General features: G+C 62.9%; 55 protein-coding genes and 2 pseudogenes (1 of these 57 running past the window's edge). 36 read left to right on the top strand and 21 right to left on the bottom strand.

Annotated elements, in window-relative coordinates; translation table 11 throughout:
- On the bottom strand, positions 1-346 hold a 346-nt coding region (locus BJQ17_RS01825), incomplete at its 3' end, for a cation:proton antiporter (RefSeq protein ID WP_175442701.1).
- 315 nt (positions 347-661) lie between these two features.
- Here BJQ17_RS01825 and BJQ17_RS01830 point away from each other — a divergent pair.
- Positions 662-1,234: a bifunctional pyr operon transcriptional regulator/uracil phosphoribosyltransferase gene (locus BJQ17_RS01830; protein WP_004374603.1), complete on the top strand. Its 573-nt coding sequence runs from the start codon at positions 662-664 to the stop codon at positions 1,232-1,234.
- Between the two features lies 1 nt (position 1,235).
- Here the strand turns inward: BJQ17_RS01830 and BJQ17_RS01835 are convergent, their stop codons facing one another.
- Positions 1,236-2,114: a universal stress protein gene (locus BJQ17_RS01835; RefSeq protein WP_070095416.1), complete on the bottom strand. Its 879-nt coding sequence runs from the start codon at positions 2,112-2,114 to the stop codon at positions 1,236-1,238.
- A gap of 78 nt (positions 2,115-2,192) precedes the next feature.
- Between BJQ17_RS01835 and BJQ17_RS01840 the strand changes: the two genes are divergently transcribed.
- Positions 2,193-2,318: a ribose-phosphate pyrophosphokinase gene (locus tag BJQ17_RS01840; RefSeq protein WP_070095417.1), complete on the top strand. Its 126-nt coding sequence runs from the start codon at positions 2,193-2,195 to the stop codon at positions 2,316-2,318.
- 14 nt (positions 2,319-2,332) lie between these two features.
- On the opposite strand, the gene BJQ17_RS01845 is transcribed toward BJQ17_RS01840, so the two are convergent.
- The 3 genes from BJQ17_RS01845 to BJQ17_RS01855 form a co-directional block, all read right to left on the bottom strand.
- Positions 2,333-3,223, bottom strand: coding sequence for a universal stress protein (locus BJQ17_RS01845; protein WP_004374598.1), 891 nt, complete (start codon positions 3,221-3,223; stop codon positions 2,333-2,335).
- 161 nt (positions 3,224-3,384) lie between these two features.
- A complete protein-coding gene (locus tag BJQ17_RS01850) occupies positions 3,385-5,667 on the bottom strand; it encodes a heavy metal translocating P-type ATPase (RefSeq protein ID WP_070095418.1) in 2,283 nt (760 codons plus the stop codon).
- Positions 5,668-5,673: 6 nt separating this feature from the next.
- Positions 5,674-5,928, bottom strand: coding sequence for a hypothetical protein (locus tag BJQ17_RS01855; RefSeq protein ID WP_004374594.1), 255 nt, complete (start codon positions 5,926-5,928; stop codon positions 5,674-5,676).
- 188 nt (positions 5,929-6,116) lie between these two features.
- On the opposite strand from BJQ17_RS01855, the gene BJQ17_RS01860 reads away from it, so the two are divergent.
- From BJQ17_RS01860 to BJQ17_RS01870, 3 genes are read left to right on the top strand one after another with little or no spacing between them, the layout of a single operon-like run.
- Complete coding sequence (locus BJQ17_RS01860) at positions 6,117-6,764, top strand: BON domain-containing protein (protein ID WP_070095419.1); 648 nt, start codon at positions 6,117-6,119, stop codon at positions 6,762-6,764.
- Between the two features lie 26 nt (positions 6,765-6,790).
- Positions 6,791-8,632, top strand: coding sequence for an ATP-dependent zinc metalloprotease FtsH (gene ftsH / locus BJQ17_RS01865; protein ID WP_070095420.1), 1,842 nt, complete (start codon positions 6,791-6,793; stop codon positions 8,630-8,632).
- Between the two features lie 28 nt (positions 8,633-8,660).
- Positions 8,661-9,086, top strand: a complete 426-nt coding sequence (locus BJQ17_RS01870; RefSeq protein ID WP_004374587.1) for a potassium channel family protein — start codon at positions 8,661-8,663, stop codon at positions 9,084-9,086.
- A gap of 7 nt (positions 9,087-9,093) precedes the next feature.
- Here the strand turns inward: BJQ17_RS01870 and BJQ17_RS01875 are convergent, their stop codons facing one another.
- Together BJQ17_RS01875 and BJQ17_RS01880 are read right to left on the bottom strand one after the other, a co-directional pair.
- On the bottom strand, positions 9,094-11,469 hold the full coding sequence (locus BJQ17_RS01875) for a phosphoketolase (RefSeq protein ID WP_070095421.1): 2,376 nt from the start codon (positions 11,467-11,469) through the stop codon (positions 9,094-9,096).
- A 329-nt stretch (positions 11,470-11,798) separates the two neighbouring features.
- Positions 11,799-12,359, bottom strand: a complete 561-nt coding sequence (locus BJQ17_RS01880) for an Hsp20/alpha crystallin family protein (protein WP_070095422.1) — start codon at positions 12,357-12,359, stop codon at positions 11,799-11,801.
- Between the two features lie 190 nt (positions 12,360-12,549).
- Between BJQ17_RS01880 and BJQ17_RS01885 the strand changes: the two genes are divergently transcribed.
- Complete coding sequence (locus BJQ17_RS01885) at positions 12,550-13,284, top strand: hypothetical protein (protein WP_004374578.1); 735 nt, start codon at positions 12,550-12,552, stop codon at positions 13,282-13,284.
- Here BJQ17_RS01885 and BJQ17_RS01890 read toward each other — a convergent pair.
- Complete coding sequence (locus tag BJQ17_RS01890; protein WP_004374575.1) at positions 13,253-13,984, bottom strand: transcriptional regulator FNR; 732 nt, start codon at positions 13,982-13,984, stop codon at positions 13,253-13,255. The two genes, BJQ17_RS01885 and BJQ17_RS01890, sit on opposite strands and share 32 nt — an antisense overlap.
- 224 nt (positions 13,985-14,208) lie before the next feature.
- Between BJQ17_RS01890 and BJQ17_RS01895 the strand changes: the two genes are divergently transcribed.
- Positions 14,209-14,778, top strand: a complete 570-nt coding sequence (locus BJQ17_RS01895; protein ID WP_004374572.1) for a GNAT family N-acetyltransferase — start codon at positions 14,209-14,211, stop codon at positions 14,776-14,778.
- Positions 14,779-14,837: 59 nt separating this feature from the next.
- Positions 14,838-16,205 carry an erythromycin esterase family protein gene (locus BJQ17_RS01900; protein WP_070095423.1) on the top strand — a complete coding sequence of 456 codons (1,368 nt, stop codon included), beginning with the start codon at positions 14,838-14,840 and terminating at the stop codon, positions 16,203-16,205.
- 149 nt (positions 16,206-16,354) lie between these two features.
- On the opposite strand, the gene BJQ17_RS01905 is transcribed toward BJQ17_RS01900, so the two are convergent.
- The 4 genes from BJQ17_RS01905 to BJQ17_RS01920 all read right to left on the bottom strand — a co-directional run bounded on the left by BJQ17_RS01905 (position 16,355) and on the right by BJQ17_RS01920 (position 20,061).
- Entirely contained in the window at positions 16,355-17,047 is a 693-nt protein-coding gene (locus BJQ17_RS01905; RefSeq protein WP_004374568.1) for a phosphoribosyltransferase, read from the bottom strand.
- 64 nt (positions 17,048-17,111) lie between these two features.
- Positions 17,112-17,756 (bottom strand): hypothetical protein, encoded by a 645-nt coding sequence (locus BJQ17_RS01910; RefSeq protein WP_227743097.1) that lies wholly within the window; start codon positions 17,754-17,756, stop codon positions 17,112-17,114.
- 20 nt (positions 17,757-17,776) lie between these two features.
- A complete protein-coding gene (locus tag BJQ17_RS01915; RefSeq protein WP_004374564.1) occupies positions 17,777-19,144 on the bottom strand; it encodes an MBL fold metallo-hydrolase RNA specificity domain-containing protein in 1,368 nt (455 codons plus the stop codon).
- A complete protein-coding gene (locus BJQ17_RS01920; protein WP_004577371.1) occupies positions 19,135-20,061 on the bottom strand; it encodes a universal stress protein in 927 nt (308 codons plus the stop codon). Before BJQ17_RS01920 ends, BJQ17_RS01915 begins: the two co-directional genes overlap by 10 nt.
- 182 nt (positions 20,062-20,243) lie before the next feature.
- Here BJQ17_RS01920 and BJQ17_RS01925 point away from each other — a divergent pair, with 182 nt between their 5' ends.
- Positions 20,244-20,792, top strand: coding sequence for a GNAT family N-acetyltransferase (locus BJQ17_RS01925; RefSeq protein ID WP_004374560.1), 549 nt, complete (start codon positions 20,244-20,246; stop codon positions 20,790-20,792).
- 29 nt (positions 20,793-20,821) lie between these two features.
- Here BJQ17_RS01925 and BJQ17_RS01930 read toward each other — a convergent pair whose 3' ends face one another.
- A complete protein-coding gene (locus BJQ17_RS01930; RefSeq protein ID WP_070095424.1) occupies positions 20,822-21,748 on the bottom strand; it encodes a universal stress protein in 927 nt (308 codons plus the stop codon).
- 539 nt (positions 21,749-22,287) lie between these two features.
- On the opposite strand from BJQ17_RS01930, the gene fnrC reads away from it, so the two are divergent.
- Entirely contained in the window at positions 22,288-23,109 is an 822-nt protein-coding gene (gene fnrC, locus BJQ17_RS01940) for a Crp/Fnr family transcriptional regulator FnrC (protein ID WP_004374553.1), read from the top strand.
- Complete coding sequence (locus tag BJQ17_RS01945) at positions 23,094-24,332, top strand: DUF4010 domain-containing protein (RefSeq protein WP_070095425.1); 1,239 nt, start codon at positions 23,094-23,096, stop codon at positions 24,330-24,332. The genes fnrC and BJQ17_RS01945 overlap by 16 nt, the downstream gene beginning before the upstream one ends.
- A gap of 39 nt (positions 24,333-24,371) precedes the next feature.
- On the opposite strand, the gene paaX is transcribed toward BJQ17_RS01945, so the two are convergent.
- The 3 genes from paaX to BJQ17_RS31540 all read right to left on the bottom strand — a co-directional run bounded on the left by paaX (position 24,372) and on the right by BJQ17_RS31540 (position 26,181).
- Positions 24,372-25,295, bottom strand: coding sequence for a phenylacetic acid degradation operon negative regulatory protein PaaX (gene paaX, locus BJQ17_RS01950; protein WP_004374548.1), 924 nt, complete (start codon positions 25,293-25,295; stop codon positions 24,372-24,374).
- Positions 25,296-25,372: 77 nt separating this feature from the next.
- Positions 25,373-25,972, bottom strand: a complete 600-nt coding sequence (gene paaY / locus BJQ17_RS01955; protein ID WP_004374546.1) for a phenylacetic acid degradation protein PaaY — start codon at positions 25,970-25,972, stop codon at positions 25,373-25,375.
- Positions 25,945-26,181, bottom strand: a complete 237-nt coding sequence (locus BJQ17_RS31540; RefSeq protein ID WP_140400497.1) for a hypothetical protein — start codon at positions 26,179-26,181, stop codon at positions 25,945-25,947. Before BJQ17_RS31540 ends, paaY begins: the two co-directional genes overlap by 28 nt.
- Before the next feature lie 137 nt (positions 26,182-26,318).
- Here BJQ17_RS31540 and paaF point away from each other — a divergent pair, with 137 nt between their 5' ends.
- The 15 genes and pseudogenes from paaF (at position 26,319) to paaZ (ending at position 41,808) form a co-directional block, all read left to right on the top strand.
- Positions 26,319-27,092: a 2,3-dehydroadipyl-CoA hydratase PaaF gene (gene paaF / locus BJQ17_RS01960; RefSeq protein WP_070095426.1), complete on the top strand. Its 774-nt coding sequence runs from the start codon at positions 26,319-26,321 to the stop codon at positions 27,090-27,092.
- Positions 27,093-27,126: 34 nt separating this feature from the next.
- Positions 27,127-27,918: a 2-(1,2-epoxy-1,2-dihydrophenyl)acetyl-CoA isomerase PaaG gene (gene paaG / locus BJQ17_RS01965; RefSeq protein ID WP_004374541.1), complete on the top strand. Its 792-nt coding sequence runs from the start codon at positions 27,127-27,129 to the stop codon at positions 27,916-27,918.
- 2 nt (positions 27,919-27,920) lie between these two features.
- Entirely contained in the window at positions 27,921-29,438 is a 1,518-nt protein-coding gene (gene paaH, locus BJQ17_RS01970) for a 3-hydroxyacyl-CoA dehydrogenase PaaH (RefSeq protein ID WP_070095427.1), read from the top strand.
- A complete protein-coding gene (gene paaI / locus BJQ17_RS01975) occupies positions 29,431-29,871 on the top strand; it encodes a hydroxyphenylacetyl-CoA thioesterase PaaI (RefSeq protein WP_012052299.1) in 441 nt (146 codons plus the stop codon). The genes paaH and paaI overlap by 8 nt, the downstream gene beginning before the upstream one ends.
- Entirely contained in the window at positions 29,864-31,084 is a 1,221-nt protein-coding gene (gene pcaF / locus BJQ17_RS01980) for a 3-oxoadipyl-CoA thiolase (protein WP_070095428.1), read from the top strand. Before paaI ends, pcaF begins: the two co-directional genes overlap by 8 nt.
- A 121-nt stretch (positions 31,085-31,205) precedes the next feature.
- Complete coding sequence (gene paaK / locus BJQ17_RS01985; protein ID WP_004374534.1) at positions 31,206-32,525, top strand: phenylacetate--CoA ligase PaaK; 1,320 nt, start codon at positions 31,206-31,208, stop codon at positions 32,523-32,525.
- Positions 32,526-32,748: 223 nt separating this feature from the next.
- Complete coding sequence (gene paaA / locus BJQ17_RS01990) at positions 32,749-33,738, top strand: 1,2-phenylacetyl-CoA epoxidase subunit PaaA (protein ID WP_004374531.1); 990 nt, start codon at positions 32,749-32,751, stop codon at positions 33,736-33,738.
- A 25-nt stretch (positions 33,739-33,763) separates the two neighbouring features.
- Positions 33,764-34,045: a 1,2-phenylacetyl-CoA epoxidase subunit PaaB gene (paaB, locus tag BJQ17_RS01995; protein WP_004374528.1), complete on the top strand. Its 282-nt coding sequence runs from the start codon at positions 33,764-33,766 to the stop codon at positions 34,043-34,045.
- Positions 34,046-34,053: 8 nt separating this feature from the next.
- Entirely contained in the window at positions 34,054-34,812 is a 759-nt protein-coding gene (gene paaC, locus BJQ17_RS02000) for a 1,2-phenylacetyl-CoA epoxidase subunit PaaC (RefSeq protein WP_070095429.1), read from the top strand.
- Positions 34,799-35,332, top strand: coding sequence for a 1,2-phenylacetyl-CoA epoxidase subunit PaaD (gene paaD / locus BJQ17_RS02005; protein ID WP_004577381.1), 534 nt, complete (start codon positions 34,799-34,801; stop codon positions 35,330-35,332). Before paaC ends, paaD begins: the two co-directional genes overlap by 14 nt.
- 15 nt (positions 35,333-35,347) lie before the next feature.
- On the top strand, positions 35,348-36,424 hold the full coding sequence (gene paaE / locus BJQ17_RS02010; RefSeq protein WP_070095430.1) for a 1,2-phenylacetyl-CoA epoxidase subunit PaaE: 1,077 nt from the start codon (positions 35,348-35,350) through the stop codon (positions 36,422-36,424).
- 152 nt (positions 36,425-36,576) lie between these two features.
- The gene (locus BJQ17_RS02015) at positions 36,577-36,885 is read left to right on the top strand and encodes a DUF485 domain-containing protein (protein ID WP_004374508.1); all 309 of its coding nucleotides are present in this window, start codon (positions 36,577-36,579) and stop codon (positions 36,883-36,885) included.
- Positions 36,876-38,444 (top strand): annotated as a pseudogene (locus BJQ17_RS02020) (cation acetate symporter); the annotation flags it as partial. The gene BJQ17_RS02015 and the pseudogene BJQ17_RS02020, both read left to right, overlap by 10 nt.
- Before the next feature lie 39 nt (positions 38,445-38,483).
- Positions 38,484-39,716: an OprD family porin gene (locus BJQ17_RS02025; protein ID WP_070095431.1), complete on the top strand. Its 1,233-nt coding sequence runs from the start codon at positions 38,484-38,486 to the stop codon at positions 39,714-39,716.
- A gap of 37 nt (positions 39,717-39,753) precedes the next feature.
- Positions 39,754-41,808 (top strand): phenylacetic acid degradation bifunctional protein PaaZ, encoded by a 2,055-nt coding sequence (gene paaZ, locus BJQ17_RS02030; protein ID WP_070095432.1) that lies wholly within the window; start codon positions 39,754-39,756, stop codon positions 41,806-41,808.
- 197 nt (positions 41,809-42,005) lie between these two features.
- Here the strand turns inward: paaZ and BJQ17_RS02035 are convergent, their stop codons facing one another.
- Complete coding sequence (locus tag BJQ17_RS02035) at positions 42,006-42,275, bottom strand: DUF6555 family protein (protein WP_004374494.1); 270 nt, start codon at positions 42,273-42,275, stop codon at positions 42,006-42,008.
- 166 nt (positions 42,276-42,441) lie between these two features.
- A complete protein-coding gene (locus BJQ17_RS02040) occupies positions 42,442-42,651 on the bottom strand; it encodes a general stress protein (RefSeq protein ID WP_012052306.1) in 210 nt (69 codons plus the stop codon).
- 235 nt (positions 42,652-42,886) lie between these two features.
- Between BJQ17_RS02040 and BJQ17_RS02045 the strand changes: the two genes are divergently transcribed.
- The gene (locus BJQ17_RS02045) at positions 42,887-43,285 is read left to right on the top strand and encodes an NUDIX hydrolase (protein ID WP_070095433.1); all 399 of its coding nucleotides are present in this window, start codon (positions 42,887-42,889) and stop codon (positions 43,283-43,285) included.
- A gap of 4 nt (positions 43,286-43,289) precedes the next feature.
- Here BJQ17_RS02045 and BJQ17_RS29580 read toward each other — a convergent pair.
- A pseudogene (locus BJQ17_RS29580) lies at positions 43,290-43,838 on the bottom strand (ATP-dependent Clp protease proteolytic subunit); the annotation flags it as partial.
- Between the two features lie 124 nt (positions 43,839-43,962).
- On the opposite strand from BJQ17_RS29580, the gene BJQ17_RS02050 reads away from it, so the two are divergent.
- From BJQ17_RS02050 to BJQ17_RS02065, 4 genes are read left to right on the top strand one after another with little or no spacing between them, the layout of a single operon-like run.
- Positions 43,963-45,015 (top strand): DUF72 domain-containing protein, encoded by a 1,053-nt coding sequence (locus BJQ17_RS02050; protein ID WP_004374486.1) that lies wholly within the window; start codon positions 43,963-43,965, stop codon positions 45,013-45,015.
- Positions 45,012-45,785 carry an endonuclease/exonuclease/phosphatase family protein gene (locus BJQ17_RS02055; protein WP_004374485.1) on the top strand — a complete coding sequence of 258 codons (774 nt, stop codon included), beginning with the start codon at positions 45,012-45,014 and terminating at the stop codon, positions 45,783-45,785. Before BJQ17_RS02050 ends, BJQ17_RS02055 begins: the two co-directional genes overlap by 4 nt.
- Positions 45,782-46,984 (top strand): cardiolipin synthase ClsB, encoded by a 1,203-nt coding sequence (gene clsB, locus BJQ17_RS02060; protein ID WP_070095434.1) that lies wholly within the window; start codon positions 45,782-45,784, stop codon positions 46,982-46,984. The genes BJQ17_RS02055 and clsB overlap by 4 nt, the downstream gene beginning before the upstream one ends.
- The gene (locus tag BJQ17_RS02065) at positions 46,984-47,937 is read left to right on the top strand and encodes a lysylphosphatidylglycerol synthase domain-containing protein (RefSeq protein WP_070095435.1); all 954 of its coding nucleotides are present in this window, start codon (positions 46,984-46,986) and stop codon (positions 47,935-47,937) included. Before clsB ends, BJQ17_RS02065 begins: the two co-directional genes overlap by 1 nt.
- A 293-nt stretch (positions 47,938-48,230) precedes the next feature.
- Here BJQ17_RS02065 and BJQ17_RS02070 read toward each other — a convergent pair whose 3' ends face one another.
- Positions 48,231-48,455: a metallothionein gene (locus BJQ17_RS02070; protein WP_004576227.1), complete on the bottom strand. Its 225-nt coding sequence runs from the start codon at positions 48,453-48,455 to the stop codon at positions 48,231-48,233.
- Positions 48,452-48,916, bottom strand: coding sequence for a phosphotransferase system, HPr-related protein (locus tag BJQ17_RS02075; RefSeq protein WP_070095436.1), 465 nt, complete (start codon positions 48,914-48,916; stop codon positions 48,452-48,454). Before BJQ17_RS02075 ends, BJQ17_RS02070 begins: the two co-directional genes overlap by 4 nt.
- Before the next feature lie 127 nt (positions 48,917-49,043).
- Between BJQ17_RS02075 and ligD the strand changes: the two genes are divergently transcribed.
- The 5 genes in view from ligD to BJQ17_RS02100 are tightly spaced (at most 40 nt apart) and all read left to right on the top strand, a layout consistent with a single transcriptional unit that may run on beyond the window.
- Positions 49,044-51,545, top strand: coding sequence for a DNA ligase D (gene ligD, locus BJQ17_RS02080; protein WP_070095437.1), 2,502 nt, complete (start codon positions 49,044-49,046; stop codon positions 51,543-51,545).
- A 40-nt stretch (positions 51,546-51,585) separates the two neighbouring features.
- Positions 51,586-52,629, top strand: coding sequence for an acyl-CoA dehydrogenase family protein (locus tag BJQ17_RS02085; protein WP_004374475.1), 1,044 nt, complete (start codon positions 51,586-51,588; stop codon positions 52,627-52,629).
- Positions 52,626-53,381 (top strand): PIG-L deacetylase family protein, encoded by a 756-nt coding sequence (locus BJQ17_RS02090; RefSeq protein WP_004374473.1) that lies wholly within the window; start codon positions 52,626-52,628, stop codon positions 53,379-53,381. Before BJQ17_RS02085 ends, BJQ17_RS02090 begins: the two co-directional genes overlap by 4 nt.
- A gap of 11 nt (positions 53,382-53,392) precedes the next feature.
- A complete protein-coding gene (locus tag BJQ17_RS02095) occupies positions 53,393-53,992 on the top strand; it encodes a bifunctional 2-polyprenyl-6-hydroxyphenol methylase/3-demethylubiquinol 3-O-methyltransferase UbiG (protein WP_070095438.1) in 600 nt (199 codons plus the stop codon).
- Positions 53,989-54,641, top strand: partial view of a glycosyltransferase family 2 protein gene (locus BJQ17_RS02100; RefSeq protein ID WP_004374469.1) — the 5' portion only. 7 nt of this gene lie beyond the right edge of the window; only the first 653 of its 660 coding nucleotides appear in the window; the start codon lies at positions 53,989-53,991; the stop codon falls past the right edge of the window. The genes BJQ17_RS02095 and BJQ17_RS02100 overlap by 4 nt, the downstream gene beginning before the upstream one ends.

The following is a 54,641-nucleotide window of genomic DNA, read 5'->3' on the forward strand; positions in this document are numbered from 1 at the left end:
AGGGCATCCGTGGGAACATCAGCCAGGCAGCAAGCCAGCCCGCAATCAGTGTCAGCGGCAGGCCCAGGGTCAGCAAGCGCAAGGGCAGGCTACGGGACTGCCGCAATTGGGCCAGGTTGGCCTTGGCGGCATCATTGAACAGGACGATTGAGAGGGTGAGCTCGGCCAGCAAGCGAAGATCGTTGCGGTCCAGCGAAAGGTTCAACAACCCAAGCCCGGAGGGCCCTGCCACCAGGCCTGCCAGCAGAAACAACAGCGGCCCATTGACAGGTTTGGACTCAAGCGCGCCGGCCAGGCTGGCGTACAGCACCAGCAAGGCGGCCAGAACAGCCAGGTTCTGATACATGGCCACGCCTCGGGATCAAAAGCGTATGTAGCAACGCTATCACTGCCCGCGCAACGCGACGATCTGAAAGGCGGCAGAAGTTATCTTAGGTCAACTATGCGGGTAATAAAGATCTCGCGTGCCGGCCATGGCCCATCAGTGTCATCAGCAGGCTATTGGTGCCTGCGCCCGTCTGGTAGATGCAGTAATCCGCGATGCACTGAAACTCAGGTTCCTGGCCCGGACTCGGCTGGCTATCACTTGGCTTTTATCAAGCCCACCTCTAGGTGCCCGGGTAGGCTCCCGCCCAGTGATATCCAATAAAGGAGAAACACCATGAATCGCCCCGCTCCATCGAGGGTCCGCCTGTATGACGAAGACGATCTGGACAGCGTGCTGCGCTCGATGGCCCGCCAGGCCATGGCCTGTCTGCCTGCGTCCGAAGTGGCACTGGTAGGCATTCAGCGGCGTGGTGAGCCGCTGGCGCAGCGCTTGCAACTGCACCTGCAGGCACTCACCGGTGCTGCGCCCTTGCCGCTCTACCCGATCAAGGTCAAGCGCTATGCAGACGACCTGAGCCTCCTGCATGCCCATACTCAACTCACCGAAAACCCTGAACTCGCCAAGCTCGACCTTGCCGCAACCACCTTGCTGGTGGTCGATGACGTGCTCTACGAAGGGCACTCTCTGCTACGCACCTGCGCCTACCTCGCCGAACTGGGTGCGCGCCACATCATCAGCGCGGTGCTCGTCGACCGCCACGTCTGCCGCCAACCGGTGCATGCCGATATCGTCGGCATTCATCTGCAGGTCGCGGCGCAGGATATCGTCGAATGCCATGTGCCCCCCTACGAAGGTCAATTCTGCGTGGAGGTGGTGCGCCATGGCCGAACAGGCGATACCGCCTGATTCAACTGCCAGGTGTAGGCCTGATCGTCAGGATGCTGCACGGCGCATGGCTGACAAGCCGCTCGGTGGTATCGCCGATCAGCTTGGCCCAACGCCTGGCCTGCACGGCGCCGACCACCACCACATCGGCTCCCAGCGCAGCGATATGGGCCTTGATGACACGCAACGGCGCACCTTCGCTGAAGAATCGATGGTTGTGGGCGATGCCGTGGGCATCGGCCAACGCATCGAACGGCAACTGCAGCGATTCCCGCAGCTCATCCGCCCAAGGGCCGGCGAGGTCAGGATTTGCCAGCATGGCGATTGGCAGGTCGTAAGCCGACAGCAGGTTCAACTGGCCCTGGCATTGCGTTGCCAGTTGCTGACCGGCCATCACCAGTGCGTCATTGAGCGGCGAGGCGTGGGATACATCCACCGCGACCAGCACGCTAGCTGGCATGGCTGGGGCATTCGCCGGTACGAACATCAACGGCACCTCGCTCCCATGCAACAGTACCTGGTCAAGTGAAGTCCGGGCCCGCTGATCGATCAGGGAACAGCCCGAGCAGTCCTTGATCACCAGGTCAGGCGCATAGCGGGCAATGCAGGCCGGCACCAGGTCTCGGGGATCGGAGGTTTCCACGGCCTCGAAACCTGGGCGTGCCCCCCTTGCCGGCTGCTCATCGAGCAGCGCCTTGAGCGCTGTGCTGAAATGCACGAATGAAACGCAAGGCCGCGGGGTTGTCGGCAACTCGTGGCGCAGGCGCAGTTCGCCGGGTTCATGAATACCCAGCACGTGCAGGGCAGCACCAGACGCCGCAGCCAGGGCCATGGCCCGGTCCAGCGCGGCATTGGCTTGAGCCTTGGTCATGATCAGCAAAATCCGGCGATACGGGCTCATCGGGCACCTCCCGGTGCGGCTGCAGGATAGCCTACGCCGCCGCAGCTTCAGCAGCGCGAGGCGCTGTTCCAAAACGGGATGTTCGAACGCATCCTGGTCGCCGACAGCATCAAGCCCTTTCGCCTGCCCGCCCCTTGCCAGGCCCGGCTGGACATCGTCGCCACCAGCGCCCTGGTCGCCGAGCGCCTCACGCCCATGGCGTAGTCATCCGCACGTTCCTACACCACCAGGATGTTGCAAGGTACCTGGTACAACACATGTTCGGTGGTACTGCCGAACAGACGGTCCAGTCCCCGTGCGATGGGCCGCCCCAGGACCAGTACCTCCACCGGCTGTGATTCGACGTATGCGCTGAGCACCGCGACCGGGCGCCCCAGCACGAAATGGCAACGTTGCGGTGGTGCGCCGAAGCGTTCGGCCAGTTTCCTGAAATCATCCTCCAGCGCTTGGCGCAAGGGCTCGGCAATGTCACCGATGGCCCAGGCGGCATACCCCATATCGCCCATGTAGGCCATCGACAGATCGCAGGCGTGCAGCAGGTCCAGTTGCGCCCCTGTCTGCAAGGCCAAAGCACCGGCCTGCTGGACGATGCTGTCATTTCGGGCTTGCCCCTCTGGCGAGGTGTCGGCCACGTCCACCGCCGCCACGATCTGGCGCGGCAACGCCGGCTGGCTGGCACCGAGCAAGTAGACCGGGACCGGGCAGTGGCGCAACAGTTGCCAGTCAAGCGGCGTGAAGAAGGCGCGCTTGAGCGCAGGCTCATGCTCGACCTGCTTGAGCAGCAGGTCCGGTTGCATCTCCAGCACGTGCTGCAGAATGTCATCCTGCAGGTCGTTACTCCAGGCCACCTCGGTCGTCACCTGCACGCCGGAGGCACGCAGTGCGTTTGCCTGGGCTTCCAGCTGTTCATGCTGAGCAAGCCGATAAGCCTCCCGCTCCGCTTGATGCTTACCGGACTCCAGCAGCCAGAGTTTGTCCAATGACTCGAGCAAGGCGACGATGTGCAGGCTGGCCGATGCCGATCTGGCCAGTGCAACAGCCTGCTCCAGGGCGACCGCCTGGTGCAGCATTGGACGCATGATCAGCAACAGCCGTTGATAGTGACTCATGATGGCCTCCAACGGTGGGCCGGCCTGATCACTCAGGTCGCTCGGGTTGCATCGAGACGGGGCTTTTCGGCCGGCAGTGATTGACCGCTGCTGCCAGCATCCGGTCAACGCCGCCCTTGGCGCTTGATTTTTATCAAGCGTGCAAATGCCTGCAGCGGTGTTCAATGTTGGTCAAGGTAACGGTACAAGGCCTCCTCCTGGTCGAAATGCAGTTTTGCCAAGGTGTCCAGGCGTATGAGTTGGTGCTGGATTTCGTCGGCGCTCGGGTTGGCGGCGGCCTGGGCGAAATCCTCGTTCATGCGCGTCAGCAAATGGATCAGCCTGAACATTTCCCGGTGGGTATGGCTGAGCGGCGAGAGCGGATCCTCGCCTCCCATGTAGCGGCTCAACAGGGGGTACAGCTGCTGCTCGTCGTCCCGCTCATGGCGCTCCAGCGAGCCATGCAGGGCGGCGACCAGGCCCCCGAGGTCGGCCCGCGCCTGCTCCGCAGGGCGGCTGGCAAAGTCCCGCGCCATCTGGCTCAGGTCGGTCAACACCCCGTCCAGTTGTCGATGCTCGTCCTGCATGCGCTGCAGGCTCTCGGTCGGCAACCCGTTGTGGCCATCGCCCGCAACCGGGCCGAGGGCGCGAAGGGCGTTGAGGATGATCAACAGGTCGATGCCTTCCTGCAGTACCGCCCCCATCACCGCAGGCAGGTAGCCGGCCGCAGCGAACAGCATGGCCAGCAGCGAGAGGCTCATGCCCACCCACACGCCTTGCCGGGCGATGTGCACGGTATGCCGGGCGATGTCGAGCGCTTCGATCAGACGATCCAGCCTGTCGACCAGCAAGACCACGCCGGCTGACTGTGCCGAAGCAGTCACGCCGGACGCGCCCATGGCAACCCCGACATCGGCGGCAGCCAGTGCTGGCGCATCATTGATGCCATCCCCGACCATCAGCGTGGGACCTTTTCGGCAACCTTCCTGCACCAGGCGGACCTTGTCCTGCGGTGAGAGGCCAGAGTGAAGCGCATCGATACCCGCTGTCAGCGCGATCATTTGCGCCGTCTGGGGGCGGTCGCCAGTCAGCATGACAATCTGGTCGATGCCGCGGGCTCGAAGCCGGCGCAGGGTCTGAGGGGTTTCCCGACGCACATCGTCGGCCAGCCGCAGCATCGCTTTCAATTCACCGTCCACGGCTACGAAACTGCCACTGCTGGCCAGATAGTCCAGCTGTTGCAAGCACACCTGTGCCCAAGGGCCCGCATCCCTGCCCTGCTGCACGTAAGCCAGCAGCCCCAAGCGCACGGCTTTGCCTTGTACCTGGCCGGCCAACCCTTGGCCTGGCGCCTCCTGCACCTGTTGCGGCGCCGCCAGGCTCAGGCCCCGCGCGAGGGCCGCATCGACAATAGCCCGAGCGATCGGGTGGGTGGATGCCTGGGCCAATGACGCGGCCCACTGCAAGATCTGCAGCGGCGCGCCCTCCCCGTTAAGCTCGATCGATTGCAGCCGAGCATGGCCGCTGGTCAAGGTACCGGTCTTGTCGAGAAAAACCTGGCGGATCCCGGCGAGCGCCTCCAGTACCGCGCCATCGCGCACCAGAATGCTACGCCGCGCCGCTCGCGAGATGCCCGACAGCACGGCAATCGGCACCGCCAATATCAGGGGGCAAGGTGTGGCGACCACCAGCACCGCCAGCACGCGTTGCGGGTCGCCACTGGCCCACCAGGCGAGCGCGGCGATCAGCAACGTCAGCGGGATGAACGCCAGCGCGTAGCGGTCAGCCAGGCGCACGAAGGGCGCCCGTGACTGGCGTGCCGCCTCGGCCAGGCGCACGATGCCGGCATAGGTGCTTTGTGCCGCAGTCTGCGTGGCCACCAGCACCATCGGCGCGCCGGCGTTGCACACCCCGCTGGCCACCGGCTCGCCGCAATGACGAGTGATGGGTAACGATTCCCCGGTCAGCGCCGCCTCGTCCAGGGTGGCCTGGGGACTCTGCAGGCGCCCGTCCACGGGCACGATTTCACCCAGGCGCACCAGCACGGCCTGCCCTGGCCTGACCTGATCCACCGCAACTTCGCGCAGCCCGTCTTGCTCCTGGATCCAGGCACGTTGCGGCGCTCGGTCGATCAGCGCCCGCAATTCGCGCTCGGCATGACGCACGCTGAACGCTTCAAGTGCTCGGCCAGTGGCCAGCATCAGCGCGACCACCGCAGCCACCAGCATGTTCTCCAGGGCCAGGGCGGCGGTGATCGACAGCAAGGCAATCAGGTCGATACCCGCCTCACCCCGGGCTAGGCGCCTGAACATTTCCACCGCCAGGACCCCGGCCATGACCAGGCCACCAGTTGCCCAGACCAGCGCGGCCCAGGCAGGCCGCTGCGCCGCATAGGCCACGCCGCCAGTCAGCAGGGCCAGCGTGCAGACCACTAGCAGTGCGGGGTCGAGCCATCGACGTGGCATGGCGGGCTACTTGCGTCTGGCCTGCTGGCGCAGTTGCTGCACTTCCTCCTGAGCCTGGGTTGCCCGCTTTAGGGCCTCGTTGGCGGTCTGCTCGACCAGATCGATGCGGTAACACACTTGATCGGCGCGCAACCTTGCGGTGGCGGCGTTGTTCTCCGCTGATTCCAGGCGCGCATCGTATTCCTGGGCGCGCCACGCCGTGCAGCCGGACGCGGTAACCAGCAACAGGCTTGCCCACCCGCAAAGCACATAACGTCGCATATCGGTACCCTCGTGCATGGCCAGGACACGCTAAGTATCGATGGCGGCGTGCGCCGCACGCCTGACATTTGTCAACCGCGACCGGCCTGTTCACCCGGTTTGACCTTTATCAATCGCGCTGGGGGGCACAAGGGTAGAAACAAAGACTCAGGGCACCGCCCCTACCCTATCTGCTACCGGAGCCGATCATGAACGACCTTGACCTGCGAGACCTTGTGCTCGAAGAGCTGGAATTCAAACCCGATATCAATGCAGCCAGCATCGGTGTGACGGTGCAGAACGGCGTGGTGACCCTCTCCGGGCACGTCAACAGCTACGCCCAGAAAGTCAGTGCCGAGCGCACGGTCAAGGCCATGAAAGGCGTGCGCGGCCTGGCCGAGGAGATAGAGGTACGCCTGAACAAGCTCGAAGGTACCGCTGACGACACGATTGCCAGCCGTGCCCTGAACATCATCGCCTGGAGCTCGGACGCCAACGTGGAGGGCATCCAGGTCACCGTGCAAAAAGGGACGGTGACCCTGGAAGGCCAGCTCGATTGGCAATACCAGAACGAAGTGATCGAACAGGCAATCTGGCGCTTGTCGGGTGTGGTTGGCGTACACAACCGCATCACCCTCAAAGCCCGGGCCGACGTGGTCGATATCAAGCGCCACATCGAGGACGCACTCAAGCGCAGCGCCGAAATCGAGGCCGGAGGCATCCGCGTCACGGTCGACGGTGGTGTGGTCAAGCTGGAAGGCAAGGTGCACTTGCTGCGCGAGCGAGAAGTGGTCGAGCGTGCGGCCTGGTCGGTGCCCGGCGTCAGCAAGGTCGAAGATTATCTGTTGATCGCCTAGCGCCGCCGCGCCGAGGACAGATGGCCATGAACAAGGATAAGCCCTGGACGCTCTACCTCCTGGCAGTTGGCCTGGCAGTGCTCGCTGCCGTGCAGTTCGGCCTGTTCAGCCAGCCGGCCGTGCAAGCCATTCCTTACAGCCAGTTCCTGCAACTACTTGATCAGCAGAAGGTCAGCGACCTGCATATCGAGCACGAGCGGATCCTCGGCAAGCTGCAGGAGCCGATCGATGGCCACTCGGTATTCTCCACCGTTCGCGTCGACCCGGCTCTGAGCGAGCAGCTGGGACGCTCTGGAGTCGCGTTCTCTGGCGTCGTCGAGGACAACACGGTAGCGACCGTGATGGGCGCGTTGATGCCGCTGTTGATGATGCTGGCGCTGTGGTACTTCCTGTTTCATGGCCTGGGGCAGAAACAGGGGTTGGGCGGGTTGATGGGGGTGGGCAAGTCGCGTGCGCGGGTCTATGTCGAACACGACACCCAGGTGACTTTCGCCGACGTGGCCGGTATCGACGACGTCAAGGGCGAGCTGACCGAGATCGTGTCCTTCCTGAAAAACAAGGCGTGGTATGCGCGCCTTGGCGCCCATGTGCCCAAGGGCACGCTGCTGGTAGGCCCACCCGGCACCGGCAAGACCCTGGTCGCCAAGGCCATCGCCGGGGAAGCGGCGGTGCCATTCTTCTCGATCTCCGGCTCGGAGTTCGTGGAGATGTTCGTGGGCGTGGGTGCCGCCCGGGTGCGTGACCTGTTCGACCAGGCCCGCCAAGCGGCGCCTTGCATCATCTTCATCGATGAGCTGGATGCCCTGGGCAAGATGCGCGGCGTCGGCAGCTTTGGCGGCAATGACGAGAAAGAGCAAACCCTCAATCAGTTGCTCGCCGAGCTCGACGGCTTCGACCCACGGGAAGGCGTGGTGCTGTTGGCAGCGACCAATCGCCCGGAAGTGCTGGACCCGGCGCTGCTGCGTGCCGGGCGCTTCGACCGGCAGATTCTCATCGACCGGCCCGACCGCAAGGGCCGCCTGGCGATCCTGAAAGTCCACCTGCACAAGATCATCTACAAGAACGACCTGGACTGCGAGCGGATTGCCGAGATCACCCCGGGCCTGACGGGCGCCGACCTGGCCAACCTGGTCAACGAGGCTGCCATCGTTGCCACCCGGCGGTCCAGCCAGTGGGTCGAGTTGCAGGACTTCACCGCTGCGGTCGAGCGACTGGTGGCGGGCATCGAGCGCAAAGGCAGCGTATTGCGCAGCGACGAGCGCCAGGTGGTGGCGTACCACGAAATGGGCCATGCCCTGGCCGCCAGTAGCCTGCCGGCGATGGACCCGGTGCACAAGGTGTCGATCATTCCCCGCGCCGCGGGTTCACTGGGCTACACCCTGCAACGGCCGACCGATGACCGCTACCTGATCAGCACGCAGATGCTGCGTGACCGCCTTGTCGTGCTGATGGCTGGGCGCGCCGCCGAGCACCTTGTGTTCGGCCAGGTCTCCACGGGGGCCGCCGACGACCTCGGGCGCGCCACCGATATCGCCCGCCAGCTGGTCACCCGCTTCGGCATGAGCCCGGTGCTGGGCCAGGCGGTGCTTGAGCGCCAGCAAGCCGGCTATCTGGGTGACTCGCTGTTGCGTCAGGAGCGCAAGGACTACTCGGAGCAAACTGCGCGCGAGATCGACCTCGCTGTCCGCGGCTTGCTCGAAGAAGCCTATGGCCGCGCCCGGGCTTTGCTGGAGCAGCGCCGCGACGACCTGGATGCAGGCGCGCGTCTGTTGCTGGCCAAGGAGACCATCACCCCCGAAGAATTCCCGGCGTTGCAACCGCAAGCCAATGAGCCCGCCACCTATGTGCTGGTCGATGCCACGAAATGAACCGCCGATCCTGGCCAGGGTACCTGCGATGCTCTTTGTCACGCTGATCAATATGCTGGTGGTGATCCTGGTGGTGATCATTCATTACGAATGCCTGCTGCGCCTGAATGACTGGCTACCTCGGCTCAAACTCTGGAGCCGCTTTCGCATCGTCGCAGGCGTGTTCGGCGCGCTGCTGGCCCATGCCCTGGAGGTGTGGTGTTTTGCCTTGGCCTATTACCTGATGGCCCATGCCCCAGGCTGGGGCACGCTCAGCGGCAATTTCGACGGCAGTTTCCTGGACTGCGTGTATTTTTCCTTCACCACCTACACCACCATAGGCTTCGGCGATATCGCCCCCACTGGCCACCTCAAGTACCTCACCGGCCTGCAGGCGCTGACGGGCCTGGTGCTGATCACCTGGACGGCCTCGTTCCTGTTCCTGGAAATGCAGAAGTACTGGAAGACCAAGTAAGGCGGGGTCAGGCACGCGACGCTGATGTCCAGCGCCATTGCGCAACTTCAGGCATGTCTTCGCCATGTTCGATGAGGTAGAGCTTGTGCTTCTCCATCGTGGCCCAATAGCGGGCGCGGGCCTGTTCGAGCTGGGGCTGCAAACGTGGCACGCGCTCGAACACATCGAGCAGCAGCTGGTAGCGGTCCAGATTGTTGATGACTGCCATGTCGAATGGCGTGGTGGTTGCGCCCTCTTCGCGAAAGCCCCGGACATGAAACCGTTGCGGATTGGCACGTTTGTAGATCAGGCGGTGGATGAGCGCCGGATAGCCGTGGAAGGCAAAGATGACCGGTCGATCTTCGGTAAACAGCCCGTTGAAATCGCTGTCGGACAGCCCGTGAGGGTGCTGTTGCGACAGTTGCAGCGCCATGAGGTCAACGACATTCACCACCCTCACACGCACGTCTGGAGCCTGCTCTTGCAGCAGTGTAACCGCCGCCAGTACCTCCAGTGTCGGCACATCGCCCGCGCAGGCAAGCACCACCTCGGGCATCTCGTCATCATGGCAGGCCCAGCCCCAGCGCCCGATACCTGATTGGCAGTGCACGGCGGCCGCTTCGCAATCGAGCCATTGCCACTCCATCTGCTTACCGGCAACGATCACATTGATGTACCCACGGCTGCGCAGGCAATGCTCAGCCACCGACAACAGGCAGTTGGCGTCAGGTGGCAGATAGATCCGCGCAAGGTTGGCCTTCTTGTTTGCCAGCAGGTCGAGCAAGCCCGGGTCCTGGTGCGAGAAACCATTATGGTCCTGCCGCCAGACATGCGAAGTCAGGAGGATATTCAATGAGGCGATCGGCTTGCGCCACGGCACCTCGGCAGCTGTCTTGAGCCATTTGGCATGTTGGTTGATCATCGAATCGACGATATGGATGAAAGCTTCGTAACAGGAAAACAGGCCATGGCGGCCCGTCAGCAGGTACCCCTCCAGCCAGCCCTCGCAGATGTGCTCACTGAGGATCTCCATGACCCGCCCCTGTGCCGAAAGGTGTCTATCATCGCTGGCCCGAGCATCCAGCCATACCTTGTCGGTCACCTCAAATACCGCGTCCAGACGGTTGGACGCCGTTTCGTCAGGGCCGAACAGGCGGAAATTCTGCGACGCAAGGCTGTTCTTCATGACATCGCGTACATAACCACCCAGCACTCTGGTCGCCTCGGCCCGCACCTGACCAGGGCCCGGCATCGGCACGCAGTAATCGGCGTAGTGCGGCAAATCCAGGGCCCGCAATAAGAGACCGCCGTTGGCATGGGGGTTCGCGCTCATGCGTCGCCGGCCAGTTGGGGTCAGCGCGGCCAGTTCAGGCAACAACGTACCCTGTGCGTCAAAAAGCTCATGGGGACGGTAACTTTCCAGCCATTGTTGCAGCTGCATCAGGTGCGGCGGTTTGTCGAGGTCCGCCAATGGCAACTGATGGGACCGCCAGGTGCCCTCTACGCGTTGCCCATCCACGTACCTGGGCCCCGTCCACCCTTTGGGGGTACGAAGAATCAGCACCGGCCACAAGGGCCTGTCGACCACCTGCGGGTCTTCGGCATGCCGCGCGAGGCGCTGGATCTGGCTGATCTTCTCGTAGATGACATCCAGCGTCCTGGCCAACGCGCGATGGACCTCCATCGGCTCGTCACCCTCGACGAAATACGGATCATAGCCATAGCCATACATGAGGCTGGTCAGCTCCTCCTCGCTGATCATCGACAGCACGCTGGGGTTGGCGATCTTGTAACCGTTCAGATGCAAGATGGGCAGCACCGCGCCGTCGCGGGCGGGGTTGAGGAACTTGTTGCAGTGCCAGCTGGCAGCCAGTGGCCCGGTTTCGGCCTCACCATCACCAATGACGCACGCCACGATCAGTTGCGGATTGTCCAGGGCGGCACCATAGGCATGGGCCAGCGAATAGCCCAGTTCGCCCCCTTCGTGAATGGAGCCAGGCACATGGGGGCCGACATGGCTGCCAATGCCATAAGGCCAGGAAAACTGCCGAAAGAGCCGGGCCATTCCAAGTGCGTTGCGCTCGACCGATGGGTTGAGCTCGGTGTAGGTACCGTCGAGGTATGCCTGAGCGACCAGGGCAGGACCGCCGTGGCCAGGCCCCGTGACAAACAGCACATTGAGGCTGTACTGGCGAATCAACCGGTTCAGATGGGTATAGACGAGGTTGAGCCCCGGGGAAGTCCCCCAGTGGCCCAGCAGCCGAGGTTTGACATCGGCCAAGGTCAAGGGCCTGGTCAACAAGGCATTGCCCTGCAGATAGATCTGGCCAACGGTGAGGTAGTTCGCCGCCCGCCAATAGGCGTCAAGGCTTTCGAGCTCTTCAGTACCGGGGAAATCACTCATGCCAGCCTCCTTTCGTCATCGCGCACGGGGCGCTCAAAGGTCTTCGCCGCGAAGATCTTCCTCCCGCCGGCTCTGTTGACGGATCAGCAGTGACAGTTCTTACAGGTGGTCCGACAGCAGGCCCATCAGGTCGTCCGCCGTTGCGATTCCGACCAGCAGACCGAGATCATCGACGACCGGAATGCGTCGGATAGTGGCGCGCCGCGGCATAGATGGAGATACCGGGTGGTGCGGTGACCACGTCCCGTTTGCAGTATTTGCCAATGGACATCATGTGCTACCTCCACAGGCGGAGCCTCCTTGCTCCTTGATGCAGTGAGGATGGGTGATCATTTACCGCTCTTGATCGGAATCACCTTTTCCGGATGGATGGCTTCGGCGCGTTTGGGCAGGTGCACCAGCAGCACGCCCTTGTTGAACTGGGCGTTGATCTTCTCGGCGTCGACTTCACGGGGCAGTTGGAAAACCCGTTCGAAGCTGCCGTAATGGCGCTCGGACAGGTGATATGCCTTGCGTTTTTCGTCCACTTCTTCCTGTTTCTCGCCGCGGATCAACAGGTTGCCATTGACGAGCTTGATCTCGATATCCTTGTCGTCCACGCCAGGCAACTCGGCGCTGATGCGGTACTCCTCGGCAAGCTCGCTGATGTCCATGGCCGGCATGCCGTGGGTGAACAGGTCACGCCGCCAAAAAGGTTCGACATCGAACGGTGTTTGGCTGAACGGCATGCGCATCGGCCGCCGTCCAAAATCCTCGAACAGGCTGTCGATCTGACGGCGTAATTGCTGGAAGGGCCGCCACAACTCCGAAGGTTCGACGCTGGGCGGCGAAGCTTTGGTTGGCTGGGTTGCGACGGGGGTAGCAGGCACTTTCTTGGCATCTTCTGACATGGCGCCCTCCTCGAATGAGTAATGCCTCCCAGGGAGACGCTTCGATCATGCGCCGTGGGGCAGCAGCCCATTTGACCTTTATCAACAACGTGAAGTCCCTGCCGCTCGCTGGTTTGATCCTGATCAAAGTGCCGGATTGCCCACGGTCTAGGCTGATTACAGCAAGTCATCCTTACAGTGCGAGGCAGTCATGGACCGCGAGGGTGCCAGCGTTCGCTTGCTCCAGACATTGCCCGGCCTGGGCATCCAGCAATTCGTGCGCCTGGCCCTTTGCAGCCAGCCATGCGGCGAGGCAATGGCTGGCCAGTACTGCGTGCTCAGTGGTCGTACCGAGTGCTGGCCGTGCAGTTACGTGACCCTACCTGGCGTGGCCGGGCAATTTATCGTCAGCACCCAGAGCGCGCAGCCCGTGGGCCGTGCGGGGGAGCTGCTCGACTATTCCGGGCCGCTTGGCAGCGCTTGGCCGTTGCCCCTGCAAAGCACAAGGTTGCTGGCCATCAGTCGCGCCGACGGCCTGCTGCCGTTGTTGGGTGCGCTGGATGAGATTCGCTGCTGGCTGCCCTGGTTACAATTGCAGCTGTCACATGACGGCATTGCGGCCGAACTGTTGCCAGACGATTGTCGAACCTGGCTGTCGGCACTGTCGCCATTGCCGCGTGACTACAGCAGTGGCTGGTGGCAGACCAGGCATTTGCTGACCACTTTCCGCCCGGACACGGTGTACTGTTGCGCGCCGCCACAGGTGGCGCGCCAAGTGGCACGGTTGTGCTGGCAAACTGGCGTAGCCGCGCAGCGTATCTGGATACGCACAGACCATGTGTCACGCCCGATCTGGGTGGGGCACTCCCCCGAAAGCTGGCCTGTGCAACGCTATGACCGGGTGCTTGCCGCGCTCAAGTGGGCTCCTCCAGGCGGGTCAGGTTGACCAGGCCTTGCATGTCGATGAGCCTGACCTCGCGCCCGGCGCACAGCATGAAACCTGCATGGACGAAACGGCTGAACAGTCGGCTGACCGTTTCCTGAGTGAGGTCCAGGTAGTTGGCGATATCACCACGGGACATGGGCAGGTTGAACACATCAGCCTGCAAGCCTCGCGCCTGGTAACGCGCGGACATGCCCAGCAGGAAGATCGCCAACCGCTGTTCGGCACGCCCATGGCAGCAGCGCAGGTGCTCGTCCTTGCCCTGGATCCCCAGGCTGAGCATGTGCAGCAACTGATAGCGCAGCCCTGAAATCTGGCCGGACAGGTCCACCAGTTGGTCCAGCCTGATGGCGCAGACCAGCGAGACTTCCAGGGCAACAGCAAAGCTTCGGTAACAACTGGCACCAATAGCGTCCAGCCCGAGCATTTCCCCCGGCAGGAGAAAGCCGGTCACCCGCTCGGTGCCCTCGGCATCGAGCAGAAAATTCTTGATCGCCCCGGAGCGCAAGGCATACACGTGCTCCATGGGTTCATTGGCCTTGAACAGGTACTCACCCCGCTTCAACGGCCGGTTACGGCGGACAATTCGCTCCAGCTTGGCCACTTCGTCGGCACTGAGGCTGGCTGCCAGGCAAAGCCGGCTCAACGAGCACGCAAGGCACTTGACCTGGAGCTTTGCTCCCATTTCCGCAAGGCCTGACATGATGATGCCTCTGCTTTTTTGCAGGCGTGTATCTATTGAAGTTAGCGGTTCCACTAAACGTTAGCGGTCTGTCCGACCAAGGGTCGGACGCTATCCCCGGCTATACCCGCTTTTTTCTATCGGTTTGACAAGTCATGTGGGAAGCAATTGACAACTGTCAAGTCAGCGATGGGCCCGCTGCCGAAACTGAACTTCCTTGTTCATTCGACACAGAGGACATTGCCATGGCGCCCGCCGAGACTTCCCGTGAGCATAAAACGCCTTCGTTCCCAAAACCTTCGGGTGAATACTGGATCGAAGCCCTTGAAAACGGCGTTCACGTATTGATCAGGCCCTTGCAAGCCCAGGACCGAGAACGCGAAAAAGCCTTCATCGAACGGCTGTCGCCCGAATCGCGGCATTTCCGCTTCCTGTGCCAGCTCAGGGAGCCCGGTGAAGCCATGCTCGACCAGCTGATGAAGGTCGACCAGGATCGCCAGGCGGCTTACGTCGCCCTTGCCCACGTGGATGGCGAATTGCAGGAAGTGGGCATTTCCCGCTACGCCACTGCTAGCGGCAAGGACGAGTGCGAGTGTGCCGTTACCGTCATGGACAGCTGGCAGCACCATGGCTTGGGTCGCCTGCTGCTCAAGCACCTGGTCGACCATGCCCGGGCCAAGGGCTTGCGGCAGATGTATTCGGTTGATGCAGCAGCCAACCAAGCGATGCGCGAGCTGGCCAAAGCGGCGGGGTTCACCACCGTCGCTGACCCGGATGATCCCAGCCAGGTCATCCACCGGCTCTCCCTGATCTGAACCCTGGGCCGTCGCACTGACGGGTCAATGCGCGGCGGCCCGATTACGGGAGGCTCTCCATGAGCGGCCCTTCGAAGACATTGATGGAAAAACTCTACGGCAAGCAGTATCAGGTCGACACTGCCGATATTGCCCCGGTGCTTCATCAGTACGCCGAACCTTTGCCGGACCTGGATACGCCGGCATTCGCAGCGCTGTTCGACCGCTATGCTGACGCGCGCGTCATCCTGCTGGGCGAGGCAAGCCACGGCAGCAGTGAGTTCTATCGCGCCCGCGCGGCGATCACCCGGCGCCTGATCGAACAGCATGGTTTCAACATCGTTGCTGTCGAGGCTGACTGGCCGGATGCCGGGCATGTCGATCAGTACGTCCGAGGCTTGGCGCACTCGGCGTGGAAACGCCATATTTTCAGCCGTTTTCCTACCTGGATGTGGCGTAATAGCGAAGTCAAAGCCTTCGCCCAATGGCTTCACGGGCACAACCGCCTGCTGCCCACCGACCACCGCGTGGAATTCCGCGGCCTGGATGTCTACAGCCTGCGCAATTCCATCCATGAAGTCCTGGCCTATCTGGACCGGGTCGATCCGCATCTGGCCCATGAAGCCCGCCGCCGTTACGGTTGCCTGACGCCGTGGCAGGACGACCCCGCGCTGTACGGGCACTTTGTCGAGCGCGGTGGCGTCATGCCTTGTGAGCAACCGGTGATCCAGCAGTTGAATGTCATGCTCGCCGAGCAACTGTCAGGGCTTGTCCGCAATGATGAAGCCTTCTTCAACGCAACGCAGAACGCCCGTGTAATCATCGCTGCGGAACAGTACTACCGCGCCATTTACCGAGGTTCGACGGCTTCCTGGAATCTGCGCGACCGGCACATGTTCGATACCTTGCACGCACTGCTGGAACACCGTGGTACCCACGCCAAGGCCGTGGTCTGGGCACACAATTCACACATCGGCAATGCCGGAGCCACGGAAATGGGCTGGAAAGGCCAGTTCACCATCGGCCAGCTTTGCCGCAGCGCTTTCGGGCACGACGCGGTGCTGATCGGCATGGCCACCGACCGCGGCCAGGTGGCCGCCGCCGATGACTGGGACGGCGACATGCAGATCAAGGAAATCCGTCCTTCGCGCAGCGACAGCTGGGAGCACCAGTTCCGCCTCGCAGGCGTGCCAGCCAGCCTGAGCGACTGGCGCGACCCACAGCGCAAGGCGTTGCGCCATGTGTTGTCCACGGCGCTACTCGAACGCGCCATCGGCGTCATCTATCGCCCCGAGAGCGAACGGCTGAGCCACTACTTCGAGGCGGTGCTGGCCGAGCAGTTCGATGCGCTGCTCTGGTTCGAACAGACCCAGCCAGTGACTGCCCTGCCCTTGCCGAAACAACAGCACCTTGAGCCTGAGGACGAAACCTATCCATTTGGTGTATGAGCCTTGGCGAAGCGCTATCAGGCGGATACGCGCTGCAGGGACATCACAAACCCGTCACCGGCAAGCGCAGTGGCCCCCGTGCCTGCACCGAACAAGCCGATGCGCAACTAGCCAGCTTCATCGTCTGCGTGCGAACTTCACCCCTGCGCTCAGTCATGGGGGGCACTCCGGCAAAGTGCTTGCTGATCAGCTTGCCCCATGAGCGTCATGACTTCCTCGTCCGACGTCTGCGGGAAATCCTGGTACCAATAGCCAACCGAGACCATCCGCTCAGGCACACGCGGGCACACCAGCTCATCCACTTCACCGTACAGCGCTTCGAGCGTTTCTGGCGGTGCGACCGGGACGGCGACCACGATCCGCGCCGGTGACTGGGCTCGTGCAGCCTGTATCGCCGCCCTCATCGTGGCACCGGTCGCCAGGCCGTCATCAACGAGAATCACCACCTGATCCTTGAGTTGCTGGGCTGGCCGCCCTCCCCGGTAAGCCCGCTCGCGCCGCGCCAGTTCCTCGGTTTCCCTGGCAACCACGGCGTCGAACACCGCGCGATCTACCGGATAGGCCCGCAACATGTCGTCGTTGAGGAAGGTTACTCCGCCGCTGGCTATCGCCCCCATGGCGAACTCGGGTTGAAACGGCATACCGAGCTTGCGCACCATCAGCAGGTCCAGGCGAACGTTAAGGGCAGTCGCGACTTCATAGGCCACCGGAACACCACCACGCGGCAGTGCGAGCACGATCACGTCGGGCCTGCCGGCATACCGGGCCAGTGGCTCTACCAGGCAACGTCCAGCCTGGGTACGGTCGACAAACACAGTTGGCAAGGCAAGATCATGGGACATGAACACCTCCCGCGCCGCGATGGGCGCCGGTCGTTTCAGCTGCCGATGGGAGCCGTTGATGGCTTCAAGGCGTGGCTGCACGCCCCACCTCGGGCAACAGGTCGAACTGCGCGAGGCAACGCTGCTCATCAGCGGGAGTCAGCGCCTTCAGGCCGCTCACTTCCTGCATGGGCGTTTCGAACAGGGCCAGGCGCAGCACCCCATTGCGCTCCAGAAAGGTCTGTGCCAGGCACGTGCACACGGGTTTGCCGACCAGCGCAGCGAGCTTGTCATCCTCAGGCACCTCCACCTGGGCCTGCAGGTTGGCCGTGCAATTCTCCACGATCTGCGCCACAGAGCGCCCCGCCAGCCACACGGTGCCAGCACCGAGTAGGACCAGGAGCAGCAACACGCTTATCAACGTGTTCGATTCCCGGGTGATTGAACGCAGCAACGCCAGCCTGGCCTGCCAACCCGTCTGCTGGCCATTGAAAATGGCCTTGCCGACCGTGCGCTTGACGCCCCGCTGCACCGCCCACCCCAGCGCGACACTCAACGCCAGCAGGCCAAGGAGTACCGCCGGATCACGCATGGGCATGCGCCAGCTAGCGCTTAAGGCGCGATAGACGGACGCGGCGACGAGTAAAGCGACGATGGTCACGATCCAACCCAGGCTGCCCCTGGGCCTGTGCAACCAGGCCCGCAGTTTCGCCCTTGCTTGTGTACTCATGATTCACCTCCCGCGCCCGGCTAGCGCACAGGATCGATGGCAACCGTTTCCTGATACTCAGGCACGCACACCTGCCAGCCGAGTTCGAGGCTGATTCGCCGCCGTAAGGTGTCGGCAGCGTGTGGCTCACCATGAATGACATAGGTCTGACGGGGTGGCCGGGTGAACCCGCGCAACCATTCCATGATTTCATCGGCATCGGCGTGCGCAGAAAGATTCTCCATCGCATGCACCTGTGCACGGATGGGCACATCCTCGCCGTGCAACCTCACACTGTGGGCGCCCGCGACGATATCGGCACCCCGCGTCCCCCCGGCTTGAAAGCCCGAGAACAGGATGCTGTTGCGTGGGTTGGGGGCCAGCGCCTTCAGGTGGTGAAGCACCCGTCCGCCGGTCGCCATGCCACTGGCGGCGATGATCACTGCGGGCTCGCGCAGCTGGTCCAGGTGCCTGGACTCATCGACTGTCCGGACGATGTGCGTGCCTCTGCACATGGCGGCGCACTCGGCTGCGGTCAGCCGATGCTCACTGCGGTACTGCTGGTACAAGGCGGTGGCGTCGGTGGCCATCGGGCTGTTCAGGTAGACCGGGACATCAGGGATCAACCGGTCGCGCTTGAGCGTGTACAGGTAATACATGAGCAGTTGGGCACGGCCGACGGCGAACGAGGGTACCAGGGTAATCCCGTGGCGCAGGAGCGTTTCGTTGATGACCTTGGCCAGGTACTGCTCGGTCGATTCGGCGGGATGCTGGCGGTCCCCATAGGTAGACTCGATCAACAGCACGTCCGCCGTCCTGACCAGCTCAGGCGCACGCATGATCGGATCCTGAGGGCGGCCGAGGTCACCCGAAAACAGCACGGTCTGCCCTTCGGCGCTGATCTGGACCGTGGCTGCCCCCAGAATATGTCCGGCGGTACGCAACAGTAACTCCATGCCCTCGGCGATCATGGTCACCTGATGTAACGCCACGGGCCGAAACAGTGCCAGGGCACGTTTGGCATCCTGCTCGGTATAGAGCGGTTGCGCCGGCGCATGCTTGGAGTAACCGTGGCGATTGGCATGTTCGGCCTGCTCTTCCTGCAGCCGTGCACTGTCGAGCAGGAGGATTTCCGCCAAGGCGCACGTCGCCGGCGTGGCGTAGATCGGCCCGCGGTAGCCTTCCCGAACCAGCACCGGTAGATAACCGCTGTGGTCAAGGTGGGCGTGGGTCAGCACCACCGCATCAAGCGCCCGCAGCGCCGGGGGCAGTGGCTGCCAGTTGCGCAGGCGCAGTTGCTTGAAACCCTGGAAGAGTCCGCAGTCGACCAATACCCGCGTGCTGTCACGGGTCAACAGGAATTTGCTGCCGGTCACGGTGCCGGTGCCGCCAAGAAATGTCAGTTGCATGGCCAAGGCTCCCAACTTTCGGCTATTTGGGGATGAACGGCGAGCACGCTGCACGGTGGGCGGCTGACGATACGCTCGGTGGTGTCTCCCAACAGTTTGTCCAGGCCTTTGGGTTGCACCACGCCCATCACCACCGCGTCGATGTCCAGGGCCGCGACCTGTTCACGGATCACCTGTACCGGGCCTCCTTCCATGAAATGTCGGCGGTCAGGCGCGACGCCTTCGGCATCGGCCAGCGCTTCGAAAGGTTCCTGCAGTGCCTCGCGCATCTCGTCGATCCACGCCTGGGTGACATTCATGTCCGAGGCAAATACCCCTGCCAGGTTGTAGGCCGATAGCAGATGCAGGTGCGCGTCACACTGCAACGCCAGCGCCTGAGCAGCACGAACCAGACCACGATTGAAGCACGCCTGAACGGCAGGCGTCTCACTGAACGCCGTATCCACTGCGACCAGCACACGCCGCGGCAATGAGATGGCCCCCGCCGGCACGAAATGGCTGACGCCTTTGAAACCTCGCATCAGCGCACAATCCAGTGGGGTGCCGAACACGCGCACCAGGGCCGACGCGGCTTCGCTGTCCTTGATGACCATATCGGGCTGCAGTTCACTGATGTAATCGATCGCCTGGCTGCGGATATCCTCCGCATTCAGGCTGTCGACCGTCAGCGTTATACCGCTGCCGCGATGCCGCTCGACCAATCCCGTCAACTGAGCGCGATAGTGCTCGTACTGGCGCTTGATATCGGCCTCGTTCAGCCGCTCTTCGCGCAGAAGGTGCTCCTCGCTTGGCTCGAACAAGCCCAGTACATGCACGCTGGCGCCGCTGACATGCGCCAAGGCAAGGGCTCTGCGCAAAGCGGCGGAATGCGGTTCTACCTCGGTCAGCAGCACCAGCAATTGTCGATATTGCCCCATGGTGAACCTCCGCGCTTTCGTGAGTGGGTGTGATGCTGACGATATTCCGCGCGCAGGATCGCTGCTGCTTGATGCAGATCAGAAAACCGCTACCCAGGCTGAACTTGATGATTGTCAGAACCGAAACGGCCCGCCACGTTAAAACGGCTGCACCAGGTACTGATCAAGCAACGGGAGGCGTCATGAACGGGCAGCAAACAGCACAGCCACAGACCTGCGAACACTGGGTCGAAAACCTCGAGGACGGTTCGGCGGTGCTGATCCGCCCACTGCGCGAAGAAGACCGCGAACGGGACAAGCGTTTTCTGAGCACCATCGCTTATGAATCACGGCGTTTTCGTTTCATTGCTGGGCTCAGCGGCGGCTTGCCTAGCTTGGACACGCAAGACATGCCCGTGGACTATCACCAACGCATGGCCTATGTCGCCTTGGTTCATGTGGACGGTCAATTGCAACAAATCGGCGTCAGCCGCTATGCAGGCATACCTGGCAGTCAGCGGTGCGAATGTGCAGTGGCGGTCAGCGAAGACTGGCAGCGCAAGGGGTTGGGCAAGCGCCTGATGCAACACCTGATTGAAGCCGCACGACGCAATGGCTTTCAGTGCATGGTCTCCAGGGATCTGGCCAGCAACTATGCCATGCACCGGCTGGTCAAGGCACTGGGCTTCACCTCACGCTACCCTGGCGGCGATGTGAGCGAGATCCTGCACGAACTTGACCTGCGGCCTTGAAAAAACAAGGCCCTTGCGGGCCTTGTGCTTCAGCCTTTGGAGCGCTCTGGAGAAATCACCAGCACACTGCTGGACAACCGATGCAAAACGCGCTCGGCAGTACTGCCGATGAACCAGCCGATGCCATGGTGGTGATAGCTGCCCATGACCAGCACGTCGATATCATTGTTATCCATGAACATGGCCAGGGCCTTTGCCGGGTCGCCGATACGCATATGGCGGTGTTCGACGGCGATCCCGTTGCGTTCGGCAAGCTCTTGGAAGGCAGCGCTCTGAGCGTCATGCAAGGTCTGGGCCTGGTTCGAATCGAACAGGAACGAATGTTCCCGGCTGCCGTCGGCGTCCAGGTACATGGAACCCAAGTCGTAGGTGTACAGCAACTCGATCTGGGCATTGCACTGCAAGGTCAGCTTCAGCGCTTCGCTGATGATCTGGTCGTTGAAACCTTCAAACTGATCCTCAGGCCTGGACAGGTCCACCGCCGCCAGAATCCTGCGTGGCAACGCATGGCTGGCCTTGTGTACCAAGTGCAAGGGTATTCGCGTTTCGCGCAGCAACTGGATATCCAGCGAGGTGAACATTGCGCGCATCCACCAAGGCTCATGCTCGAGCTCTTTGATCAGCATGGCAAACGGTTGCTCACGCAAGTGTATCAGGATCTCATTCAAGGGCTGCTGCACCCACACCACCTCGGTTGTGACGGTGACGCCATTGCGCCGCATCGGCAACGCCTGGGTTTCCAGCCATGCACGGTGCTGCTGCACGTAACCCTCGCGCATGACTGCAAGCGCTTGATCATTCACCAAGCCCGCCGTGGCCAGCCCTTCCACATAGTCGAAAGCCACGATGTGCAGCGCCATCCCCTTGGCCTTGGCCAGCGCAGCAGCCCGGTCATACACCGGGGTTCGGCGCATCAGGGGGGAGGCGATCAGCAGCAGTCTTTGCGGAGTTTCCATGGCACACCTCTGAGGTTGCGATACGTAGGTAAAGCATCTGCCACCTACGTGTTGCGAACTTGATGTTTATCAACTGGCGGCACCTGCCGACCAGTGGCATTGCCCATGGCGCAAGAACTTGACGCGGATCAATACCTCGGGACTTCGCCGGCGCACCCTGTACCCAGATCACAGCCACTTCAGGCCCTGCAGGCGTGCCATGGCGACACCGCCCTGAGTTTCACCTGCACTGCCGGCAGGGACGCCTTCATTCTGCATTGTCTACCGATACATGCTTTGGAGGCCCTGATGAACGTTTACGTGGAGAAGAACACAGAGCAGGGACGCTGTTGGGTACACATGGATGACTGGCGGGTGGGTTTCAGTACGGCTGCCGAAGCCGAGCGGTTTGTCGAACGGCTTACAAGCCGCCTCAATGCCCCCCACTCGCGTGACATGCTTGCTGATTGGTCGCCCCATGCCGGGGTGACCGTGGGGCTCGGTGCGCGTCATGGCGCAGGGGCCCAAAGCGGCCTCCAAAATGCGAAGGAGGCCTGAAAATGCCTGGCCAGCTGAAGGTCACCCTGCTCGACTCACCCAACGCATTGTCCAAGGCAAACCCTATTCACCTGAAACCGCTGGTGAACCACTGCATGGATTGCCGGGTCAGCGGTCTGTGCCTCCCCATGGGTCTGCCGGTTGACGACAACAGCTGCCTGGGCGCGTTGATAGGCCCACGCATGCGCATTCGCAAGGGTGCCGCGCTGTTCAATGCCAACGATCCGCTGTCCATGCTCTATGCCGTACGTTGCGGCAGTTTCAAGACCAGCCTGAACACCGCCGAGGGGCAAGGCGTGGTGATCAACTTCTGGATGCCGGGCGATGTACTCGGCCTCGATGCCATTGCCACAGAGCACCATGTCTGTGACGCCATTGCCCTGGAAGACAGCGAAGTCTGCCCCGTCCCCTATCGTCGCTTGCAAACCCTGGCGCGTGAGTTTCCGGAGCTGCAGCAGAGCCTTAATCGCTTGATGAGCCGCGAGATCGTGCGTGAGCACGGGCGCGTGCTGATGCTGTGCAACCTGACAGCAGAACAGCGGCTGGCCAGCTTCCTGGTGGGGCTCTCCAGGCGCTTCGTCAGCCGCGGTTACTCTGCCCATGGCTTCATGTTGCGCATGTCTCGTGAAGACATGGCTTCGTACCTGGGGTTACGCCTGGAAACCGTGTGCCGATCCGTCGCCCGTCTGCGCACGCTGGGTATCGTCGACCTGCATGGCAGGTTGGTAGAAATTCTCGATATGCCTGCACTCATGGCACTGGAACAAGGTGGCGGGGAATGTGAGGTCAAGGTCCCGCTAAAGGCACCATGCTCGACGCCTTGAATGTTGGCCACGGCGCTGTGGCGCTGGGTATCGGCATGCTGGTGGGGCTGGAGCGCGAGCGTAAGAAGGGGCGTAACGAAGACCACGCGGCCGCCGGGCTCAGGACCTTCGCCATCACTGCATTGCTGGGCTACGTCAGCATGTTGCTGGCAGGTGCGGTGCTGGTCGCGGTGGCGAGTCTGGGCTTGGTGCTGATGCTCTGCATGCACTACCGCAGACATGCCGATAAAGACCCTGAAGTGACCAGTGAAATTGCCCTGCTGCTGGTGCTGACACTCGGAGCGCTTAGCCTTCATGAGCCTGAGCTCGCCGCAGCGGTGGGCGTGGTGCTCACCGTGCTGTTGGCGCTGCGACGCGAACTGCATCATTTCGTGCTGCAACAATTGAGCGAGGAAGAGTTGCGCGATGGCCTGATGTTGTCCACGGTGGCCTTGGTGGTACTGCCGCTGACACCGGACCAGTTTCTAGGCCCCTACAACATACTCAACCCGCGCACGATTTGTAACCTGGTGGTCTTGCTGATGGCCGTGGGTGCTTTAGGACACATCGTCATGCGCCTGATGGGACCTCGCTATGGCCTGCCCTTGAGCGCGATCGCATCGGGCTTTGCTTCAAGTTCTGCCACCATTGCCCTGCTTGCGCACCGCGTCAGACAGCAAGGCGCTGCTGCCAGGCCATTTGCCGGCGCTGCCGTATTGTCCAATCTCGCCAGCATCACCCAATTTGCACTGGTGCTGAGCATCGTCGACCGTCGCTTGCTCGACCCTTTCTGGTCATCGATCGCGCTGGGGGCACTGGTCACACTCGTGTATGGCGTGCTTCTGCTAGCCCCTTGGCGTGCTGCTCATGGAGGATCCGCCACACATCCGGGCGATGGCGCGTTCAGTCTCTGGACAGCACTGGCGATCACCGCTGCGATAACCGGCATCGCCTTGTTCTCGGCATTTCTGCTTCAGCTTCTGGGCTCCAATGGCGTCAAACTCGCGGCTTTCGTCGGCGGCCTGGCCGATGCTCATGCGGCCACGGCCTCGATCGCCTCGTTGGTCGCTGCCGGACGAATCAGTGCGAATGAAATCGTCATACCGGGCTTGCTCGCATTGACGGGGAACACATTAAGCAAATGTGTTCTGGCCTTGAGCAACGGAGGTTTCAGCTTTTCGCGATACCTCATTCCAGGGCAACTGCTCATCCTGGGGGCAATGTGGTTGGGGTTGCTCCTATAGGGACACAAGAACTGCCTGCTGGTAGTAGGTGACTTACCCTCAAGCCAACCCGCCAAAACGTTTGTAGAAACTCTCGCTCACATCCGGCAATGGGCCATCTGCTGTTTCCAGTGCTGCATTCAACCATTCTTCGGCTTTGGCAAACACCAGTCGGTAGAGGTTACGGCACAACTGCCGCGCAGCCCTTCCCTCCCAGTCCCCTGGCAGCAGCTCGTCGGGCAGTTGCGGGTCGCGCAGCAGCAGGCGGCGGTACTCGTGAATCAGCAGCGTGCGTGCCAGGAAGCAATCTTGAGCATCCAGCAACGGCTGCTCTTTCAAACCTTGCCACAGCGGCCTGAACAGCTGGATAAACTCGCTGTATTGCTGCCCCAGTTCGTCGATACGCCAGCTTTCCCGCACCTGGGCGCGCATCGCCTTGGACGCGAGCACCTCTTGGGTGTGGGTGTCGAAGACGATACTGTCGTCGCCGGCCTCAAGGTCACGCAACGTGGCCACCAGGTCGGCACGGTCTGCCCGTGGGCAACCTAGCAGGTTCGGCGCCATGACACCAAACCCCTGCCACTCCAGCTCTTCACGCACGGCCTTGCGTTTACCCGCCTCGAGTTGCGACAGCAACACCAGCGTCCAGGCCCCGTCCCAGGCTGGCTGGCTTGGGCTATAGACGCGCTTGAAAGCTTTTTCGAAACGCCGACGGCCAGTGCCTGTCAGGCTGTAATAACTGCGTCGACCCACCTTTTCTGCAGTGAGCCAACCTTCTTTGGTCAGGCGAAAGATCGACGTGCGAATCAGCCGTTCATTGATGCCGATCGGTTCCAGCAGGTTGATCAGGCTACCGAGCCAGACTGTACCGCCGTGCGGCTCGATGGCATCGCCGTACAACGTGATGATCAGGGAACTGGCGCGGATCGGCGTCTGTTCCTGAAAGCGGGTGATCAAGTGGTTCAGTGGGGCAAGAGTGCTCATGGGCGAACTGTGCGCGGATAAAGCACCGACTATACCTGTGCGGTGGGCCGCCTGGCCATTGCGTGTCGCTGCCAGGCTCATGCGCTCGCCTGGCCCTTGGGCCTGACCCCGGTGTCTTCCATGCGCGGGCGTCCCGGCTCTGCCTCGGCCAGCGGCGGGCATTCGACCATGCTGTTCATGCAGCGCTGCGCCAGGTGCTGGTACTCCGCCGTCCCGCGCTGTTTCCAGGCCAGCTCCTGATCGGTCAGTGGGCGTTTGACCTGGGCTGGCGACCCCATCACCAGGCTCTGCGCCGCGCATTCGAAGCCTGCCTTGACGAAGGCAGTGGCCGCGACAATGCAACGTGGTGCTACATGGGCGCCATCCATCACCACGGCGTTCATGCCGACCAACGCGTCTTCGCCCACTCGGCAGCCGTGCAGCACGGCGCCATGGCCGATGTGCCCGTTACGCTCTACTACGGTGTCGCCCCCCGGGAAACCGTGCATCACGCAGGTGTCCTGCAAGTTGGCGCCCTCCTCCAGCACGATGCGGCCGAAATCGCCCCTGAGCGATGCCAGTGGGCCGATGTAGCAGCGGGGTCCAACGATGACGTCGCCGATCAGGACTGCACTGGGGTGCACGTAGGCTGTCGGGTGAACCACGGGCGTCAGGCCGTCCAGTCGATAGCAAGGCATGGCATCACTCCTGAAATGATTTGAAATTTCTTTCGATCTTGTATCAGAAGCTGTTTGGTCGTCAATCGTGTATCACTTGTGTTGATTTGATTCTGCCAGGCAAAAACCAGCGTTAAATACCAGAAAATAACCAGATGAACCGATTCTTCTGCAGGCATTGCTCTGCGGCTTTGGCCGCTGGAAAATAAAAAAGAGATACGCGAATACATTTTGAAACTTGCATTGATGTATCACATAGAGCATATACTGACCTCACCTGGTCGTGATCCCGCATTACGCCCCTGCAAACAATTCCAAAAAATGCCGGCCACGCGATGTGCCGTGCGTGCAGCCAGAGGAACCCGACATGCCGCGATATATCGATGTGCAGGCGCCCGAACACGGCGTTCAGCTCATTACCCTGCAACGGCCCGAGGCCTTGAATGCCCTGTGCACCGAGCTACTGGCAGAACTGGCTGCTGCGCTGCAGGCTGCCGGGGACGACGAGCATGTCCGGGCCACAGTGATTACCGGCAGTGCCAAAGCATTCGCCGCAGGCGCCGACATCCGCGAGATGGCTGATCGCGACCTGGTCGGCATCCTCAATGACCCGCGCGTAGCGCATTGGCAAAGCATCACCGCATTCGCCAAACCGCTGATTGCCGCAGTCAACGGCTATGCCCTGGGTGGCGGCTGTGAACTGGCAATGTGCGCCGACATCGTCATCGCCGGTACCGACGCCCGTTTCGGCCAGCCGGAAATCAACCTTGGCATCATCCCCGGTGCTGGCGGCACCCAGCGCCTGTTGCGTGCCGTCGGTAAGCCGTTGGCCATGCAGATGGTACTGACGGGGGAAGCCATCACTGCCCACCGCGCCCAGCAGGCCGGCCTGGTCAGCGAAATCACCCAGCCCGAACTCACCGTAGAACGCGCCATGCAGGTTGCCCGCAGCATCGCCGCCAAAGCGCCGCTGGCCGTGCGCCTGGCCAAGGAGGCGTTACTGAAGGCCGGTGATACCGACCTGGCCAGCGGCCTGCGCTTCGAGCGCCATGCCTTCACCCTGCTGGCTGGCACCGCCGACCGCGATGAAGGCATCCGCGCCTTCCAGGAAAAGCGTCAAGCCCGTTTCCAGGGGCGCTGACCATCATTCTCTCGACTGACGGAGCGAGCCTGTCATGACTTTCCAGCACATCCTGTTTTCCATCGAGGACGGCGTTGCCTTCCTTTCATTGAACCGCCCCGAGCAGCTGAACAGCTTCAATACGGCCATGCATCTGGAGGTGCGCGAAGCGCTCAAGCAAGTGCGCCAAAGCAGTGACGCGCGGGTGCTGCTGCTGACGGCTGAAGGCCGCGGCTTCTGCGCCGGGCAGGACCTGTCCGACCGCAACGTTGCCCCAGGCGCCGAAATGCCGGACCTGGGCCAATCGATCGACAAGTTCTACAACCCGCTGGTACGCACCCTGCGCGACCTGCCTTTGCCGGTGATCTGTGCGGTCAACGGCGTGGCGGCCGGTGCCGGTGCCAACATTCCCTTGGCCTGCGACCTGGTGCTGGCCGCCCGCTCGGCCAGTTTCATCCAGGCCTTCTGCAAGATCGGCCTGGTGCCGGACTCCGGCGGTACCTGGCTGCTGCCGCGCTTGGTCGGTATGGCCCGGGCCAAGGCGCTGGCCATGCTGGGCGAGCGCCTTGGCGCCGAACAGGCCGAGCAATGGGGGTTGATCCACCGCGTGGTGGATGATGCCGCGCTGCGTGACGAAGCCCTCACCCTCGCCCGCCAGCTCGCCGCCCAGCCCACCTACGGCCTGGCACTGATCAAGCGCAGCCTCAATGCCAGTTTCGACAACGGTTTTGAGGCGCAGCTGGAGCTGGAGCGAGACCTGCAGCGCCTGGCCGGGCGCAGCGAGGACTACCGCGAAGGCGTGAGCGCCTTCATGAACAAACGCACGCCAGCCTTCAAGGGGCGCTGAACATGGGCGCACTCGCAAGCAATGTGCAGGTGGCGGTGATCGGTGCCGGCGCCATGGGCGCCGGTATCGCCCAGGTCGCGGCCCAGGCCGGCCACCCCGTCAAGCTCTACGACAACCGCCCGGGTGCTGCCGCCCAGGCGGTGACGGGTATCGATCGCCAACTGGCCCGGCTGGTGGACAAAGGAACGTTGCCGGCCGCTGAACGCGAAGCGATCAATGCCCGCCTGTGCCCGGTCGATACACTCGAAGCCTTGGCAGATGCCGGCCTGGTCATTGAAGCCATCGTCGAAAACCTGCAGGTGAAGCAGGCGTTGTTCAGTCAGCTCGAAACCTTGTGCGCAGCCGACTGTATCCTTGCCAGCAACACTTCGTCACTGTCCATCACCAGCCTCGCCGCTGGCCTTGAACGCCCACAGCACGTGGTTGGTATGCACTTTTTCAACCCGGCACCGCTGATGGCGCTTGTCGAGGTGGTGTCGGGCCTGGCAACCGACCCGGCAGTGGCCGCACGCATCTACGCCACTGCCCAGGCCTGGGGCAAGCAGCCGGTACATGCACGCTCTACACCCGGTTTCATCGTCAACCGGGTAGCGCGGCCGTTCTATGCCGAAAGCCTGCGCCTGATGCAGGAAGGTGCCGCCGATTGCGCCAGCCTGGATGCGCTGATGCGTGACGCTGGCGGCTTTCGCATGGGGGCGTTCGAGCTGACCGACCTGATTGGCCATGACGTCAATTACGCTGTCACGTGTTCAGTATTCGATGCTTTCTATGGCGATTTCCGGTTCCAGCCTTCGCTGGTGCAGAAGGAACTGGTGGACGCCGGTCGCCTGGGCCGCAAGACCGGCCAAGGCTTCTATCGCTATGCCGAAGGCGTCGAGCGCCCGCAGCCGGCGGAACTGCACAGCTCCGCCTGCGCAGAGGCCTGCGTTGTCGAGGGCAACCTGGGGGTGATGCAGCCGCTGGTCGAGCGCCTTCGCCAAAGCGGCATTGCCGTGACCCAGCGCGCCGGTAGTGGCTTGATCCAGGTGGGCGACGCCACCCTGGCACTGTCCGATGGCCGCCTGGCCAGCCAGCGCGCCCGCGAAGACGGCCTGCGCAACCTTGTGCTGCTCGACCTGGCGCTGGACTACAGCAGCGCCACCCGCCTTGCCATCAGTTGGTCCGCCGACACCACTAACAGCGCCCGCGACCACGCCGTAGCCTTGCTGCAGCGTGCCGGCCTGAAAGTGACCGGTGTCGCCGACCTGCCCGGCCTGGTGGTACTGCGCACCGTGGCAATGCTCGCCAACGAGGCCGCCGATGCGGTGCTTCAGGGCGTCGGCAGCGCCGCCGACATTGACCTGGCCATGCGCGCCGGCGTCAATTACCCCCGCGGCCCGCTGGCCTGGGCCGCAGACATCGGCCTTGCCCACACCCTGGCCGTGCTCGACAACCTGCAGCGCAGCTACGGCGAGAGCCGCTACCGCCCTTCCCTGCTGTTACGTCGCTGCGAAGCCAAAGGAGGCACCCTGCATGACTGAAGTGGAACTGGCACAAGCCTGTGCCGACGCCATGTACGCCCGCGACCCGGCCACTCAGGGCCTGGGCATCAGCCTGCTGGATGCCGGCCCAGGCCGGGCCAGCCTGCGCATGGCGGTACGTGCCGACATGATCCAGGGGCATGGCACCTGCCATGGCGGTTTCCTGTTCGCGTTGGCCGATTCGGCGTTCGCCTTCGCCTGCAATAGCTACGACCAGGCCACGGTGGCGCTGGGCTGCACCATCGACTACCTGGCCCCGGCGCTGCGCGATGACGTGCTCACCGCCCACGCCAGCGAAGTCAGCCGCAAAGGCCGCACCGGCCTGTACGACGTGCGCATCGACAACCAGCGCGGTGAGCTGGTGGCGATGTTCCATGGCAAATCCTACAAAGTGCGCGGCACCGTGCTGGCGCAGGAGACGCAAGATGAATGAACCGACCCACGCCGATGCCTTGATCATCGACGCCGTGCGTACCCCCATTGGCCGCTATGCCGGGGCCCTGAGCAGCGTGCGCGCCGACGACCTGGCGGCCATCCCGCTCAAAGCCTTGATCCAGCGTCACCCCGAACTGGACTGGAAAGCCATTGATGACGTTATCTTCGGCTGTGCCAACCAGGCTGGCGAAGACAACCGCAACGTGGCTCACATGGCGAGCCTGCTGGCCGGGCTGCCACTCGAAGTACCAGGGACCACGATCAACCGCCTGTGCGGTTCTGGCCTGGATGCCATCGGCAATGCGGCACGTGCGCTGCGCTGCGGTGAAGCGGGGCTCATGCTGGCCGGTGGTGTAGAGTCCATGTCGCGTGCGCCGTTTGTGATGGGTAAGTCGGAGCAGGCATTCGGGCGTGCGGCCGAGCTGTTCGACACCACCATCGGCTGGCGTTTCGTCAACCCGCTGATGAAGGCCGCCTACGGCATCGATTCGATGCCGGAAACGGCTGAAAACGTGGCCGAACAGTTCGGCATCTCGCGCGCCGACCAGGATGCCTTTGCCCTGCGCAGCCAGCACAAAGCCGCAGCAGCTCAGGCCCGCGGCCGCCTGGCGCGGGAAATCGTGCCGGTCCAAATCCCGCAACGCAAAGGCCCAGCCAAAGTGGTCGAGCATGACGAGCACCCGCGTGGCGACACGACCCTGGAGCAGCTGGCTCGGCTCGGGACGCCGTTTCGTGAAGGCGGCAGCGTAACAGCGGGTAATGCCTCCGGCGTGAATGACGGCGCTTGCGCCCTGCTGCTGGCCAGCAGCGCCGCGGCCCGCCGCCATGGGCTGAAGGCCCGCGGCCGCATCGTCGGCATGGCGGTGGCCGGGGTTGAGCCCAGGCTGATGGGTATTGGTCCGGTGCCTGCGACCCGCAAGGTGCTGGCGCTCACCGGCCTGGCACTGGCTGACCTGGATGTCATCGAACTCAATGAGGCCTTTGCCGCCCAAGGGCTGGCCGTGTTGCGCGAGCTGGGCCTGGCCGACGACGACCCACGCGTCAACTGCAACGGCGGCGCCATCGCCCTGGGCCATCCACTGGGCATGAGCGGTGCTCGATTGGTGACCACTGCCTTGCACGAGCTTGAAGAAACGGCCGGCCGCTACGCCCTGTGCACCATGTGCATCGGTGTAGGTCAAGGCATCGCCATGATCATCGAGCGCCTCTGAGCGGTTCGGGCCCTGCGCTTGTTACCGAACTGAACGCAGCCGTATATGCTGCCTCCATGACACTCACCGCGTGGCCTGCAGCCGCTGGCGCGCGGCGTACAAGAACAATTCGAGTGAAGCCATGAACATGTACCATGATGCCGATCGTGCCCTGCTGGACCCGATGGAAACCGCCAGCGTCGACGCCCTGCGCCAGCACCAGCTGGAGCGTCTGCGTTGGAGCCTGAAGCACGCCTACGACAATGTGCCGCTGTACCGCCAGCGCTTTGCCGAGTGCGGCGCCCACCCCGATGACCTCAAGTGCCTGGAAGACCTGGCGAAGTTCCCCTTCACCGGCAAGAACGACCTGCGCGACAACTACCCCTACGGCATGTTTGCCGTGCCCCAGGAAGAAGTGGTGCGCCTGCATGCCTCCAGTGGCACCACCGGCAAGCCGACTGTGGTCGGCTACACCCAGAACGATATCGACACCTGGGCCAATGTGGTTGCCCGTTCGATTCGTGCGGCCGGCGGGCGCAAAGGTGACAAGGTGCATGTGTCCTACGGCTACGGGCTGTTCACCGGCGGGCTCGGCGCGCACTACGGCGCCGAGCGCCTGGGCTGCACCGTGATCCCCATGTCCGGTGGCCAGACCGAAAAGCAGGTGCAGCTGATTCGCGACTTCCAGCCCGACATCATCATGGTCACCCCGTCCTACATGCTCAACCTGGCTGATGAAATCGAGCGCCAGGGCATCGACCCCCACCACCTCAAGCTGCGCCTGGGCATTTTTGGTGCCGAGCCGTGGACCGACGAGCTGCGCCGTTCAATTGAGCAGCGCCTGGGCATCAATGCCCTCGATATCTACGGCCTTTCGGAAATCATGGGGCCCGGGGTGGCAATGGAGTGCATAGAGACTAAGGACGGCCCGACCATCTGGGAAGACCACTTCTATCCCGAGATCATCGACCCTGCTACCGGCGAGGTACTGCCGGATGGCCAGCTGGGCGAGCTGGTATTCACCTCGCTGAGCAAAGAGGCATTGCCGATGGTGCGCTACCGCACCCGCGACCTCACCCGGCTGCTGCCGGGCACCGCTCGGCCAATGCGGCGGATCGGCAAGATCACCGGCCGCAGTGACGACATGCTGATCATTCGCGGGGTCAATGTGTTCCCGACCCAGATCGAGGAGCAGGTCCTAAAAATAAAACAGCTTTCAGAGCTGTATGAGATCCATCTGTATCGCAATGGAAACCTGGACAGTGTCCAAGTGCATGTGGAACTGCGCGCAGAGTGCCAGCACCTTGACGAAGGCCAGCGCAAGCTGGTCGTCGGGGAGTTGACCAAACAGATCAAGACTTACATCGGCATCAGCACCCAGGTGCACCTACAACCCTGCGGCACGCTCAAGCGCTCCGAGGGCAAGGCGTGCCATGTGTTCGACAAACGGTTGGCCAGCTGACCCAATCGGCTGCCATTTCGGCCCCGGCATTGCCCGGGGCCTTTTTTTTGCCTGCGTTCCCTCGGGCACGCGATGCAGGCGCAGCCTTGTGCCGAGAGTGGGCTGCAACAGCCCCTTGGCCGGCAATGTGATACACAAATATCACTTGATACACATAAATGTGTTTGACGTTATGTTTTGTATCGCTTACAAATGACTCATGCCTTAGCAGGAGTCGCAGCACATGTACGCACAGCTAGTGGAAACCGGAGTCAAGCGCGTCAAGACGCTGGAAGAAATGTCCCCCGAGGAACGCAACTTCCAGGAAAAGATCGACGCCGAAATCAAGATCGAAGCCAAGAACTGGATGCCCGAGGCCTACCGCCAGACCCTCATCCGGCAGATCTCCCAGCACGCCCACTCTGAAATCGTCGGCATGCTGCCCGAAGGCAACTGGGTTACCCGTGCCCCAAGCCTCAAGCGCAAACTGCAGCTGATGGCCAAGATTCAGGACGAAGCCGGTCACGGCCTGTACCTGTACAGCGCCATGGAAACCCTGGGGGCTGACCGCGACGAAGAGATCGACAAACTGCACAGCGGCAAGGCCAAGTACTCGAGCATCTTCAACTACCCCACCCTCAGCTGGGCCGACATGGGCGCTGTGGGCTGGCTGGTGGATGGCGCCGCCATCGTCAATCAGGTGGTGCTGCAGCGCACCTCTTACGGCCCCTACTCCCGCGCGATGATCCGTATCTGCAAGGAAGAGAGCTTCCACCAGCGCCAGGGCTACGAAATGCTCCTGACCATGATGCGCCAGGGCACCCAAGCCCAGCGCGACATGGTTCAGGACGCCATCAACCGCCTGTGGTGGCCGGCGCTGATGATGTTCGGCCCGAGCGATGAACACTCGCCCAACAGCGCCCAGTCGATGGCCTGGAAGATCAAGCGCCAGACCAACGACGAACTGCGCCAGCGCTTCATCGACCAGACCGTTCCGCAGTTGGAGCTGCTTGGCTGCACTGCGCCTGACCCTGAGCTGAAGTGGAACGCCGAGCGCGGCCACTACGACTTTGGCGAAATCCAGTGGGACGAGTTCTACGAAGTGATCAAGGGCAATGGCCCGTGCAACCTGGAACGTGTCGCCACCCGGCGCAAGGCCATCGAGGATGGCGCCTGGGTACGCGAGGCCGCCGTGGCCTATGCGCGCAAGCAACAGAACAAGAACGCCGCCTGAGCGGCGATTGATGCGGAGATCGAAAATGTCTGTCTGGACCCTCTACGAAGTGTTCGTGCGCAGCAAGCACGGCCTTAACCACAAGCATGTCGGCAGCGTGCACGCCGCCGATGCCGCCATGGCCATCGAGAACGCCCGCGAGCTCTACACCCGCCGTAGCGAAGGTGTGAGCCTGTGGGTGGTGCCTTCGGCGCTGATCACCGCCTCCTCCCCCGACGAGAAAGACCCGCTGTTCGCCCCCTCGGACGACAAGGTCTATCGCCATGCCAGCTTCTACGAGCTGCCCGACGAAGTCGGACACATGTGAGGTGGGCCATGCATAAAGAAGCCCTTATCCCCTATCTGCTGTTGCTCGGCGACAGCGCCCTGGTCCAGGGCCAGCGCCTCTGTGAATGGTGTGGCCGCGCCCCGGCCATCGAGGAAGAGCTGGCCCTGATGAACGTCGGTCTCGATCTGGTCGGTCAGGCCCGCAACTGGCTGGAGTATGCCGCCGAGCTGCTCGACGATGGCCGAGATGCCGATGCCCTGGCGTTCCGCCGTGACGAGCGCGCCTACCGCAACCTGCTGCTGGTCGAGCAACCCAACGGTGATTTTGCCGTGACCATGACCAAGCAGTTCCTTTACGACGCGTGGCACTTCGCCGTGCTGCAGGAGCTGGTCGAGTCCAGCGACTCGCGAATCGCCGGTATTGCCGCCAAGGCCCTGAAGGAAGTCACCTACCACCTGCGCCGGTCCAGCGAATGGGTACAACGCCTGGGCGGTGGTACCGATGCCAGCCGCCAGCGCATGCTTGCCGCTATCCCGGTGCTGTGGCGCTTCACCGTTGAACTCACCGCTGGCAGCGACAACGAAGTCCGTCTGGCCGAATGCGGTATCGGCGCCGATCCCGCTACCGTCGGCGCCACCTGGCTGAAGCAGGTCACCGCGACGTTTGCTTCGGTCGAACTGCCGCTGCCCAAGGCCGCCAGCCACTTCTACCTGGATGGCCGCAAAGGCCTGCACACCGAGCATCTGGGCCTGCTGCTGGCCGAAATGCAGTTCCTGCCAAGGGCCTACCCCGATGCAACCTGGTGAACTGATTGCCGGCGACCGCGGCGCGCGGGCACAGCAAGGCGACGACCTGGCTCGTGCCTGGGCGGTATTGGGCCAGGTCATGGACCCTGAAGTGCCGGTGGTCAGCGTGGTCGACCTGGGGATCGTGCGCGATGTCGATTGGCGCGCCGGCCACCTGCACCTGGTGGTCACCCCGACCTACTCTGGCTGCCCGGCCACCGAAGTCATCGAAGGAGATATCCGCCAGGCGCTGGAACAGGCCGGTTTCACCGCGCCAGACCTGGAGCGCCGGCTGACCCCGGCCTGGAGCACCGACTGGATCAGCGAACTGGGCCGCGAGCGCCTGCGCGCTTATGGCATTGCGCCGCCGCAAGGCAGCGCCAGCAAGCGCAGCCTGCTCGGCGAAGCCCCCCAGGTGTGCTGCCCGCAATGCGGCAGCGCCCATACCGAATTGCTCAGCCAGTTCGGCTCCACGGCCTGCAAGGCGCTGTACCGCTGCCGCGAGTGCCTGGAGCCATTCGACTATTTCAAATGCATTTGAGCCGTGGAGACCACCATGAGCCAGTTTCACAGCCTGACCATCAAGCAAGTGCGCAATGAGACCCGTGATGCGGTATCGATTGCCTTCGATGTGCCCGAGCACCTGCAGGACCAGTTCCGCTTCACTCAGGGCCAGTACCTGGTCATGCGCACCCAGCTGGATAACGAAGAAGTCCGCCGCTCCTACTCCATCTGCAGCGCCGTACAGGACGGCGAACTGCGCGTGGCCGTCAAGCGCGTGCCGGGCGGGCGCTTCTCGGCGTTTGCCAATGAGGTGCTCAAGGAAGGCCAGCAGCTGGAAGTGATGCCGCCATCGGGCAGCTTCTTCGTGCCGCTGGACCCGGCTCGCCAGGGCAACTATCTGGGTGTGGCCGCCGGCAGCGGCATCACCCCGATACTGTCGATCATCGCCACTACGCTGGCCAGCGAGCCGCACAGCCGTTTCACCTTGCTGTACGGCAACCGCTCCAGTTCGGGGGCGCTGTTCCGCGACAAGCTCGAAGACCTGAAAAACCGTTACCTCGACCGCTTGAACCTGATTTTCGTGTTCAGCCGCGAACAGCAGGATGTTGACCTGTACAACGGCCGCATCGACGCCGACAAATGCGGCCAGCTGTTTTCGCGCTGGCTGGACGTTGCCGGCCTGGACGCAGCATTCATCTGCGGCCCGCAGGCGATGACCGAGACCGTGCGTGACAGCCTGCAGGCCAACGGCATGGCCAAGGAACGCATCCACTTCGAGCTGTTCGCCGCCGCCGGCAGCGAGGCCCGCCGCGAAGCCCGTGAGGCGGCACGCCAGGTGGATTCGGCGCTTAGCCACATCACCGTGATCAGCGACGGCCGTGCCCTTGCTTTCGACCTGCCGCGCAACACCCAGAACGTGCTGGACGCCGGTAACGCCATTGGTGCCGAGCTGCCCTACTCGTGCAAGGCCGGTGTGTGCTCCACCTGCAAGTGCCGGGTGATCGAGGGCGAAGTGGAGATGGACAGCAACCATGCCCTCGAAGATTACGAAGTGGCGGCCGGGTATGTGCTGTCGTGCCAGACCTACCCGGTGAGCGACAGGGTGGTGCTTGACTTCGACCAGTTGTAGACCGGGTCGACTGCTTCGCGGGTAAACCCGCTCCTACAGGGCCTGCGCAGGGCCTTGGGGCAGCATCCTTACCTGCGAAGAGGGCCTAAGCAACAACGCAATACCCCGCGTGACCTCAACACAACAATTACAAAACCAAGAGATCGCTTGCCATGACACCCGAACGCATAGAAAGCATCGCCAACCACCCCGACTTCCAGCACCTGGTGCGGCGCAAGCGCCGCCTCAACGGCAGCCTGACCCTGGCCATGCTGGTCGTCTACTACGGCTTCGTCCTGCTGGTTGCGTTTTCGCCCAGCACCCTCGGCCAGTCCCTCAGCGGCGGCGTGACCACGGTCGGCATGCTGGTGGGCGTGTTGATGGTGCTGCTGTCCTTTGCCCTGACCGGCATCTATGTGCACCGCGCCAACAACGTGCTCGACCCGCTCAACGACAAGGTCAAGCAGGAGTGCGCACAATGAACTGGACCGCCATTTCGATGTTCATGGTGTTTGTCTGCTTCACCCTGCTGGTCACCCGCTGGGCTGCCCTGCGCACCCGCTCGGCCAGTGACTTCTACACCGCCGGGGGCGGCTTGACCGGTATGCAGAACGGCCTGGCGATCGCTGGCGACATGATCAGTGCCGCTTCGTTCCTGGGCATTTCCGCGATGATGTTCATGAACGGCTACGACGGTCTGTTGTATGCCCTTGGTGTCCTGGCGGGCTGGCCGATCATCCTGTTCCTGATTGCCGAGCGCCTGCGCAACCTGGGCAAGTACACCTTTGCCGACGTGGTCAGCTACCGGCTGGCGCAAACCCCGGTGCGCTTGACCTCGGCTTTCGGCACCCTGGTGGTGGCGCTGATGTACCTGGTGGCGCAAATGGTCGGCGCCGGCAAGCTGATCGAGCTGCTGTTCGGCATCAGCTACCTGTACGCCGTGATGCTGGTCGGTGTGCTGATGGTTGCCTATGTCACCTTCGGTGGCATGCTCGCCACCACCTGGGTGCAGATCATCAAGGCGGTAATGCTGCTCTCTGGCACCAGTTTCATGGCCTTCATGGTGCTCAAGCACTTCGGCTTCAGCACCGAGGCCATGTTTGCCAGTGCCGTGGCCGTGCATGCCAAGGGCCAGGCGATCATGGCCCCAGGCGGCTTGTTGTCCAACCCGGTGGACGCCATTTCCCTCGGTTTGGGCATGATGTTCGGCACCGCTGGCCTGCCGCATATCCTGATGCGCTTTTTCACTGTCAGTGATGCCAAGGAAGCACGCAAGAGCGTGTTCTACGCCACCGGTTTCATTGGTTACTTCTACCTGCTGCTGATCGTTGTCGGCTTTGGCGCCATCGTCATGGTCGGCACTGAACCGTCCTACCGCGACGCCACTGGCGCCATCATCGGTGGCGGCAACATGGTCGCCGTGCACCTGGCCCAGGCCGTGGGTGGCAACCTGTTCCTGGGCTTCATCTCTGCCGTCGCCTTCGCCACCATTCTGGCTGTGGTCGCTGGCCTTGCGCTGTCCGGGGCATCGGCGGTGTCCCACGACCTGTATGCCTGCGTGATGCGCAAAGGCAAGGCGACCGAGCAAGAGGAAATGCGCGTGTCACGCATTGCCACGCTGGTCATCGGCCTGCTGGCGGTGATCCTGGGCCTGATGTTCGAGTCGCAGAACATTGCCTTTCTTTCCGGCCTGGTGCTGGCGGTGGCCGCTTCGGTCAACTTCCCGGTGCTGCTCCTTTCCATGTTCTGGAAAGGCCTGACCACCCGCGGCGCGGTGTGCGGCAGCATGGCCGGGCTGGTCTCGGCGGTGCTGTTGGTAGTGCTGGGCCCGGCGGTGTGGGTCAACGTGCTGCACAACGAAACGGCGCTGTTCCCCTACAGCAACCCTGCGCTGTTCTCCATGAGCCTGGCCTTCCTCAGTGCCTGGGTGTTCTCGGTTACCGACAGCTCCGAACGTGCCGTTGAAGAGCGTGGTCGCTACCTGGGCCAGTTCATCCGCTCCATGACCGGTATCGGTGCGGCTGGCGCCAGCAAACACTGACTTCAAGGACGAACAGACATGTCGGGTAAAACAACAACAATGAACCGCACACACTTCCTGTCAGCCGCCTGGCTGGCCACCTTCGCCCTGCCGATGCCCGCGCTGGCCGACTTCATCGGCGACAGCCATGCACGCCTGGAGCTGCGCAACCACTACATCAACCGTGATTTTCGCCAGAGCAACGCCCCGCAGGCCAAGGCCGAGGAATGGGGCCAAGGCTTTACCGCCAAGCTGGAGTCGGGCTTTACCGAGGGCCCGGTCGGCTTTGGCGTGGACGCGCTGGGCCAGTTGGGCATCAAGCTCGACTCCAGCCGCGACCGTCGCAATACCGGCCTGCTGCCTTTTGGCCCGAACAGCCACGAACCGGTCGATGACTACAGCGAGCTAGGCCTGACCGGCAAGGTTCGCGTGTCCAAGAGCACCTTGCGGGTGGGCACCTTGCAGCCGATCCTGCCGGTGGTGGTGTACAACGACACCCGCCTGCTGGCCTCCACCTTCCAGGGTGGCCTGCTCACCAGTCAGGACCTCGATGGCCTCACCTTCAATGCCGGACGCCTGACCAAGGCCAACCTGCGGGATTCGTCTGGCCGCGACGACATCGGCTATGGCGCTGCCAGCAGTGACCACCTGGACTTTGGCGGTGGCAGCTACGCCATCACCCCGCAAACCACGGTCAGCTATTACTACGCCAAGCTCCAGGACATCTACCGTCAGCAGTTCGTCGGTCTGATCGACACCCGCCCACTGGCAGAAGGACTGAGCCTGCGCAGTGACCTGCGCTACTTCGACAGCCGCAACGACGGTGCCGAGCGTGCCGGCAACATCGACAACCGTAACTTCAACGCCATGTTCACCCTGGGCGTGCGGGCACACAAGTTCACCGCCACCTGGCAGCAGATGTCTGGTGACAGCGCCTTCCCGTTCGTCAACGGCGGCGACCCGTTCACCGTCAACCTGGTCACCTATAACACCTTCACCCGGGCCGGGCTGGACGCTTGGCAAGTGCGTTACGACTACGACTTCGTTGCCATGGGCATCCCCGGCCTGAGTTTCATGACCCGCTACACCGACGGTCGCCACGCGGAAACTGCCACCGTAACCAATGGCCGTGAGCGCGAGCGCGACACCGACATCACGTATGTCATCCAGAGTGGCCCGTTCAAGGACGTCAGCCTGCGCTGGCGCAATGTCACCTTCCGCTCCGGCAACGGCCTGACCAACGCCGTGGACGAAAACCGCCTGATCATCGGCTACACCCTGGCGCTGTGGTAACAGCACCCCTCACATTTTGAACAGCATGGAGAACAGCATGTCTGCCGCCCCTACTCTGCAAAGTTTCATCGCCGGCCGTTGGCTCGGCCAGCACGGCGCCCAGGCCCTGCGCAGCGCCCTCGACGGCCACGTCCTGGCCTACAGCCATGAAGAGCGCCCGGACTTCGCCGAAGCTGTGGACTACGCGCGTGCACGCGGTCTTGCCTCGCTGATGGGCATGGATTTCCAACAACGTGCCCAACGCCTCAAAGCCCTGGCCCTGTACCTGGCCGAGCACAAGGAGCAGCTCTACGCCCTGTCGCACCACAGCGGCGCCACCCGGGCCGACAGCTGGATCGATATCGAAGGCGGCAACGCCACGCTGTTCTCCTATGCCGGCATCGGCAGCCGCGAGCTGCCGTCGGGTAACCTGGTGCACGAAGGGCCTGCCATACCGTTGGGCAAACAAGGCCATTTCGCCGGTAGTCACATCCTGGTGCCACGGGCAGGCGTTGCGGTGCACATCAACGCGTTCAACTTCCCTATCTGGGGCATGCTGGAAAAGTTTGCCCCGACGTTCCTGGCCGGTATGCCCTGCATCGTCAAGCCAGCGACCTCGACCAGCTATTTGACCGAGGCCGTGGTACGCCTGATGAATGCCTCCGGCCTGCTGCCCGAAGGCAGCCTGCAGCTTGTTATCGGCAGCACCGGCGACCTGCTCGACCGCCTGCAGGGGCAGGACGTGGTGACCTTCACCGGCTCCGCCGATACCGCTGCCAAATTGCGCGTGACGCCCAACCTGATTCGCAACTCGGTGCCGTTCACTGCCGAGGCCGACTCGCTCAACTGCGCCATCCTCGGCCCGGACGTGACACCGGACAGCGAAGAGTTTGACCTGTACATCAAGGAAGTGGTGCGTGAAATGACCACTAAAGCCGGGCAGAAGTGCACCGCCATCCGCCGTGCGATCGTCCCGGCCAGGCACCTGGATGCCGTCGCCACCCGCCTGCGCGAGCGCTTGAGCAAGGTCGTGGTTGGCGACCCGTCCCTGGAAGGTGTGCGCATGGGGGCCCTGGCCTCCCATGACCAGCAGCGCGATGTCGGCGAGCGGGTGCGCAGCCTGCTGCAGAGTTGTGATCAGCTGTTCGGCGCCAGCGATGGCTTTGCCCCGCGTGGCGAAGGCGTGGCTGAAGGCGCGTTCTTTGCGCCAACCTTGTTGCAGGCCCGCGACCCACATGCCGAGGGCGGCGCCCACGATATCGAAGCGTTCGGCCCGGTCAGTACGCTGATGGCCTATGACGACCTCGACGAAGCCTTGGCACTGGCTGCCCGTGGCAAAGGCAGCCTGGTGGCGACCCTGGTCACCGCCGACCGCAGCGTGGCCGCCAAGGCTATCCCGGTGGCTGCTGCCTGGCATGGCCGTCTGCTGGTGCTCGATAGCCAGGCTGCCAAGGAGTCCACTGGGCACGGCTCGCCGCTGCCGCAGCTCAAGCACGGTGGCCCGGGCCGCGCCGGTGGTGGTGAAGAGCTGGGTGGCCTGCGTGCGGTCAAGCATTACCTGCAACGCGCCGCCGTACAAGGCTCGCCGAGCATGCTCACGGCGGTCACCGGCGAGTACGTGCGCGGCGGCGAAGTGATCGAAACCGACGTGCACCCGTTCCGTCGCTACTTCGAGCAGCTGCGTGTCGGCGAGTCGCTGCTCACCCATCGCCGCACCGTGACAGAAGCTGACCTGGTCAATTTCGGCTGCCTGTCAGGCGACCATTTCTACATGCACTTCGACGAAATCGCCGCCAAGGCGTCGCAATTCGGTAAGCGCATTGCCCACGGTTACTTCGTACTGTCGGCAGCGGCCGGGCTGTTTGTGTCGCCCGGTGCCGGACCGGTGCTGGCCAACTATGGGCTGGACACCCTGCGCTTCATCAACCCGGTGGGCATTGGCGATACTATCCAGGCGCGCCTGACCTGCAAGCGCAAGATCGACCAAGGCAAGACCAGCCCGCTGGGGCAGCCGCAGGGGGTGGTGGCGTGGGATGTGGAGGTGACCAATCAGCTGGGTGAGTTGGTGGCCAGCTATGACATCCTGACCTTGGTGCTGAAAAAACCAGAATGAGGAGTTGAAGCTACTGGCCTCCTCTCGGGCAAGCCGCCTCTGATCGGTAATGCCCAGTGCCCTTTGTAGGAGCGGGTTCACCCGCGAAGAGGCCGGTAGCTGCTCAAGCCGCTTAAGGACAGTTCACGGTATCTACGTACCTTATAGGAGCGGGCATCTCCGCTCCTGCAGTTTCTTTACCGGTTGCACGCGAGCTATTAGACCATCGCCGCCGGATCGCCCACCGACTGGTTGGGCTTGCTCCCCGAAATCCGCCAGCTCACGGCGGTAATGCCGTAACGCTCGGCCATCGGCCGACTGACCTTCCTGATCTTCTCGCGACCGAACTTGGGAATGATGCCGATGCCCGCATCACAACTTGCCCAATGCCAGGCCTCGGCGTTGTCCAGGCGTTCCAGGCGAATGATGAAACTGCGCGGCTGGTCATGCAGTTTGTAATCGATTATGTACAACTGTGGGCTAGGCATCGCAGGGGGCCTCCTCTTCTCCATGGATGACATTTTGATTGATCGGGCGGTGGCCAGAAGATTCAAAATTTTGTCTAACAAAATGTCATGGCGCGATTCCGGGGCGGCTACCCCGAAATCGCTGCTGGGCACCTGTGGGGAGCTGCCGTTCAGCGAAAGCCCCCACTCACTGGCTGCGGCCTGCGCCGTGGCTGTTGCGTCCCCCCTTGCGTCCGGCTTCCGACGCCCGTTGGCGGTCGTTGGCAAAGTTGCCGCCAGATGCCTGGCCACCCTTGTGGCCAGCGCGCGATGCCCTCTCGCGGTCATTGGCAAAGTTACCTGGGTTGGTTTCCTTGGTGCCGCCGCGCTGGCGGGTTCGCTCTTGGTCCTGCGCCATGTCGTTTCTCCTTGCGATGGATTGGCTGATCGCATGAATCGGTGCCATGCCTAGCTTCCGAGCCCCCGATTTGTCGCTGTGCTCAATGGTTTTACGATCAGCTGACCGGTGGCACGAAAAACACGCAGGCAAGCTGTTTGCGTGCTGGAAGTGACCGTTCGTCAGCTTCAACGCAACGTTTATTGCCAGCCAGGGCCGAAACTTCATGCAATAAAGGAATCGCCCAGGAGCCGGAATGAAACCAGTCAAGCATCGCGCCACCATCATTTGCCGGCATGGCAAGCAGCGCCATAAGTGGTTGTGGGTGAGAAAGCCCAAGGCGCCCTGGACCCTTCCAGGCGGCAAGATCGAGCCCGGCGAGACGCCAATGCAGGCCGCCGAGCGGGAGTTGCTGGAAGAGACTGGGCTACAGGCTGAATCGCTGGTTTTGTTGATGCGCCATGAAACGCCAGAGCGTGTGCATTACGTGTTCGCAGCGGAGTTTGCCGACGCACCGCAGCCCAAGGCCCGGCACGAAATTGCCGACTGCCGCTTTGCCCACCTGGATCAGGTGGCTGTGGTGAAGGGCGAGATCAAGGCCCTGATCCGCTCCTTGCTGGCTTGTGACGCGGGCACGGCGGCGTCCGTTCGGTAAGCTCGGCATGCACACTCCACTGAACGGCGTCTGACGCGATCGGCATCTCGTCGATGGCATGGATCATTCCGTTTTCCAGCGCCTCCCGCGGCGCCAGTATCCTTGGATAGGCCATTAGATAGCGCGGTACATCCAGGACCTCGGCCGCGCCTTTGGTGCGCTCGGCCACGATCTGCGCATACAGGCGCAGGTCGTAATCCAGGCTCATCGCATACTCGGACATCCGCGAATGGTCCACCGAACCATGCAAGGTCCAATGAAACGGGTGGAAAAGAAACTTGCTGAAACTGCAAGCCGTGCGTCGCGCTCCGGCAAGGAAGAGGATATTGCCCATGGATTCCACCGTACCCAGGTTGTGGGTATGCACCTCTACGGGTAACCCCCGCAGAAAGTTGTACAGGGTAAAGCCATAGCTGCATTCGCCGCCCATGGTGGCGATGTTCAGTTGCAGAAGCTCGGCACCCTGTTGCAATGCCCGTGAGCAGGTCGTGATCAGGTTGCCGCAGGTAGACGAATTGATCGGCCCGGTGAAGTGGATGATATGTCTGGCCATGCTTGCCTCCGCGGGTGGCAGGTCATTGCTTGTGCTTTTGCACATCGTCGCCCAGCCCGGCCATCTGGCAACGGGAGAAACGCTCCAATGTCATCCTGGCACCCTTCCATGAAACGGGTATGCGGTGGAGACGCCAGCTGCCGCAAAGTTCAACTCGGCGTCAGCATTTCCGTTGGTCAAGCGTTGTGAACCCTCGCCGGCCTTTGCCGGTCGCACTTTCAGAGCGACCGAACAAGGAACCGGCAGTGAGGACGGCAGCGTGAGCGATATTCGCATCGGTATCTCCGGGTGGCGCTATGGCCCCTGGCGCAAGGACTTCTACCCCAAAGGCCTGAGACAGGACGATGAACTGGCATTCGCTTCACGGGCGGTGAACAGCATCGAGATCAATGGCTCGTTCTACAGCCTGCAAACGCCCGAGCGCTATCTGGGCTGGCGTGAAGAAACGCCGGACGGCTTCGTGTTCGCGGTCAAGGGGCCGCGTTATATCACCCATGTGCGGCGGCTGAAGGACATCGAAGAGCCAGTGGCCAATTTTTTCGCCTCCGGGCCGCTGCTGTTGGGCGAAAAGCTCGGGCCGTTCCTGTGGCAGTTCCCTCCCAACATGAAGTTCGATGAAGACCGTTTTGCCCGATTTCTGGCGCTGCTGCCACACACCCGCAAAGCGGCCCTTGAACGCGCCCAAGGCTGCGCCGAGCGCCTGAAGGGTAATGGCAGCCTTGCTATTAAGGGCAATGCTCGCTTGCGTCACGCCGTGGAAATCCGCCACGAGAGTTTCCTCTGCGAAGCCTTCATCAAGCTGTTACGCAAGCATCGCGTGGCGCTGGTAGTGGCCGACAGCGCCGGCAAATGGCCCTGTGTCGAAGATGTGACCGCCGACTTCGTCTACATGCGCCTGCACGGGGATGTGGAGCTTTACAGCAGCGGATATACCGCACGCGCGCTGCGGCGCTGGAAGCAGCGTATCCAACAATGGAGTGAAGGTAAGCAGGCGGACGATGCCCGCCTGATCGTGCCGGGGCCGCCGCCTCGGTGTGCGGCACGGGATGTGTACTGCTACTTCGACAATGACCAGAAGGTTCACGCGCCATACGACGCCAGGCGCTTGCTGGAAAAGCTGTCCTTGGACCATGAGCTGATGACCGAGCCAGGCGTGGTGCCGGAGGTGGCCTTGTGAACAAGCCCCTGCCCGCCCCACGCTGCATCATCGACAAGGTGACCGCTGTACGCCGGCTCAATGTGTTGACGCTGAACGTGCACAAAGGCTTCACCTTCTTCAACCGGCGCTTCATCTTGCCCGAGTTGCGCGAGGCCGTACGGGCCACCGGCGCCGACCTGGTGTTTTTGCAAGAGGTGCACGGCAGTCATCAGCAGCATGCCCTGCGCCACCCTGCCTGGCCCGAAACGCCGCAGTACGAGTTTCTGGCCGACAGCATGTGGCCGCAGTTCGCCTATGGCCGCAATGCGGTGTATCCCCATGGCGACCACGGCAACGCGCTGTTGTCGAAATTCCCCATCAGCCGCTTCAACAACCTGGATGTGTCGGTGCAGGGCAATGAACAGCGTGGCCTGCTGCATTGCCAGCTGGAGGTGCCGGGCCATGACGAGGTGCATGCGGTATGCGTACACCTGGGCCTGCGCGAAGCACACCGGCAGCGCCAGGTGAAGCTGATGCTGGACCTGCTGGCCAGCCTGCCGCCCAACGCGCCGGTCATCATCGCCGGCGACTTCAACGACTGGCGGCTGAAGGCAGACGCGGTGCTCAGCGAACACCTGACAGAAGCCTTCGGCACCCCGGCGCGCAGTTTTCCCGCGCGCCTGCCGTTGTTGCGCCTGGACCGCATCTACTTGCGAAACGCGATGCCGGGGGCTGCCCAGGTGCTGTCCAAATACCCGTGGTCGCATTTGTCCGACCACGTACCACTGGCTGCGGAGATCAACCTGTGAACCGACCCTGGGTAGATGGCAACAGTGTGCAGTTGCTGATCAATGGCGAGCAGTACTACCCCCGCGTGTTCGAGGCCATGGCCCAGGCGCGGGAAGAAATATTGCTGGAAACCTTCATCATCTTCGACGACAAAGTGGGCAAGCAATTGCAGCAGGTGTTGATCGAGGCTGCCCGGCGCGGAGTACGCGTGGAAGTGGCCGCGGATGGCTACGGCACAGCCGAGCTGCCGGCTGAGTTCATTTCAGCGATGACCGACGCGGGTGTAAGCTTTCACGCGTTCGATCCACAGCCCCTGTTGTTGGGCATGCGCACCAACCTGTTTCGCCGTTTGCACCGCAAGATCGTGGTGGTCGATGGTGAGCGGGCCTTCATCGGCGGTATCAACTACAGCGCCGACCATTTAGGCGACTTTGGTGCCATGGCCAAGCAGGACTATGCCGTGGAGGTCACTGGGCCGGTCGTGGCGCAGGTCCATGCAGCCAGTAAGCGCCTGATGTCTCCCGTGCTGCAGCCACCCAGTGCAATACGCCCAGTTACCGAGCCCGCCGGAAGCAGCAGTGCGGTGTTGATCGAGCGTGACAACGGCATGCGCAGCACCGATATCGAGGCACACTACCTTCAGGCGTTTCGTAAAGCCCGGCAACGCATTGTGGTCGCCAATGCGTATTTCTTTCCAGGCTACCGGCTGATGCGTGAGCTGCGCAACGCGGCCCGGCGTGGCGTGGAGGTTCGGTTGATCTTGCAGGGCCAGCCCGACATGCGCTGGGTCCGTGCATTGTCGCGCCTGCTGTACAACTACCTGCTGCGCGACGGCGTGAAGATTCATGAGTATTGCCAGCGGCCGTTGCACGGCAAGGTGGCACTGGTGGACGACCAATGGGCCACCGTTGGCTCCAGCAACCTCGACCCCCTGAGCCTGTCGTTCAACCTGGAGGCCAACCTGTTCATTCGTGATCGGGCCTTCAACCAGCAACTGCACCAGCATTTGCACGCACTGGCCAGCGAGCAATGCAAACCGGTGACCTTGGAGCGCATGATTCGCGGCTACTGGTGGCGAGCACCGTTGATCTTCGTGTGCTTCCACGTGATCCGCCACTTCCCCCGCATTGCGGGTTGGTTCCCTGCGCACCGGCAGCGTTTACGCTCGGTGCAGCCGGAAGCCGAACCCCAGGGCAACTTGCACGAGGGCAACTCCTGATGGCGCGCAAAAGCTGGCAGACCTGGGGCAAACGCCTGTTCACGCTCGCGTTTCTGATCCTGATCCCTGTGCTGCTGTACCTGCTGGCGCGCAACCTGGACTGGAACGAAGTGCGCCAGTCTTTGCTGGCCTACAAACCTGGCACCCTTGCCATCGGCTTGGCGATCGCGTTGAGCAGCTACCTCGCGTTCGCCAGTTACGACCTGCTGGCCCGGGCTTACACGGGCCATACGCTACCTGTCCGGCAAGTCCTGCCAGTCGCGTTCGTGTGCTACGCCTTCAACCTCAACTTCACGACCTGGGTAGGCGGGGTTGCCTTGCGCTACCGACTCTATGGCCGACTGGGCCTGGATACCGCGACCATTACACGAATCCTCACCTTGGGGCTGTTGACCAACTGGATGGGCTATATGCTGCTGGCCGGCACCGTATTTGCCCTGGGCCTGGTCGAGATGCCCGGCAACTGGGCGGTGGGCACTACAGGCCTGCGCCTGATCGGCCTGCTGTTGCTGGCGATTGCGGGCGGCTACCTGCTGGCCTGTGGTTTCGCCAAGAAGCGCACCTGGTGCTGGCGCGACCACGAAGTGACGCTGCCCTCGCTGCGTCTGGCGCTGTGCCAGGTGGCGCTGGGTGCCAGCAACTGGGCACTGATGGCGCTGCTGATCTTCTGGTTGCTGCCGGGCGAAGCGTTCTACCCATCGATTCTCGGCATCCTGCTGATCAGTTGCGTGGCCGGCGTGGTGGCGCATATCCCTGCGGGGCTGGGCGTGCTGGAAGCAGTGTTCCTGGCCCTGCTGCACGGGCAGATGGGCCAGGGCACGCTGGTGGCGGCCCTGCTCGGCTACCGCACGCTGTACTACCTGATTCCGCTGCTGTTGGCGGTGGTGACCTACCTGATCCTGGAAAAGCGCGCCAAAGCCATGCGCCGGCGCGACAAGCCTGCTCAGACCTGAAGGGGCCGTGTGCGCTGGAGCTGGCTGCGTGGCACCGGCTTTGCCGGTGTTCGCGGGTGAACCCGCTCCTACGGGGGGGCGCGCCAAGAAACCAACCCCGCGCGAGCCATGCGCCGTAAATGTAGGAGCGGGTTTACCCGCGAAGCAGGCAGCACGTTGCGTGGCACCGGCTTTGCCGGTGTTCGTGGGTGAACCCGCTCCTACGGGGGGGCGCGCCAAGAAACCAACCCCGCGCAACACCCGAGGCCCAAAGGACTGGGCGATCGGGTGAAAGGGCTGCCCGCCTACTGGCTTCAGGGTGAAATCGGATCACTCGCTGGAAAGGTTTCATCCAGCGCATTGTCCACCGCGCTCTCGCCCGGCTTCTCACCACAATGGCAGTCCTGCATCCGGCATGGCTCACCCTTGCGGTGGCCGCTGGCGCAGGCCTCGCAGCAATAGGCCTTGCCGTCGCGCTGCAAGGCATTGGCATCCACCGTGCATGAGCAGTGCGTACACGCGCAGCGTTGGTCGTTCATGGCTTGCTCTCCTCGTCGTCAATCACATCATCGGTCCAGGGCACACCATCCAGCGGCGCGGATCTGGCCAGTTCGGCCTCGTCCAGGCCAATGCCGCCACCGATCTCATCGGCATCCACCTGGCGCAGGCGCTGGTCTGCCGGGCCGTCACTGCCGCCCGGTTCGTGGGGGTCGCGAGCACCGGTTTCGTCCAGCAGGGTGTCCGGGCTCAAATCGTCGTAGGTGACATTGTCCTCATGCAGGCTGTCACTCAGCGCCTCGCCGCCGGTCATGCCACTGTGTGCCACGCGCTGGGGTGGGAACTCACGGGCGACCTCGGCGGCGGGTCGTTCGTCGCCCACACGCCCTTCGCGTTCGTCCAGGCGTTCATCGAAATCCAGTTCATGCACGCTGCCCATGCGGTCCTCAGTGTCATCGATTTCGGTGGGGGTGTATGGCTTAGGTGCATCGGGTCGGGTCATGTGCGTTCTCCATCAGGTGGCTTCATTCGGTCGACTGCACCCGCTCACGGAAGATTCAGAGTTTTTTGAACTACCGCCTCGGCCGGCACCTCCCACCTTAGAGACTGTGATCTGCCCGGAGCCCGCCATGGCCAAGCCCCTGCAGGAATATGCGCGCAAGCGCGACTTCAACGCCACGCCCGAGCCCAGCGGCAAACGCAAACGTGGCAAGCGGGCCCATGCGCTGCAGTTCTGCATCCAGAAGCACGATGCCAGTCACCTGCACTACGACTTCCGCCTCGAGCTCGACGGCACCCTGAAAAGCTGGGCGATCCCCAAAGGCCCATCGCTGGACCCCAAAGTGCGCCGCCTGGCAGTGCATGTGGAGGACCATCCGTTGGACTACGCCGATTTCGAGGGGCGTATCCCTGAAGGCCACTATGGTGCAGGCGATGTGATCGTCTGGGACCGCGGTGTCTGGGAGCCTGAAGGCGATGCGCATGAAGCCTACGCCAAAGGCAAGCTGCGTTTCCGCCTGCAAGGCGAGAAGCTAGGCGGCGTGTGGAACCTGTTCCGCACCCACCTGGCCGGCAAAAAAGAGCAATGGATGCTGGTCAAGTCGCACGACGCCCAGGCGCGCAGCGAGTCCGAGTACAGCATTGTCGAGGCCCTGCCCGACAGCGTGCTCAGCGAGCGCACGCTGGTGCCACGCAAACCCGCTGCACCCAAAGCCGCAACACCGCGCAGCAGCCGTAAACGCCCCGGCAACGTTCAAACGGCACCCTTGCCAGCACAGCTACAGCCACAGCTGGCAACGCTGGTGGACGCTCCCCCCAGCGGTGACTGGCGCTACGAAGTCAAGTTCGATGGCTACCGTATCCTGGCCCGCATCGAGGGCCAGGACATCCGCCTGTTCACCCGCAACGGCCATGACTGGAGCAGCAAGATGCCCCGTCAGGTTGCCGCCTTGCGCGCGCTCGGTATCGACACGGCCTGGCTCGATGGCGAAATGGTGGTGGCTGATGAGAATGGCATGGCTGACTTCCAGGCGTTGCAGAATGCCTTCGATACCGAGCACGACGAATACATCACCTATTACCTGTTCGACCTGCCATTTCTGGGCGGTCAGGACCTGCGACAGCTACCGCTGCAGCACCGCCGCGAGACATTGCGCCAACTGCTTGAGCACAACCATTCCGACGTCATCAAGTATTCCGCCGATTTCGACCAACCTGTCGACTCACTGCTCGACAGTGCCTGCCGGCTGAAGCTGGAAGGCCTGATCGGCAAGCGAGCTGACAGTGTCTACAGCGGCCGCCGTAGCCCGGACTGGATCAAGCTCAAGTGCAAGCAACGCCAGGAATTCGTGATTGTCGGCTACACCGACCCCAAAGGCAGCCGCAGCGGCTTCGGTGCCCTGCTGCTGGCCCTGCACGACAACGACAGTAGGGAGCTGCGCTATGCCGGGAAGGTCGGTACCGGCTTCAATACCACGACACTGGCCAGCATCCATGCCCGGCTCAAGCCCCTGGAAATCGCCAGCCCTGCCCTGCCCTCGCCGCCCGCCGGAGCCGAAGCGCGTGGTGTGCACTGGCTGCGGCCGCAGTTGTTGGCTGAAGTCGCCTTTGCCCAGATGACCCGTGACGGCATCGTGCGCCATTCGGTGTTCCACGGCCTGCGCGATGACAAGGCGGCAACCGCCATTGACCTGGAGCGCGCCATGCCCGCAAAAACTGTATCCAACCGCAACAAGCAGGCCAAGGCGTCTGAGAACCTGGGTGAACTGCGGCTGACCCACCCCGACCGGGTCATCGATCCCACCACGGGTGTGACCAAGCGCGAGGTCGCCGAGTATTACGCCGGCATCAGCCAGTGGATCCTGCCCCAGCTCAAGCACCGCCCGGTGGCATTGGTGCGCGCCCCGGACGGCTTGGGCGGAGAGCTGTTCTTCCAGAAAAACGCGGGCCAGCTGCATATACCCAACGTACTCAGCTACGAAAAGGCCGAGGCAGGCCAGGCGGCGATGGTCATCAATCGCCCGGACACGCTGCTGGGCGCGGTGCAGATGAACATGCTGGAACTGCACACCTGGAACGCCACGGACAAGAATTTCGACAAACCGGACCGTTTCGTGCTCGACCTGGACCCTGACCCTGCGCTGCCCTGGAAGGCGATGGTGGAGGCGACCCAACTGGCCCTCACCCTGCTGGACGAACTGGACCTGAAGGTGTTCCTGAAAACCAGTGGTGGCAAGGGTATTCACGTGGTTGTGCCCTTGACCCGGCGAGCCGGCTGGGACGAGGTCAAGGACTTCAGCCACGCCATCGTCAGTTACCTGGCCAAGCTGTTTCCGGAGCGCCTGAGCGCGGTGTCGGGGCCGAAAAACCGCGTGGGACGCATCTTCATCGACTACTTGCGCAATGGCAAGGGCGCTACCACGGCGTGCGCCTATTCACTGCGAGCCCGTGACGGGCTGCCAGTATCGGTACCTGTCTGGCGTGAGGAACTGGCGCACATCAAGGCCGCCAACCAATGGAACATCACAAACCTGCACGAGCGTCTGGCGGAGGTCGACGACCCTTGGGCCGACATGGGCAAGGTACGCCAGTCGATCACCGCGCGCATGCGCAAGCAGCTAGGGCTCGAATGATGATGCCCCTGCGATTGGACACGACCCGGGAGCCACGCCCATGAGCATCGTTCAGGACTTCAACCTGACCACCCTTGACCGCCTTTTACGCGCCTTTGGCGAACGCCAGCTACCGCTCAACCTCGATACCCAATTGCCGCAACTGATCCAGGCGCTGCAAGCTGATCACCTCGACCTGCTACCGTTGCCGGGGCAAGGCAACACCTTGCGTCGCTGGCAGACCTTGGCACGGGTGGCCGGCTGTGACCTGGCACTGGCCAAGCTCTACGAGGGCCATACCGATGCCTTGGCGATCCTGGCGGAATGCGGCGCAGCGCACCACGCCAACGACGGCATCTGGGGCGTATGGGCGGCAGAGCCGCCCGATGCGCGGGTCCACATCACTGCGCGTGAAGGCGACCAGGTGCACCTGAGTGGCACCAAGGCCTGGTGTTCCGGTGCCTTGCAGATCGATCGAGCGCTGATTACTGCCTGGGATGAGGCCGAGCAGCCGCAATTGGTGGCAATCGAGCTGTCACAGCCGAGCCAGGGCCTGAACATCGAGCACTGGCAGGCCGTTGGCATGGCCACTACCGCCAGTGTCGAGGTGGCGTTCAACGATACCCCAGGCACGCTCATCGGCGCGCCGGGCCAATACCTCTCGCGCCCTGGCTTCTGGCAAGGCGGTGCAGGTATCGCTGCCTGCTGGTACGGCGCGGCCGAGGCGCTGGCGGATTACCTGCGTGAACATTGCCGCAAACCCCGCCCAGACCCGCATGCCGATGCGCATCTGGGGGCTGTGGACGCTGCGTTGCATGGCGCCCGTGCATCACTGCGTGAATGTGCTGCCTGGATCGATCAACAGCCCGGCGTGGATGCCAGTTTCGAAGTTCGCCGCACCCGCGCCCAGGTAGAACAGGCCGTAGAGCAGGTTATCAGCCACGTCGGTCGTGCCTTGGGGGCCACGCCGTTCTGTCGCAGCAGTCATTTTGCCCGGCTGAGCGCCGACCTGCCGGTGTTCCTTCGCCAGAGCCATGCCGAGCGCGATCTGGCGATGCTGGGCCAGCAGTTGGCCCACTTGCCAGCGGGGGTATGGCAGCTATGAACCAGAACCTGATCCAGTCCGCCGGTGGCACGCCCTGGACAGCCTGGCAGCATAGCGCGCACCTGGCGCGTGCAACCTGGCTCGATTCACGCCAACTGTGCCCGCCGGGGCGCCGGCTGGTATTGATTGCGCCGCACCCGGATGACGAAATTCTCATGGCTGGCGGCCTGCTGGCAGGCTTCAAAGGGCGCGAGGACGAGCTGGTGCTGATCTCCGCCACCGACGGCGAAGGCAGCCACCCCGGCTCCAGCCACTGGACCGAACATCGCTTGCGCCGCCAGCGCCCCCAGGAAAGCCGACAGGCCCTGCAACAGCTCGACCTTGACCTTGAGCGCCTGGACTGGCGCAGGCTCCATCTGAAGGACGGCCAGCTGCCGCGCGAAGAAGCGTTTCTGGCCAGTCACCTCACGCAGTTACTTCGCCCCAATGACCTGCTGATGGCCACCTGGCGCAGTGATGGCCATTGCGATCACGAGGTCGTCGGCCGCGCCGCTGCGCAGGCGGCTGCAGCCCGTGGGGTGCAATTGGCTGAGGTACCGGTCTGGGCCTGGCACTGGGCTGAGCCTGACGACCCGCGCCTGCCATGGCCCCGTGCGCACCGCGTGCAGCTCGATGAAAGCCGTCTGGCACGCAAGCGCAAGGCCTTGGCCGCCCACGTCAGCCAGCTGCAGCCGGACGGCGAGCAGCCGCCGGTGCTACCGCCGCACCTGCTGGATTGCCTTCTGCAACCTTTCGAACTGGTGTTCCTTTGAGTGGAGCTGTCATGAGCCTCGATCCACAGTATTTTGCCGAGCTATACGCCACCCATGAAGACCCTTGGGCCTTTCGCACCCGCTGGTACGAGAGGCGCAAACGCGAGCTGGTGATGGCCAGCCTGCCACGCCAGTGCTATCAGCGCGTGTTCGAGCCAGCTTGCGCAAATGGCGAGCTCAGCGCGCTGCTGGCCGAGCGTTGCGCCGAACTGCTGTGCCAGGACCTTGACCCGACGGCCGTAGGCCTGGCCCATGAACGCCTGGCTCACGTGCACAATGCCTCGGTCGAACGGGCCCGGTTACCGGGGGACTGGCCGGGCGGCCGCTTTGACCTGATCGTGCTCAGCGAGGTGGGTTACTACCTTGATCCCACCGACTGGCTGCAGGTGATCGAACAATCGGTGGCCAGCCTTACCTACGACGGCGCGTTACTGGCCTGCCACTGGAAGCACCCTATCGCGGGTTGCCCGCAGGACGGTCGCGACGTGCACCGCCTGTTGACCCGGCATTTGCCGTTGCATCAGCAGTTCCGACATGAGGAGGCGGACTTTTTGCTGGAGTACTGGTCATGCCAGCCAAGCGTTGTCGATCTCGACGAGACGTGCCCATGATTGCCGTTGTCATCCCTGCACATAATGAAGCCCGCCGCCTTGGGCGGTGCCTGCGGGCAGTGCTGATCGCTGCCCAGCAGGCGCAGTATGCGGGAATGCACGTGGACGTGCTGGTGGTACTGGACCGCTGCAGTGACGGCAGCGCCGCCGTGGCGCGGCGTTTCGGCGTACACCTACTGGAGGTGGATGCCGGTAATGTCGGCATGGCACGTCGCGTGGGCGCGGCGCACATGGTCGAGCGGGGCGCCACGTGGTTGGCGTGCACCGATGCGGACAGCCGGGTCCCGGCGCACTGGCTGCTGTCGCAGCTGGCCTGCAGCGCCGAGGTGGTTTGCGGCACCGTGCATGTCGAGTACTGGCAACCCTGGCAGACAGCCGCGCTGCGCAAGCTGTACCAGAGCCGCTACCAGGCGTGTGAAGGGCATCGGCATGTGCACGGCGCAAACCTGGGGGTATGTGCCGATGCCTATGAGCGTGTGGGTGGCTTTCAGCCCCTCGCGGCGCATGAAGATGTGCAACTGGTCAGCGACCTGCAGGCCAGCGGCGCCCAGATCGTCTGGACCGCCAGGCATAGTGTGGCCACCAGCAGTCGACGTGACAGCCGCGCCCGCGAGGGGTTTGGTGATTACCTGGCGGGGTTGCAGGCGCA

Origin of the sequence: Pseudomonas sp. NBRC 111139, from assembly GCF_001753955.1 — a bacterium.
In the GTDB taxonomy this organism is placed as follows: domain Bacteria; phylum Pseudomonadota; class Gammaproteobacteria; order Pseudomonadales; family Pseudomonadaceae; genus Aquipseudomonas; species Aquipseudomonas alloputida.

What these genes read in the sequence shown, in the direction of transcription:
- BJQ17_RS02035 (WP_004374494.1), bottom strand. Translation starts at nt 42,275, where the DNA reads ATGCCTAGCCCACAGTTGTACATAATCGATTACAAACTGCATGACCAG.
- BJQ17_RS01905 (WP_004374568.1), bottom strand. Translation starts at nt 17,047, where the DNA reads ATGTCCCATGATCTTGCCTTGCCAACTGTGTTTGTCGACCGTACCCAG.
- BJQ17_RS01930 (WP_070095424.1), bottom strand. Translation starts at nt 21,748, where the DNA reads ATGGAAACTCCGCAAAGACTGCTGCTGATCGCCTCCCCCCTGATGCGC.
- BJQ17_RS01850 (WP_070095418.1), bottom strand. Translation starts at nt 5,667, where the DNA reads ATGCCACGTCGATGGCTCGACCCCGCACTGCTAGTGGTCTGCACGCTG.
- paaB (WP_004374528.1), top strand. Translation starts at nt 33,764, where the DNA reads ATGTCTGTCTGGACCCTCTACGAAGTGTTCGTGCGCAGCAAGCACGGC.
- paaI (WP_012052299.1), top strand. Translation starts at nt 29,431, where the DNA reads ATGACTGAAGTGGAACTGGCACAAGCCTGTGCCGACGCCATGTACGCC.
- BJQ17_RS02045 (WP_070095433.1), top strand. Translation starts at nt 42,887, where the DNA reads ATGAAACCAGTCAAGCATCGCGCCACCATCATTTGCCGGCATGGCAAG.
- paaE (WP_070095430.1), top strand. Translation starts at nt 35,348, where the DNA reads ATGAGCCAGTTTCACAGCCTGACCATCAAGCAAGTGCGCAATGAGACC.
- BJQ17_RS02025 (WP_070095431.1), top strand. Translation starts at nt 38,484, where the DNA reads ATGAACCGCACACACTTCCTGTCAGCCGCCTGGCTGGCCACCTTCGCC.
- BJQ17_RS01855 (WP_004374594.1), bottom strand. Translation starts at nt 5,928, where the DNA reads ATGCGACGTTATGTGCTTTGCGGGTGGGCAAGCCTGTTGCTGGTTACC.
- BJQ17_RS01890 (WP_004374575.1), bottom strand. Translation starts at nt 13,984, where the DNA reads ATGTCAGGCCTTGCGGAAATGGGAGCAAAGCTCCAGGTCAAGTGCCTT.
- BJQ17_RS02075 (WP_070095436.1), bottom strand. Translation starts at nt 48,916, where the DNA reads ATGACCCGACCCGATGCACCTAAGCCATACACCCCCACCGAAATCGAT.
- paaZ (WP_070095432.1), top strand. Translation starts at nt 39,754, where the DNA reads ATGTCTGCCGCCCCTACTCTGCAAAGTTTCATCGCCGGCCGTTGGCTC.
- BJQ17_RS01875 (WP_070095421.1), bottom strand. Translation starts at nt 11,469, where the DNA reads ATGAGTGATTTCCCCGGTACTGAAGAGCTCGAAAGCCTTGACGCCTAT.
- paaD (WP_004577381.1), top strand. Translation starts at nt 34,799, where the DNA reads ATGCAACCTGGTGAACTGATTGCCGGCGACCGCGGCGCGCGGGCACAG.
- paaF (WP_070095426.1), top strand. Translation starts at nt 26,319, where the DNA reads ATGCCGCGATATATCGATGTGCAGGCGCCCGAACACGGCGTTCAGCTC.
- BJQ17_RS02070 (WP_004576227.1), bottom strand. Translation starts at nt 48,455, where the DNA reads ATGAACGACCAACGCTGCGCGTGTACGCACTGCTCATGCACGGTGGAT.
- BJQ17_RS02040 (WP_012052306.1), bottom strand. Translation starts at nt 42,651, where the DNA reads ATGGCGCAGGACCAAGAGCGAACCCGCCAGCGCGGCGGCACCAAGGAA.
- paaX (WP_004374548.1), bottom strand. Translation starts at nt 25,295, where the DNA reads ATGAGCACTCTTGCCCCACTGAACCACTTGATCACCCGCTTTCAGGAA.
- BJQ17_RS01910 (WP_227743097.1), bottom strand. Translation starts at nt 17,756, where the DNA reads ATGAGTACACAAGCAAGGGCGAAACTGCGGGCCTGGTTGCACAGGCCC.
- paaA (WP_004374531.1), top strand. Translation starts at nt 32,749, where the DNA reads ATGTACGCACAGCTAGTGGAAACCGGAGTCAAGCGCGTCAAGACGCTG.
- paaG (WP_004374541.1), top strand. Translation starts at nt 27,127, where the DNA reads ATGACTTTCCAGCACATCCTGTTTTCCATCGAGGACGGCGTTGCCTTC.
- BJQ17_RS02090 (WP_004374473.1), top strand. Translation starts at nt 52,626, where the DNA reads ATGAACCAGAACCTGATCCAGTCCGCCGGTGGCACGCCCTGGACAGCC.
- BJQ17_RS01835 (WP_070095416.1), bottom strand. Translation starts at nt 2,114, where the DNA reads ATGAGCCCGTATCGCCGGATTTTGCTGATCATGACCAAGGCTCAAGCC.
- BJQ17_RS01845 (WP_004374598.1), bottom strand. Translation starts at nt 3,223, where the DNA reads ATGAGTCACTATCAACGGCTGTTGCTGATCATGCGTCCAATGCTGCAC.
- paaY (WP_004374546.1), bottom strand. Translation starts at nt 25,972, where the DNA reads ATGCCTTGCTATCGACTGGACGGCCTGACGCCCGTGGTTCACCCGACA.
- BJQ17_RS01870 (WP_004374587.1), top strand. Translation starts at nt 8,661, where the DNA reads ATGCTCTTTGTCACGCTGATCAATATGCTGGTGGTGATCCTGGTGGTG.
- BJQ17_RS01840 (WP_070095417.1), top strand. Translation starts at nt 2,193, where the DNA reads ATGTTCGAACGCATCCTGGTCGCCGACAGCATCAAGCCCTTTCGCCTG.
- BJQ17_RS31540 (WP_140400497.1), bottom strand. Translation starts at nt 26,181, where the DNA reads ATGTATTCGCGTATCTCTTTTTTATTTTCCAGCGGCCAAAGCCGCAGA.
- BJQ17_RS01860 (WP_070095419.1), top strand. Translation starts at nt 6,117, where the DNA reads ATGAACGACCTTGACCTGCGAGACCTTGTGCTCGAAGAGCTGGAATTC.
- BJQ17_RS02065 (WP_070095435.1), top strand. Translation starts at nt 46,984, where the DNA reads ATGGCGCGCAAAAGCTGGCAGACCTGGGGCAAACGCCTGTTCACGCTC.
- BJQ17_RS01830 (WP_004374603.1), top strand. Translation starts at nt 662, where the DNA reads ATGAATCGCCCCGCTCCATCGAGGGTCCGCCTGTATGACGAAGACGAT.
- ftsH (WP_070095420.1), top strand. Translation starts at nt 6,791, where the DNA reads ATGAACAAGGATAAGCCCTGGACGCTCTACCTCCTGGCAGTTGGCCTG.
- paaC (WP_070095429.1), top strand. Translation starts at nt 34,054, where the DNA reads ATGCATAAAGAAGCCCTTATCCCCTATCTGCTGTTGCTCGGCGACAGC.
- BJQ17_RS02085 (WP_004374475.1), top strand. Translation starts at nt 51,586, where the DNA reads ATGAGCATCGTTCAGGACTTCAACCTGACCACCCTTGACCGCCTTTTA.
- BJQ17_RS01885 (WP_004374578.1), top strand. Translation starts at nt 12,550, where the DNA reads ATGGACCGCGAGGGTGCCAGCGTTCGCTTGCTCCAGACATTGCCCGGC.
- BJQ17_RS01945 (WP_070095425.1), top strand. Translation starts at nt 23,094, where the DNA reads ATGCTCGACGCCTTGAATGTTGGCCACGGCGCTGTGGCGCTGGGTATC.
- BJQ17_RS01925 (WP_004374560.1), top strand. Translation starts at nt 20,244, where the DNA reads ATGAACGGGCAGCAAACAGCACAGCCACAGACCTGCGAACACTGGGTC.
- paaH (WP_070095427.1), top strand. Translation starts at nt 27,921, where the DNA reads ATGGGCGCACTCGCAAGCAATGTGCAGGTGGCGGTGATCGGTGCCGGC.
- fnrC (WP_004374553.1), top strand. Translation starts at nt 22,288, where the DNA reads ATGCCTGGCCAGCTGAAGGTCACCCTGCTCGACTCACCCAACGCATTG.
- BJQ17_RS01880 (WP_070095422.1), bottom strand. Translation starts at nt 12,359, where the DNA reads ATGTCAGAAGATGCCAAGAAAGTGCCTGCTACCCCCGTCGCAACCCAG.
- BJQ17_RS01895 (WP_004374572.1), top strand. Translation starts at nt 14,209, where the DNA reads ATGGCGCCCGCCGAGACTTCCCGTGAGCATAAAACGCCTTCGTTCCCA.
- ligD (WP_070095437.1), top strand. Translation starts at nt 49,044, where the DNA reads ATGGCCAAGCCCCTGCAGGAATATGCGCGCAAGCGCGACTTCAACGCC.
- BJQ17_RS02095 (WP_070095438.1), top strand. Translation starts at nt 53,393, where the DNA reads ATGAGCCTCGATCCACAGTATTTTGCCGAGCTATACGCCACCCATGAA.
- BJQ17_RS01900 (WP_070095423.1), top strand. Translation starts at nt 14,838, where the DNA reads ATGAGCGGCCCTTCGAAGACATTGATGGAAAAACTCTACGGCAAGCAG.
- pcaF (WP_070095428.1), top strand. Translation starts at nt 29,864, where the DNA reads ATGAATGAACCGACCCACGCCGATGCCTTGATCATCGACGCCGTGCGT.
- BJQ17_RS01915 (WP_004374564.1), bottom strand. Translation starts at nt 19,144, where the DNA reads ATGCAACTGACATTTCTTGGCGGCACCGGCACCGTGACCGGCAGCAAA.
- paaK (WP_004374534.1), top strand. Translation starts at nt 31,206, where the DNA reads ATGAACATGTACCATGATGCCGATCGTGCCCTGCTGGACCCGATGGAA.
- BJQ17_RS02015 (WP_004374508.1), top strand. Translation starts at nt 36,577, where the DNA reads ATGACACCCGAACGCATAGAAAGCATCGCCAACCACCCCGACTTCCAG.
- BJQ17_RS01920 (WP_004577371.1), bottom strand. Translation starts at nt 20,061, where the DNA reads ATGGGGCAATATCGACAATTGCTGGTGCTGCTGACCGAGGTAGAACCG.